Origin of the sequence: Pseudomonas sp. B40(2017) (genome assembly GCF_002112855.1) — a bacterium.
Classification (GTDB): Bacteria; Pseudomonadota; Gammaproteobacteria; order Pseudomonadales; family Pseudomonadaceae; genus Aquipseudomonas; species Aquipseudomonas pharyngis.
In genome coordinates this window covers 285,312-333,064 of the sequence record NZ_NEIT01000008.1, presented here as the reverse complement: position 1 = coordinate 333,064, position 47,753 = coordinate 285,312, and the positions used below count along the sequence as shown (strand labels likewise).

Annotated in this window: 46 protein-coding genes (1 of these 46 only partly in view); 27 read left to right on the top strand and 19 right to left on the bottom strand. The window is 60.5% G+C overall.

Annotated elements, in window-relative coordinates; genetic code table 11:
- Positions 1-122: 122 nt before the first annotated feature.
- From msrQ to CAF76_RS24250, 6 genes are all read right to left on the bottom strand, one after another.
- On the bottom strand, positions 123-746 hold the full coding sequence (gene msrQ, locus CAF76_RS24275) for a protein-methionine-sulfoxide reductase heme-binding subunit MsrQ (RefSeq protein WP_064599436.1): 624 nt from the start codon (positions 744-746) through the stop codon (positions 123-125).
- Positions 746-1,759 (bottom strand): protein-methionine-sulfoxide reductase catalytic subunit MsrP, encoded by a 1,014-nt coding sequence (msrP, locus tag CAF76_RS24270; protein ID WP_085648770.1) that lies wholly within the window; start codon positions 1,757-1,759, stop codon positions 746-748. The genes msrQ and msrP overlap by 1 nt, the downstream gene beginning before the upstream one ends.
- 62 nt (positions 1,760-1,821) lie before the next feature.
- Positions 1,822-2,679 carry a CDP-diacylglycerol--serine O-phosphatidyltransferase gene (pssA, locus tag CAF76_RS24265; RefSeq protein WP_039771608.1) on the bottom strand — a complete coding sequence of 286 codons (858 nt, stop codon included), beginning with the start codon at positions 2,677-2,679 and terminating at the stop codon, positions 1,822-1,824.
- A gap of 147 nt (positions 2,680-2,826) precedes the next feature.
- Entirely contained in the window at positions 2,827-3,843 is a 1,017-nt protein-coding gene (ilvC, locus tag CAF76_RS24260) for a ketol-acid reductoisomerase (protein ID WP_007959661.1), read from the bottom strand.
- Positions 3,844-3,891: 48 nt separating this feature from the next.
- Positions 3,892-4,383 (bottom strand): acetolactate synthase small subunit, encoded by a 492-nt coding sequence (gene ilvN / locus CAF76_RS24255; protein WP_003205610.1) that lies wholly within the window; start codon positions 4,381-4,383, stop codon positions 3,892-3,894.
- A gap of 2 nt (positions 4,384-4,385) precedes the next feature.
- Complete coding sequence (locus tag CAF76_RS24250; protein ID WP_064600949.1) at positions 4,386-6,110, bottom strand: acetolactate synthase 3 large subunit; 1,725 nt, start codon at positions 6,108-6,110, stop codon at positions 4,386-4,388.
- Positions 6,111-6,510: 400 nt separating this feature from the next.
- Here CAF76_RS24250 and CAF76_RS24245 point away from each other — a divergent pair, with 400 nt between their 5' ends.
- On the top strand, positions 6,511-6,927 hold the full coding sequence (locus CAF76_RS24245) for a DUF4124 domain-containing protein (protein WP_085648769.1): 417 nt from the start codon (positions 6,511-6,513) through the stop codon (positions 6,925-6,927).
- Positions 6,928-6,945: 18 nt separating this feature from the next.
- On the opposite strand, the gene CAF76_RS24240 is transcribed toward CAF76_RS24245, so the two are convergent.
- From CAF76_RS24240 to mrcB, 3 genes are read right to left on the bottom strand one after another with little or no spacing between them, the layout of a single operon-like run.
- The gene (locus CAF76_RS24240) at positions 6,946-7,281 is read right to left on the bottom strand and encodes a YqcC family protein (RefSeq protein WP_064599443.1); all 336 of its coding nucleotides are present in this window, start codon (positions 7,279-7,281) and stop codon (positions 6,946-6,948) included.
- Positions 7,281-8,027: a hypothetical protein gene (locus tag CAF76_RS24235; RefSeq protein ID WP_085648768.1), complete on the bottom strand. Its 747-nt coding sequence runs from the start codon at positions 8,025-8,027 to the stop codon at positions 7,281-7,283. Before CAF76_RS24235 ends, CAF76_RS24240 begins: the two co-directional genes overlap by 1 nt.
- 16 nt (positions 8,028-8,043) lie before the next feature.
- Positions 8,044-10,368 carry a penicillin-binding protein 1B gene (gene mrcB, locus CAF76_RS24230; protein WP_064382056.1) on the bottom strand — a complete coding sequence of 775 codons (2,325 nt, stop codon included), beginning with the start codon at positions 10,366-10,368 and terminating at the stop codon, positions 8,044-8,046.
- A gap of 118 nt (positions 10,369-10,486) precedes the next feature.
- On the opposite strand from mrcB, the gene CAF76_RS24225 reads away from it, so the two are divergent.
- The 4 genes from CAF76_RS24225 to CAF76_RS24210 all read left to right on the top strand — a co-directional run bounded on the left by CAF76_RS24225 (position 10,487) and on the right by CAF76_RS24210 (position 13,781).
- Positions 10,487-12,043: a bifunctional aminoglycoside phosphotransferase/ATP-binding protein gene (locus CAF76_RS24225; RefSeq protein WP_085648767.1), complete on the top strand. Its 1,557-nt coding sequence runs from the start codon at positions 10,487-10,489 to the stop codon at positions 12,041-12,043.
- Between the two features lie 91 nt (positions 12,044-12,134).
- Positions 12,135-12,479: a pentapeptide repeat-containing protein gene (locus tag CAF76_RS24220; protein WP_007959639.1), complete on the top strand. Its 345-nt coding sequence runs from the start codon at positions 12,135-12,137 to the stop codon at positions 12,477-12,479.
- Positions 12,480-12,701: 222 nt separating this feature from the next.
- On the top strand, positions 12,702-12,974 hold the full coding sequence (locus tag CAF76_RS24215) for a TfoX/Sxy family protein (protein ID WP_003228231.1): 273 nt from the start codon (positions 12,702-12,704) through the stop codon (positions 12,972-12,974).
- Between the two features lie 15 nt (positions 12,975-12,989).
- Positions 12,990-13,781 (top strand): Crp/Fnr family transcriptional regulator, encoded by a 792-nt coding sequence (locus tag CAF76_RS24210; protein ID WP_085648766.1) that lies wholly within the window; start codon positions 12,990-12,992, stop codon positions 13,779-13,781.
- 225 nt (positions 13,782-14,006) lie between these two features.
- On the opposite strand, the gene CAF76_RS24205 is transcribed toward CAF76_RS24210, so the two are convergent.
- Genes CAF76_RS24205 through CAF76_RS24190 form a run of 4 tightly spaced genes read right to left on the bottom strand, consistent with a single transcriptional unit; the run spans position 14,007 to position 17,553 of the window.
- Positions 14,007-14,858, bottom strand: a complete 852-nt coding sequence (locus CAF76_RS24205) for a ChaN family lipoprotein (RefSeq protein WP_085648765.1) — start codon at positions 14,856-14,858, stop codon at positions 14,007-14,009.
- A gap of 21 nt (positions 14,859-14,879) precedes the next feature.
- Positions 14,880-15,647, bottom strand: coding sequence for a heme ABC transporter ATP-binding protein (locus CAF76_RS24200; RefSeq protein ID WP_085648764.1), 768 nt, complete (start codon positions 15,645-15,647; stop codon positions 14,880-14,882).
- Positions 15,647-16,630 carry an iron ABC transporter permease gene (locus tag CAF76_RS24195; protein ID WP_178076195.1) on the bottom strand — a complete coding sequence of 328 codons (984 nt, stop codon included), beginning with the start codon at positions 16,628-16,630 and terminating at the stop codon, positions 15,647-15,649. Before CAF76_RS24195 ends, CAF76_RS24200 begins: the two co-directional genes overlap by 1 nt.
- A 50-nt stretch (positions 16,631-16,680) precedes the next feature.
- Positions 16,681-17,553, bottom strand: a complete 873-nt coding sequence (locus tag CAF76_RS24190; protein WP_085648762.1) for a hemin ABC transporter substrate-binding protein — start codon at positions 17,551-17,553, stop codon at positions 16,681-16,683.
- Between the two features lie 162 nt (positions 17,554-17,715).
- Here CAF76_RS24190 and CAF76_RS24185 point away from each other — a divergent pair, with 162 nt between their 5' ends.
- Entirely contained in the window at positions 17,716-18,033 is a 318-nt protein-coding gene (locus tag CAF76_RS24185; protein WP_085648761.1) for a Rieske (2Fe-2S) protein, read from the top strand.
- Here the strand turns inward: CAF76_RS24185 and sfsA are convergent.
- Together sfsA and CAF76_RS24175 are read right to left on the bottom strand one after the other, a co-directional pair.
- Positions 18,030-18,743 carry a DNA/RNA nuclease SfsA gene (gene sfsA / locus CAF76_RS24180; protein WP_085648760.1) on the bottom strand — a complete coding sequence of 238 codons (714 nt, stop codon included), beginning with the start codon at positions 18,741-18,743 and terminating at the stop codon, positions 18,030-18,032. The genes CAF76_RS24185 and sfsA overlap by 4 nt on opposite strands.
- Entirely contained in the window at positions 18,743-19,915 is a 1,173-nt protein-coding gene (locus CAF76_RS24175; protein ID WP_085648759.1) for a pyridoxal phosphate-dependent aminotransferase, read from the bottom strand. Before CAF76_RS24175 ends, sfsA begins: the two co-directional genes overlap by 1 nt.
- A gap of 334 nt (positions 19,916-20,249) precedes the next feature.
- Between CAF76_RS24175 and dksA the strand changes: the two genes are divergently transcribed.
- From dksA to CAF76_RS24110, 14 genes are all read left to right on the top strand, one after another.
- Positions 20,250-20,693 carry an RNA polymerase-binding protein DksA gene (gene dksA / locus CAF76_RS24170; RefSeq protein ID WP_039771633.1) on the top strand — a complete coding sequence of 148 codons (444 nt, stop codon included), beginning with the start codon at positions 20,250-20,252 and terminating at the stop codon, positions 20,691-20,693.
- An 83-nt stretch (positions 20,694-20,776) separates the two neighbouring features.
- Positions 20,777-21,673 carry a tRNA glutamyl-Q(34) synthetase GluQRS gene (gluQRS, locus tag CAF76_RS24165; RefSeq protein WP_085648758.1) on the top strand — a complete coding sequence of 299 codons (897 nt, stop codon included), beginning with the start codon at positions 20,777-20,779 and terminating at the stop codon, positions 21,671-21,673.
- Between the two features lie 77 nt (positions 21,674-21,750).
- Positions 21,751-21,927, top strand: a complete 177-nt coding sequence (locus CAF76_RS28575; RefSeq protein WP_003176118.1) for a hypothetical protein — start codon at positions 21,751-21,753, stop codon at positions 21,925-21,927.
- Positions 21,911-24,865 (top strand): sensor histidine kinase, encoded by a 2,955-nt coding sequence (locus CAF76_RS24160; protein WP_166742304.1) that lies wholly within the window; start codon positions 21,911-21,913, stop codon positions 24,863-24,865. Before CAF76_RS28575 ends, CAF76_RS24160 begins: the two co-directional genes overlap by 17 nt.
- 22 nt (positions 24,866-24,887) lie before the next feature.
- A complete protein-coding gene (locus tag CAF76_RS24155; protein WP_085648757.1) occupies positions 24,888-26,324 on the top strand; it encodes a sigma-54 dependent transcriptional regulator in 1,437 nt (478 codons plus the stop codon).
- A 733-nt stretch (positions 26,325-27,057) separates the two neighbouring features.
- Entirely contained in the window at positions 27,058-28,458 is a 1,401-nt protein-coding gene (locus CAF76_RS24150) for a polynucleotide adenylyltransferase PcnB (RefSeq protein ID WP_064599472.1), read from the top strand.
- 3 nt (positions 28,459-28,461) lie between these two features.
- Entirely contained in the window at positions 28,462-28,947 is a 486-nt protein-coding gene (gene folK / locus CAF76_RS24145) for a 2-amino-4-hydroxy-6-hydroxymethyldihydropteridine diphosphokinase (protein WP_085648756.1), read from the top strand.
- Between the two features lie 397 nt (positions 28,948-29,344).
- Positions 29,345-30,145: a 3-methyl-2-oxobutanoate hydroxymethyltransferase gene (gene panB, locus CAF76_RS24140; RefSeq protein ID WP_085648755.1), complete on the top strand. Its 801-nt coding sequence runs from the start codon at positions 29,345-29,347 to the stop codon at positions 30,143-30,145.
- On the top strand, positions 30,142-31,002 hold the full coding sequence (gene panC / locus CAF76_RS24135; protein WP_007959604.1) for a pantoate--beta-alanine ligase: 861 nt from the start codon (positions 30,142-30,144) through the stop codon (positions 31,000-31,002). Before panB ends, panC begins: the two co-directional genes overlap by 4 nt.
- Positions 31,003-31,350: 348 nt before the next feature.
- Positions 31,351-33,015: a glucose-6-phosphate isomerase gene (pgi, locus tag CAF76_RS24130; RefSeq protein WP_039771644.1), complete on the top strand. Its 1,665-nt coding sequence runs from the start codon at positions 31,351-31,353 to the stop codon at positions 33,013-33,015.
- A gap of 190 nt (positions 33,016-33,205) precedes the next feature.
- Entirely contained in the window at positions 33,206-35,143 is a 1,938-nt protein-coding gene (gene acs / locus CAF76_RS24125; RefSeq protein ID WP_085648754.1) for an acetate--CoA ligase, read from the top strand.
- A 145-nt stretch (positions 35,144-35,288) separates the two neighbouring features.
- Positions 35,289-36,305 carry a class I SAM-dependent rRNA methyltransferase gene (locus CAF76_RS24120; RefSeq protein ID WP_085648753.1) on the top strand — a complete coding sequence of 339 codons (1,017 nt, stop codon included), beginning with the start codon at positions 35,289-35,291 and terminating at the stop codon, positions 36,303-36,305.
- A gap of 109 nt (positions 36,306-36,414) precedes the next feature.
- Entirely contained in the window at positions 36,415-39,366 is a 2,952-nt protein-coding gene (locus tag CAF76_RS24115; RefSeq protein WP_085648752.1) for a DUF748 domain-containing protein, read from the top strand.
- On the top strand, positions 39,366-39,662 hold the full coding sequence (locus tag CAF76_RS24110) for a DUF2845 domain-containing protein (protein WP_085648751.1): 297 nt from the start codon (positions 39,366-39,368) through the stop codon (positions 39,660-39,662). Before CAF76_RS24115 ends, CAF76_RS24110 begins: the two co-directional genes overlap by 1 nt.
- A gap of 167 nt (positions 39,663-39,829) precedes the next feature.
- On the opposite strand, the gene CAF76_RS24105 is transcribed toward CAF76_RS24110, so the two are convergent.
- Positions 39,830-40,186 carry a BON domain-containing protein gene (locus tag CAF76_RS24105; protein WP_085648750.1) on the bottom strand — a complete coding sequence of 119 codons (357 nt, stop codon included), beginning with the start codon at positions 40,184-40,186 and terminating at the stop codon, positions 39,830-39,832.
- A 308-nt stretch (positions 40,187-40,494) separates the two neighbouring features.
- A complete protein-coding gene (locus CAF76_RS24100; RefSeq protein ID WP_085648749.1) occupies positions 40,495-40,911 on the bottom strand; it encodes a pilin in 417 nt (138 codons plus the stop codon).
- Positions 40,912-41,137: 226 nt separating this feature from the next.
- On the opposite strand from CAF76_RS24100, the gene pilB reads away from it, so the two are divergent.
- Genes pilB through yacG form a run of 5 tightly spaced genes read left to right on the top strand, consistent with a single transcriptional unit; the run spans position 41,138 to position 45,749 of the window.
- A complete protein-coding gene (gene pilB / locus CAF76_RS24095) occupies positions 41,138-42,838 on the top strand; it encodes a type IV-A pilus assembly ATPase PilB (RefSeq protein ID WP_085648748.1) in 1,701 nt (566 codons plus the stop codon).
- A 2-nt stretch (positions 42,839-42,840) separates the two neighbouring features.
- On the top strand, positions 42,841-44,058 hold the full coding sequence (locus CAF76_RS24090) for a type II secretion system F family protein (RefSeq protein ID WP_064599489.1): 1,218 nt from the start codon (positions 42,841-42,843) through the stop codon (positions 44,056-44,058).
- Between the two features lies 1 nt (position 44,059).
- The gene (locus CAF76_RS24085) at positions 44,060-44,932 is read left to right on the top strand and encodes an A24 family peptidase (RefSeq protein WP_064599491.1); all 873 of its coding nucleotides are present in this window, start codon (positions 44,060-44,062) and stop codon (positions 44,930-44,932) included.
- Positions 44,929-45,552 carry a dephospho-CoA kinase gene (gene coaE / locus CAF76_RS24080; protein ID WP_085648747.1) on the top strand — a complete coding sequence of 208 codons (624 nt, stop codon included), beginning with the start codon at positions 44,929-44,931 and terminating at the stop codon, positions 45,550-45,552. Before CAF76_RS24085 ends, coaE begins: the two co-directional genes overlap by 4 nt.
- Positions 45,549-45,749, top strand: coding sequence for a DNA gyrase inhibitor YacG (yacG, locus tag CAF76_RS24075; protein ID WP_085648746.1), 201 nt, complete (start codon positions 45,549-45,551; stop codon positions 45,747-45,749). The genes coaE and yacG overlap by 4 nt, the downstream gene beginning before the upstream one ends.
- 6 nt (positions 45,750-45,755) lie before the next feature.
- Here the strand turns inward: yacG and CAF76_RS24070 are convergent, their stop codons facing one another.
- Positions 45,756-45,971, bottom strand: a complete 216-nt coding sequence (locus CAF76_RS24070; protein ID WP_007959584.1) for a hypothetical protein — start codon at positions 45,969-45,971, stop codon at positions 45,756-45,758.
- 65 nt (positions 45,972-46,036) lie between these two features.
- Positions 46,037-46,726: an energy-coupling factor ABC transporter permease gene (locus CAF76_RS24065; RefSeq protein WP_085648745.1), complete on the bottom strand. Its 690-nt coding sequence runs from the start codon at positions 46,724-46,726 to the stop codon at positions 46,037-46,039.
- Positions 46,727-46,859: 133 nt separating this feature from the next.
- Here CAF76_RS24065 and CAF76_RS24060 point away from each other — a divergent pair, with 133 nt between their 5' ends.
- Together CAF76_RS24060 and CAF76_RS24055 are read left to right on the top strand one after the other, a co-directional pair.
- On the top strand, positions 46,860-47,486 hold the full coding sequence (locus CAF76_RS24060) for a DUF1780 domain-containing protein (RefSeq protein WP_007959580.1): 627 nt from the start codon (positions 46,860-46,862) through the stop codon (positions 47,484-47,486).
- Positions 47,483-47,753 carry the 5' portion of an MOSC domain-containing protein gene (locus CAF76_RS24055; protein ID WP_085612627.1) on the top strand. The gene runs 257 nt beyond the window's last position, so 271 of the gene's 528 nt are visible here — the first part of the coding sequence; it begins with the start codon at positions 47,483-47,485; its stop codon lies off the right edge, out of view. The genes CAF76_RS24060 and CAF76_RS24055 overlap by 4 nt, the downstream gene beginning before the upstream one ends.

Here is a 47,753-nt window from a genome sequence, read left to right as displayed (position 1 = left end):
TCGATGAACTGAAACGATCCACTATCGAAACCTACTTAACTCATTGAATCTCAAGGAGTTTTCCGTTTCGACTGCGCCGGAAGTGGGGCGAATTATAGACCTCTGGAATTCGCCGTCAACACTTAATTTCGCTTTTCTTGAAAAACCTGCTTCTTACCCATCAAACGCGGGATCCGACGGGTCAAGGGAGGAATGCGCAGCGCTAGAAGGAAGACACCTATAAAGGCATAGATCGCCCACTCTTTGAGATCGGCACGTACGATCCATAACATATGCAGCAATCCCAACCCGAGAATCACATACACCAACCGGTGCAGCTTCTTCCAGCGGGTACCTAAACGGCGCTGGCTGTATCGGTTGGAGGTAACCGCCAATGCCAACAATCCCAGAAAACCCAAAGCACCCACAATAATGTAAGGACGCTTGCGCAGTTCGACGCCCAGTTGCGACCAGTCAAAACCGAGAATGAACGCCATATAGCTGCAAAGATGCAGAACCACATAGGCAAAACACCAAAGCCCCAACTGCCTGCGCACAGCAATCCACCCGGCCCACCCCGTAAGCTTCTGCAACGGCGTCATACTCAAGGTGATCAACAGCAACACCAATGTCCCGAGGCCCAGTCGATCAACCAGGACTTTCCCGGGATCAGGCCCAAGCAGATCCGCAAAGGCCTGATAGAACCAGAACAGCGGCCATATTGCCGCAGCCAGGAAAACACCTACGCGCCAGATCGGATATCGCATCAGTAGTTCTTCCGCAGATCGAGCCCTGTATATAAAGAAGCGACCTCGTCCGCATAGCCGTTGAACATCTGCGTATCACGCACATTCGGCTTGAACAGGCTGTTGGGCAACCGCCTCTCCCGCGCCTGGGTCCAACGTGGATGGTCGACCGTAGGGTTCACATTCGCATAAAATCCGTACTCATCCGCCGCAATGCTCTGCCAGGTCGTCTTTGGCTGCTCGCTGACCAGACTGATCCGCACGATGGATTTGACGCTCTTGAATCCGTACTTCCAGGGCACCACCAGACGCAAAGGCGCACCGTTCTGATTGGGCAATTCGCGGCCATACATACCTACCGCAAGAATCGCCAAGGGATTCATCGCCTCATCCAGGCGCAAACCTTCAACATAGGGCCAGTCGATCAGGGCAAATCCCGAACGCTGTCCGGGCATGCTCTTCGGATCCTGCAAGGTTTCGAAACGAATGTATTTGGCATTGGAAGTAGGTTCTACCTGCTTCAACAGCGCCGAGATGGGGAAACCAATCCAGGGAATCACCATCGACCACGCCTCAACACAACGAAGGCGATAGATGCGCTCTTCCAACTGGTAAGGCTTCATAAAGTCTTCCAGAGCATAACGCCCCGGCTTGCCCACCTCCCCGTCCACGACAACACTCCACGGTTCGGTTTTCAACGAACCGGCATTGGCCGCCGGGTCGCCCTTGTCGGTACCGAATTCATAGAAGTTGTTGTAATGGGTCGCGTCTTTGAAAGGTGTGATCGCCTCATCCTTGACGCTCACCGCCCCCCATTTGACAGAGGCCAGTTTCTCGGCAAACCAGGCGGGCGCCTTTCCGGCTTCGACATCGGCATAGCGGGCAGCCTCTTCGGCACTGGCCCAGCGCGGCAAAGTGCTCATGGCCAAACCGGCCGCGGTTGCTCCGAGCAATTGACGGCGAGAGAGATAAATGGATTCAGGCGTGACGTCCGACTCATGGCAGTCGGACGCTTTGGGGACTTTGATCAGCATGGCAACTCCGCAGCTTTGGAGGACAGATGCACCATAGACTGCGGAGTATGAGGGAAATTACATCACTCGGCGTGTTTGTGACGACGAAGATGCAACAGATACTGCACCGGGCCCGACGCGGCATAGGCGAGGAACACCAGCAGCAGAATGCGAGGCGGATCACTGAACACCACGGCAAACACCAGCACCACCGCCAGAATCGCCACGAAAGGCACGCGCCCCTTCAGATCCAGCTCCTTGAAGCTGTTGTATTTGATATTGCTGACCATCAGCATGCCGGCGGCCGCAACCATCAGCGCGACCAGGAACGACATCTTCGAACCCTGAATCCCGTAATCGCTGAACGCCCAGACAATCCCCGCAACAACGCCGGCAGCAGCCGGGCTGGCAAGACCGATGAAGTAGCGCTTGTCGGCGGTCCCCACCTGAGTGTTGAAACGCGCCAGACGCAACGCCGCACCCGCCACATAGATGAAGGCAACCATCCAGCCGACCTTGCCCATGTCACCCAGTGCCCAGCCGAAAGCCAGAAGCGCCGGCGCGACACCGAAGGCAACCATGTCCGACAACGAGTCGTACTCGGCACCGAACGCACTTTGGGTATTGGTCATGCGTGCCACGCGACCATCAAGGCCGTCGAGCACCATGGCGACGAAAATCGCGATGGCGGCAAAGGCGAAATACTTGCTCGCATTCGCCGCGTCCCCGGCACTCAAGGCAGCCTGGGCACTCATCGAGTTGATGATGGAATAGAACCCCGCGAACAGATTCGCAGTGGTGAACAGATTCGGCAGAAGATAGATACCACGATGCCGGACTTTACGGCCTTCTGCGTCATGCCCTTCTTCGATGTGCTCATCGATGGGCAGCAGGCTTTCGGCGTCTGAAGCCTGGTTCGGCTCTTCGGGACGTTCGCTCATGGACATTACCTTGCAACGGATTGGACATTTTCGACAGGTGTCTGGGACGACGGTTCGGCCACAAACGATGCAGCTTTATACCAGAACCGCCGGCCCATACGAAAAAACGCGGCCGAGGCCGCGTTTTTTCATACAAGGTTCGACGACTTAGTTTTTGGCTTTGTCGACGATCTTGTTGGCACCGATCCACGGCATCATGGAGCGCAGTTGCTCGCCGATGATTTCGATACCGTGAGCGGCGTTGTTACGACGCTTGGCGGTCATCGAAGGGTAGCCGGTTGCGCCTTCGCTGATGAACATTTTGGCGTATTCGCCGTCCTGAATACGTTTCAGGGCGTTGCGCATGGCCTGACGGGATTCGGCGTTGATCACTTCCGGACCGGTCACGTACTCGCCGTACTCAGCGTTGTTGGAGATCGAGTAGTTCATGTTGGCGATACCGCCTTCGTACATGAGGTCAACGATCAGCTTCAGTTCGTGCAGGCACTCGAAGTAGGCCATTTCCGGCGCGTAGCCAGCTTCAACCAGAGTTTCGAAACCGGCTTTTACCAGTTCAACGGTACCGCCGCACAGAACAGCTTGTTCGCCGAACAGGTCGGTTTCGGTCTCGTCCTTGAAGGTAGTTTCGATGATGCCGGTACGACCGCCACCCACGCCGGCGGCGTAGGACAGCGCGACGTTCTTGGCGTTGCCCGAGGCGTCCTGATAGATCGCGATCAGGTCAGGGATACCACCGCCCTTCACGAACTCGGAACGTACGGTGTGGCCCGGGGCTTTCGGCGCGATCATGATCACGTCGAGGTCGGCACGCGGAACAACCTGGTTGTAGTGAATCGCGAAGCCGTGGGAGAAGGCCAGGGTGGCGCCTTTCTTGATGTTCGGCTCGATTTCGTTCTTGTACAGCTGGGACTGGAACTCGTCCGGGGTCAGGATCATGACCAGGTCGGCACCGGCAACAGCGGCAGCCACGTCGGTCACTTTCAAGCCGTGGGCTTCAGCCTTGGCAACGGTAGCCGAACCTTTACGCAGACCGACGGTAACGTCGACACCGGAATCTTTCAGGTTGCACGCCTGGGCGTGGCCCTGGGAGCCGTAACCGATGATGGCAACTTTCTTGCCCTGGATGATCGACAGGTCGCAGTCTTTATCGTAGAAAACTTTCATGAATTTCCCCTTTATATCCAGGCCGTTCAGGCCATTCGCTAATTTGGTTTAGATGCTGAGTACTTTGTCGCCGCGGGCAATACCGGTGACGCCACTGCGGACGGTCTCCAGAATCGATGCGGTGCCGATGGACTGAATGAAGCTGTCGAGCTTGTCGCTGGTACCGGTCAGTTGAACGGTATACACGCTGGCGCTGACGTCGACGATCTGTCCACGGTAAATATCGGTGGTGCGTTTGATCTCGGCGCGCTGGGCGCCAGTGGCCTTGACCTTGACCAGCATCAGTTCGCGCTCGATGTGAGCGCTTTCCGACAGGTCCACCAGCTTGACCACTTCGATCAGCTTGTTCAGGTTTTTGGTGATCTGCTCGATGATTTCATCGTGACCGACGGTGGTCAGCGTCAGACGCGACAGGGTCGGGTCTTCGGTTGGCGCCACGGTCAGGCTTTCGATGTTGTAGTTGCGCTGCGAGAACAGGCCGACTACGCGAGACAAAGCACCGGGTTCGTTTTCCAGAAGCAAGGAAATAATGTGCCGCATGATTAGGTACGCTCCGTCTTGCTCAGCCACATATCGCGCATCGAGCCGTCTTTGATCTGCATCGGATAGACGTGCTCGCTGGTGTCGACCGAAATATCGATCACGACCAGGCGATCCTTCAGGGCGAACGCTTCTTCCATCTTCGACTTCAAATCTTTCGATTCGGTGATGCGCACGCCGACGTGGCCATAGGCCTCGGCCAGCTTGACGAAGTCAGGCAAGGATTCCATGTAGGAGTGCGAGTGACGGCTGCCGTAACTCATGTCCTGCCACTGACGAACCATGCCCAGAACACCGTTGTTCAAGATGACGATCTTGACCGGCAAACCATATTGCAGGCAGGTCGACAGCTCCTGGATGTTCATCTGGATGCTGCCTTCACCGGTGACGCACGCAACATCGGTATCTGGGAAGCTCAAAGCGATACCCATCGCGGCCGGCAGACCGAAGCCCATCGTGCCCAGACCACCGGAGTTGATCCAGCGGTTCGGCTTGTTGAACTTGTAGTACTGCGCAGCAAACATCTGGTGCTGGCCCACGTCGGAGGTCACAAAGGCATCGCCCTTGGTCACTTCGCACAGGGTTTCGATCACGGTCTGTGGCTTGATCTTGCTGCCGTCGCCCTTGTCGTAAGGGAACAGGCCACGATCACCGCGCCACTCGTCAACCTGCTTCCACCAGCTGGCGACCGCTTCCTTGTTCGGGGTTTCGCCGATTTCCTTGAGGATCGCGACCATTTCAGTCAGGACGCTCTCCACCGGACCAACGATTGGCACGTCGGCCTTGATGGTCTTGGAAATCGAAGCCGGGTCGATGTCGATGTGAATGATCTTGGCGTTCGGGCAGAACTTCGGCGCGCCGTTGATCACGCGATCGTCGAAACGCGCACCGACCGCCAGGATCACGTCGGCATGGTGCATCGCAAGGTTAGCGGTGTAGCTGCCGTGCATGCCGAGCATGCCGATGAACTGACGGTCAGTGCCAGGGTAGGCACCCAGGCCCATCAAGGTATTGGTAACCGGCAGGTTGAGCATTTGCGCCAGTTCGGTCAGCGGCGCGGAGCCGTTGCCGAGAATCACGCCACCGCCGGAGTACAGCACGGGACGCTTGGCCGCCAGGAGCATTTCTGCCGCCTTGCGGATTTGCCCGGAGTGACCGCGAACGGCCGGGCTGTAGGAACGCAGTTTGGCTTTCTTCGGGAAGATGTATTCGAACTTCTCGGCCGGGTTGGTCATGTCTTTCGGGATATCGACCACGACCGGGCCCGGACGACCGGATTGCGCCAGGTAGAAGGCCTTCTTCATGACTTCCGGGATTTCCGAGGCGTGCTTGATCATGAAGCTGTGCTTCACGATCGGCCGGGAGATACCGATCATGTCGGTTTCCTGGAACGCGTCGGTACCGACCATGGTGCTTGGCACCTGACCGGAAATGATCACCATTGGAATCGAATCCATATAGGCAGTGGCGATACCGGTGATGGCGTTTGTGGCGCCTGGACCGGAAGTCACCAATACCACGCCGGCTTTACCGGTGGCACGGGCGTAGCCGTCAGCCATATGGGTAGCCGCTTGTTCGTGACGAACCAGGATGTGGGTCACTTCCGGTTCTTTGAACAGGGCATCGTAAACATGAAGGAGAGCACCACCCGGGTACCCGTAGATATATTTGACGCCTTCGTCACGCAAAAAGCGGACGAGCATCTCACCGCCAGATAAAAGCTCCACGTTGTTCACCTCTAAAACGCCAGAATACCGTCCACAAAAAGGCGAACGGGTCTTAATAGGTTTACTTCTCGGCAGAGCATGAGCGACGGTGGTCGCCGACTACGTCAGCACTGACTGAGCAAGTATTGGGATCGTCCCAAGTGTTGCGGGCCTTTCCCACCCAGCGCGAGGTAACGCGTTGCGGGTGTAACAGGTCGACGCGGATATGCGCCTCATGATCTGCCGAGAGGGTCTGCTTCTGGCAGTCCCTGTACAGCGGACTTTGGATTCTTCTGTTTCGCCCTCTGCAAGTCAAGCCGTCTATGTGCTTAATTGTGGGTAAGCACATGAGAACGCAAGAAAAAACCTGGAAACCGCTACTCTGTTAGCTTCAATTGCGCAGTTTTGCCAAGGAATCAGCATGCGAACGCTTCTCCTAATTCTGTTAATCAGCTCCAGCCCATGGTGCATGGCCACTCAGATCTACAAATGGGTCGACGCCCAAGGCGTCACCCATTTCGATCAACAGCCACCACAAGGGCAGTCGTCCACCGCCGTTAAGACGCCCTCCTCTCCCGCACCAATACCTGCCGCATTACCTGGCAGCGGTGCGCTGGGCGATCAGAAAGCCATCGATGACAAGGTCAAGAAGCAAGTGGCCGAACAACAGAATCAACTCAAGGCATTTTGCGAACAGGCGCGCACGAATCTCGCGCAACTGCAGAACAATCCGCGCTTGAGGGAGGAGGTGGAGGGAGAACTGCGGCGGCTGAGCGACGACCAGCGCCAGCAGCGTACTGAAGAGGCAAAGAAACAGATAGCGGAAAACTGCCAGTGACGACTGGCAGCTCCCGGCTCAGCGTGAAGCGGTGATCAGCAGGTCGAACTCTTTGAGCAATACCTGAAGCTGCCGATCCTTGCCCTGCAGGTTGCGTTGGGCAAAAACCATTTCGGCCATTTCCTGAATGCCCGAGGCATTGGGCAATGGCAGATCCTGTTCGAGGATCATCTTCATCCGCGGCAGGAAGATCCATTGCAGCCACTGCTCGAAATCAAGCGTGTCGACCGAAAACGGCTCGACGCTGCTCAGGGCTTCGACCGAGGGCTGGACGTCATCCCACCAGCCCTGGGCGCGCAGTTCGCGCTCGATCAACAGCAATTGATCGGCAACTTTGGAGAAACGACTGTCCATCACAGCGAAACCTTGGCCTTCTGACGGGCCTGAGTGGCGCCGGCGGAATCACCTTGTTTCTCACGCGCCTGAGCGATCAATTCCCACAGACTGGCCTGCAAGTCCGGACGACCATTGGCCATGGTCAGTGCGCGACGAGCGGTCTGCTCGGCTTGCGGCGCATCGCCCTGGGCCATGCGCACCTGCGCCAGACGGTAAAGTACTTGCGGCTCGCGCGGTGCTACACGCTGCGCACGCTCCAGGCTGGAGGACGCGCCGTTGAGGTCGCCACCGGCCTGCTGCTGTTGCGCAGTAGTCAACAGGGCGAGAACCGGGCCATCCAGTTGTTCATCGGCAGACAGACCACCGCCGCTGCTGGCCGAAGGAATGCCGCTCGGCGTCGAAGGCATGCTGTAGCTGCCGGAGCTGATCGGCGCCGACTCGACCGCCGACGGGTTGTACGGCCCCGGCGTGATGCCGCCGGACGCCGGGCCCGGAACAATCGGCGAAGTGCTGATCGGCGCCGAAGCCGCTGCGCCGCCCGGCACCATCACTACCACACCGGTATCGCCTTGCGGGATCGCTTGGGTCTGGGCCTGTGCAGGACGTTTCACCGTCGTTTGACGGAAACCGCCATTGGCCGAAATGCGCTCGCTGTTGGACACGGCGGTGCCGGAATCCACGACCGGGATCGAACCACGCTGTACGGTGGAGCAGCCGCTGAGCAAAGCCACGGCGGTCACCGCTGGAATCAACCACTTGTTCACTTGAAACCCTCTTTGCTTAATTCATCCAGCCCTTGACCCAATCCATCACCGACTCGCCCGATGCCGGGCTTTCGCCCGCACAGGAGGCGCCGGGTGGCGGTTCGCTGCCGCGAATATACGGCATCTGCACAGCGCCCGGACAGTTGGCATCGGAGCCTTGGCCGGTACGCGAATCGACCCAGGCCTGCACCACGTTATCCGGCTGCGGCATGTCCAGCGGCAGCGGGTCGGCCTTGCGCATGAAACTGGTCCAGACCTGCAACGCACCGGTGGCCCCGGTGAACGGCGTCTTGCCGTTGTCGTCACGACCAAGCCAGACCACCGCCAGCAGATCCTGGCTGAAACCGGCGAACCAGCTGTCGCGCGAATCGTTACTGGTGCCGGTCTTGCCCGCCAGTGTCAGGGTTCTTGGCAACACGTTATAAACCGAACTGCCGGTGCCTTCACGCATGACCCGCTGCATGGCGTTCTGGATCAGGTAGATCGAGGCCGGATCGAAACGCTGCTCGATCTGGAACGGATAACGCTTGAGCGGTTCGCCGTCGGCAGTCAGCACGCTGCGAATCCCGCGCATCGGCGTATTGAAACCACCGTTGGCAAGCGTCTGATACATGGTCGCGACTTCAATCGGGGTCATTCCGCCCGCACCGAGCAGCATCGACGGGAACGCCGGAAACTCGCGGGTCACGCCCAGGCGACCCAGCGTCTTGAGGACATTCGGAACGCCAACCGCCAGACCGAGGCGCGAGGTCGACAGGTTGTAGGAATGTGCCAACCCCTGATACAGGAACACCGTACCGTGGGAGCGGCGGTCATAGTTCTGCGGTTTCCAGACCTGACCATCCGCACCCTTGATTGAAAGCGGCTCGTCCGACAGCCAACTGGTCAACGTGTACTGGCTCGGCTTCTCCAGCGCCGTCAGATAAACCGCCGGTTTGATCAGCGAGCCAATCGGCCGCACCGCATCCAGTGCCCGGTTGAACCCGGCAAAACTCGCCTGACGGCTGCCGATCATGGCCTGGACTTCGCCGGTTTCCGGGTTGGTAACGACCATCGCCGCTTCGACGTCGTCGGAACCCTTGCGACCGGACAGGCGCTTGAAAGTGTCGTTGACCGACGCTTCGGCTTTCATCTGCAGAATCGGATCGAAGCTGGTGAAAATCCGCAGGCCTTCTTCGGTCAAGTCTTCGTCGCGGTAGTCTTCACGCAACTGGCGCTTGACCAGATCGATGAAACCCGGAAACGAGCTGTCGGCCAGCTTGCCGCGCGTGGTTACGCCCAGCGGCATTTTCTTCGCGGCAGCCACTTGTTCGGCGGAAGCGACGCCCTGCTGCTCAAGCACATCGAGCACCAGGTTGCGTCGCTCCAGCGCCCGCTCCGGGTTGCGACGCGGGTTGTAATAGGACGGACCTTTGACCATCCCGACCAACAGCGCGACCTGGTGCAGCTTCAACTCGGACAAGGGCTGGGCAAAGAAAAACTGGCTGGCCAGACCGAAACCGTGCACCGCCCGCTGACCGTCTTGACCGACAAAGACTTCGTTGAGGTAAGCCTCGAGGATTTCCTTTTTGTCGTAATGCAGCTCGAGCAGCATCGCCATCATCGCTTCGGTGAGCTTGCGGGTCAGGCTGCGTTCGTTGGTGAGGTAGAAGTTCTTGACCAGTTGCTGGGTCAGCGTACTGCCGCCCTGGGTCATCTTGCCGCCCGAGGTGTTGACCCAGACTGCGCGCGCAATCGATTTCGGCGACACGCCCCAGTGGCTATAGAAATCCCGGTCTTCCACGGCGACCAGGGTTTCCAGCAGATACGGCGGCACCTGATCGAGCTTGATCAGAATCCGGTCTTCAAGATTTTTCGGGTAGATACCGCCGATCATCAGCGGCTCCAGGCGTACCACGGAGAGCTTCGAACCGTTGGTCGCCGAGAGCTCGGCCACGTAATCGCCGGAGAACCGCACGCGCACTGGCTGCGGTTTCTCGAGGCCTTCATAGAATTGGAAGCCACGGGTATTCAGATCAACCGTGTTGCCATTGACCGCCGCCGCGCCGGGACCGTTGCTCACGGCTTCGCGGCGATAGCCCAGGGCATCGAGTTCGGTGAGGAAATCGTCCTTGCTCAGCTTTTGTCCGACGAACAGCTCGAGCGGACGCGCGTACACCTTGGCCGGGATGGTCCAGCGCTTGCCGGAGAACTTCTCCTGCACCACGGCATCGAGGTAAACGGCGAAGCCGGCCAGCACCACAAGGCCGACCAGACTGAGTTTAAGGGCCCAGCCCAACCATGGGCGCAGGCCCCGGGAAGCTGGTTTTTTAGGGGAACGGGGGGATCGAGTACGAGTCATGGCGGCGGATTATACGCACTTTATTCATACTCAACAGGAGCGCTCCGAGGTTTGCGTCGGGCTGGCGAGCGGCCATAATGAGCGCCTTGAATTTCCCCCAGTCTCTGAAGGATCGTCCGTGAGCCAGTCCCTGATCGCTGCCCTGCAAAACCCGGCCCTCTACCCGCATCCCGTCGAAGGGTTCCAGGTCATCGAAACCCATATTTCGTGGGTGCTGCTCACCGGTCCCTACGCTTACAAAGTGAAGAAACCGGTGAATTTCGGTTTCCTCGACTTCACCAGCCTCGAATCACGTGAGCACTTCTGCGGTGAAGAGCTGCGCCTGAACCAGCGCCTGACCGAAGATTTGTATCTGGAGGTGATTCCAGTGACCGGCAGCGCCGAAGCCCCGCAATTGGGTGGCGAAGGCCCGGCCATCGAATACGTGCTGAAAATGCGCCAGTTCCCGCAGACCGGCCTGCTCAGCACCCTACAAGCCAACGGCGAGCTGACCACCGCGCACATCGACGCGATGGCCGAGCAAATCGCCCGCTTCCACCTCAACGCGCCGAAAGTCCCGACCGAGCACGATGCCGGCACGCCTGACAGCGTGATGGCGCCAGTGCGTCAGAACTTCGAACAGATCCTGCCTTTCCTCAGCGACAAGAATGACCTGCTGCAACTCGACGCCCTGCAAGCGTGGGCTGAAAGCAGCTTCGATCGCCTCAAGCCGCTGTTCACCCAGCGCAAGGCCGACGGCTTCACTCGCGAGTGCCACGGTGACATTCACCTGGGCAACGCCACGCTGATCGACGGCAAAGTCGTGATCTTCGACTGCATCGAATTCAACGAACCGTTCCGCTTCACCGACGTCTGGGCCGATACCGGCTTCCTGGCAATGGACCTGGAAGACCGTGGCCTGAAATCCCTTGCCCGTCGTTTCATCAGCCAATACCTGGAACTGACCGGCGACTATCAAGGCCTGGAAGTGCTGAACTTCTACAAGGCTTACCGCGCCTTGGTGCGTGCAAAGGTTGCACTGTTCAGCATGCCGGCCGATGCGACGCCGGTGCAGCGCGCCACCACCCTGCGCCAGTACCGCAACTACGCCAACCTGGCGGAAAGCTACAGCACCATTCCTTCGCGCTTCATGGCGATCACCCATGGCGTGTCCGCTGTAGGCAAAAGCCACGTGGCCATGCGTCTGGTCGAAGCGCTGGGCGCGATCCGCCTGCGCTCCGATGTCGAGCGCAAACGCCTGTTCGGCGAGCAAACCGTTGCCAATGATGTTCAGGCCGGGATCTACAGCGCCGATGCCAGCACCGCGACTTATGCTCGCCTGCATGAAATCGCCGAAGTGATCCTGCACGCCGGTTTCCCGGTGGTGATCGACGCCACTTACCTCAAGCGCGAACAACGCGACAATGCCGCCAAGGTTGCCGAAGCCACCGGCGCGCCATTCCTGATCCTCGACTGCAATGCTCCGCAGGCAGTGATCGAGAGCTGGCTGGCGATTCGTCAGGCAGACAAAAAGGATCCGTCCGACGCGACCCTCGCCGTGATCGAAGTACAACAGGCCAACCGCGAAGCCCTGACGCCGGAAGAAATCCTGCGCAGCAAACGCGTGCAGACCAATGAATCCGGCACCCTGGACACCGTCGTGGCGCAAATCCGCCAGCGCCTGCCAGGCCTGTAAGAAACTATTTCGGCCGTGAAGCCCTCGCTCGCTTCACGGCCGTCAAATAGTGGCACTATAATGGCGTCATAAAACCAACAGGTGATTTGACATGAGCCAGCCGAAACTTCTCGACACCCCGCTTTATGCCTTGCTGCACAAAGACGACATCACAGGTTTCAACAATGAACGACCGAAAGACGGCCCGATCGACATGGTCGGTGGTGATTTCCGTGGCCTCGACCTGCGTGAACTGAACGCCGATGGCGTGGACTTCAGGGACGCCTACTTCCGTTCCGCCGACCTGCGCGGCATCGACTTCCGCAACGCTTCGCTGGAGGGCGCAAGCCTGGCCCACGCGCAGATTTCCGGGGCCTACTTCCCGCCGGAGCTGAGTGCCGACGAAATCCTGATGTCGATGAATTTCGGTACGCGCCTGCGTTATCGCACTCGCTAAAGCTTTTAAAAACCTGAACCGTCCAGCGCCCCCGCTTTGCGCTGGACTGCGTGCTATTGGTAATTCTCCCTCGCCCCGCTCAGTGCTGATTCATCAGCGAAAAACTGACGTTTCTTAGAAGCGTTTGCGTCGAATCCGACCAAACAACCACGCTTTTCCTACTGATGGCTACACTCCTGAGAAGCTCGCCCACGCACCATTCGGCCGTCGCAAGGAGGCTTGATGAATGATGAACTGCAACACCTGAAGAATCTTGGCAAGACGTCGGCGCAATGGCTGCATGCCGTGGGCATCCATAGCGCCTCCGACTTGCGTCGCCTGGGCGCGGTGGATGCCTACCGGGCCGTGCGTACCCGCGGGTTCCGGGCGTCGAAGGTGTTGTTGTACGCGATCGAAGGGGCGCTGATGGATGTGCACTGGAACGACATTCCCGCCGAACGCAAGGATGCGCTGAACAAGCAACTGGAAGCCATTTCCTCTCGCCACAAGAACTGACGAGCATTGACCGCCATGTACCTGCTCGGGGAACAATCGGCCAAGGCCGATGCATTGATCAACTACTTGCAGAGCTTGCCTGCGCAATGGCTCGAAGGCCTGGCGCCGTGCGGGCCGGCGCTGGAACTGGAAGCCACGGATGATTTGCTGACACGCTTGCCGGACGACCAATTGTTCTTGCTCACGCAAGGTGTCATCACCGGCAGAGTGAGCGGTCGCGGTCTGTTCTATTGGCATGAGGGGGACCTCATCGGCCTGCAGCAGGGGCCGGAATGGGCTGATTGCACCTTGGGCACGGATAACTCGCTGACGTTGCTGCCCTATCGACGAAGTGATTTGTTTCAGCATGTGTATAGCGATTCATCTCGCTCGGAGCAGTTTCTGCGCTACCTGCTGGGGCAAACGGCGCTGCTGGCCCACGCCGTTGCCGAGTTCAAGCCACGTGAGTTTCGCAGCACCAATGGGTTCAAGCGTGTCGAGGCCGGAGACGTTCTGCTACGCCAGGGCGATGTCGCTGACCATGTATTCGTGATTATCGAAGGACACGCCGAAGCCTTTGTTAATGGGCACAAGGTAGGCGATGTGCCCAAGGATGAGATCTTCGGCGCAATGGCTGTATTCACTGGCGAACCGCGCAACGCAACGGTCATTGCCCGGGAAGCGAGCACGGTGATGCTGATTCCCGGCGATCAGTTTCTGAGCATGACCCGCACCAATCCGAAAATCGCCCACAGCCTGATCGAAAGCATGGCGCGGCGTATCGACCAGCTCAACAAGCAGCTCACGGGATTTAACAGCCAGAACTGAAGCCCTGTTCGCGGGGCGTTTACGCCATTACCGGGACAAAACGACAAAAATGAAAAAACAGCAGTTGACTCGTTAATGAGAATCGCTATGATTATCACAACTGATCGCGAGATCAGTCGATATTCTGAAAAGCCCTTGGTTCGGACTCTCAGATTATCTCCTCATCAGGCTAATCACGGTTATTTGACCCGGTTTTTACCGGGTCTTTTTTCGCCTGTGGAAAAGTCATTCCTTGCCGAACTGCTTACGCATCTGCGCGCAATAATCCGGTTTCGGCGTGGCTGGGGTGAGCCAGACATAATCAGCCATCGCCGCCGTAACCCCACTGCCCTGCTCCGCCAGCATCAACACCGTCGGCGCTTGCGGCGCGCCCAGATCCAGCACATGCAGCGGCACCCCGACATCTTTGCGCGCGTGATACGCACCCGCCAGTAACAAGGCAGGCGCAGGCGCTGCCAGCAAACGCGAGGCCATGCGTCGATCCCGCTGTTGCTGAACGGCCAGCATCGCCGGCATTTGTGATGACGGCAGCAAGCCGCAGTGAGAATCGCCGATCTGCTCCAACAGCGTCTCTTTCACAGATTTGGCATTGCTGCGCTCACCGCTCAAAACCGGAGGATCGCGATAGAACGCGCGGATTTCGATGTTATCGAGGTTCGCCGCCAGCAACGGCCAGGATTGCGTCAGGGCGAACCGCACAATCGGTCCGTAGAGATTCCAGTCCCAACCCTCCTGCCAGGCCAATGCAGCAGGAAGATCAGCCGGTGGCGTTGACGCATGTCGTACGTCATCAACCCGCGACTGTTGATCGGGTGTCAGCATTTCCAACAGGAGACTGCCCTGGGGCCGCGCCTTTTCCAGGTTCTGTAACAGCCACAATTGAAGGGCATGGTGATCAGCGTTGTCATGCTGCTCACCAACAATCACCTGCGATGGACTGCTCAACCGAGCCAGTAATTGCTGCGCCGTCAGATGCTCGCCGCTGCGCAAATCACGGATCTCGCCCACGACCGGGGGCGCCGCAACATGCTGGCAACCTGCAAGCCACAACACCGCCAACAGCAAAATCCCGCGCATACACTCACCTCGATGACGAAATCAGCGGGCGATGATCAGCGGATGCCCGCGCTCCGGGTGCGGCTGCACCAGCACTTCCAGACCGAAAACTGCCTTCAACGATTCCGGACGCAATACCTGCTGCGGCGTGCCCAGCGCAACCGGGCGCCCGCGTTCCAGCAGCAGGATGCGATCACAATAGCGCGCCGCCAGATTCAGATCATGCAGGATCACCAGTACCGCCGCGCCATGATCGGCAAATTCGCGCACCGCTTGCAGCGTCGTGTGTTGATGCAACGGATCAAGCATCGAGGTCGGCTCATCAAGCAGCAGAGTCTGCCCCGCCTGCCCCGGCCAGAGTTGCGCCAGCACCCGCGCCAGATGCACCCGTTGACGCTCGCCGCCGGACAGCGCCAGATAACTGCGGCCACTCAGGTGCCCGGCATCGGCCGCCCGTAATGCGGCAGCGACGATCTCGTCGTCGCGCACCCGCCCGCTCTGATAAGGCAGACGCCCCATGCCAACCACTTCCTCAACACGAAAGGCGAAATCCAGGGTCGACACCTGCGGCAACACCGCCAGCCGCTGGGCGCGCTGAGTGCCGCTCCAATGACTCAAGGCCTCACCGTCCAGCAGCACTTCCCCCTCGTGCGCGCTCAACTCACCGCACAACGCGCCGAGCAAGGTACTTTTACCGGCGCCATTCGGCCCCAGCACGCCAAGCACTTCGCCCGGTTCGAGTTGCAGGCTGACGTCGGCCAGAACAGTCTTGCGGCCACGGCGGATGTGCAGATTGTGCGCACGCAGCATCAGGCACGCCCTCGCAGCAACAGATAAAGGAAGAACGGCGCGCCGATGAATGCGGTGACGATACCGATCGGCAGCTCCGCCGGCGCCAGCGCCAGCCGCGCAATCAGATCCGCCAGCAGCAACAGACTGGCGCCGGCCAGCACCGACGCCGGCAGCAATACCCGGTGATCCGGCCCGGCGAGCAAGCGCACCAGATGCGGCACCACCAGCCCGACGAAACCGATCATCCCTGCCGCCGCCACCGCCGCACCGACACCCAGCGCCGTGCAGAACACCAGCTCGCGCTTGAGCCGCTCGACATCGATCCCCAGATGCCCGGCTTCCGACTCGCCGAGCAACAATGCATTGAGTGCCGTCGCCCGACGCGGAAGCCAAAGTGCAACACCGGCAGTGATGATCAGCAGCGGCCACAACCGCGCATAGCTCGCGCCGTTAAGGCTGCCCAGGTTCCAGAACGTCAACGTGCGCAATGTGGCGTCGTCGGCCAGATAGGTAAACAGCCCCACCGCCGAACTGGCCAGCGCGGTCAGGGCAATCCCCGCCAGCAACATGGTCGCCACATTGGTCTGCCCGTTGCGGCGGCCGAGTCGATAGACCAGCGCAGTTACGCCAAGGCCACCGAGAAACGCACAAACCGACAGCAGATAAGGCCCGAACCACTCTGGCAGTCCGCCAAAAAACGAGCCGCCGACGATCGCCACCGCCGCGCCCAGCGCCGCGCCGCTCGAGACGCCAACCAACCCTGGATCGGCCAGCGGATTGCGAAACAGCCCCTGCATCGCCACACCGGACAGGGCAAGCACGCCGCCGACTGCCAGCCCGAGCAACGTACGCGGCAGACGAATCTGCCCGAGAATCAGTTCAGCCTGCTCCAGCCCGTCCGGCGCCAACGGCACACCGATCATGCGCAGCGCAGCGCGCAAGGTATCGAACAACGGCAGGCTGACCGGCCCCAATGCCAGCGACAGCCAGATCGCCAGCAGACACAGCAGGATCAGGCCGATGAACAAGCCACGGGGTTTGACCAGCGTGGTCATTGGCCGCTCGAGGCCGGATAGAAACCGTCAGACAGAGTCTTCAGCGCAGCCGGCAAACGCGGCCCGAGTCCGCCCACCAGCAGCGTCGGATCCAGCTCCAGCACGCGTCCGGTCTTGGCTGCACGGCTGGAATTGAGGATCGGGTTTTCCTTGAACAACGCCGCTTTTGCCGCCTCGCCGGTCAGCGCACGGTCAGCGAACACCAGCACTTCAGGATCAAGACTGGCCAGTGACTCCACGGAAAACGGCTTGTAACCGGTGTGGGTCGCGAGGTTATGCCCGCCCGCCTGTTGCAGCAGCCAATCGGCGGCGGTGTCCTTGCCGGCGATCAGTGGTTTGCCGCCGGCATGCCCGAGCAGCAACAGCACCCCGGGTGCTTTGTGCTTTGATTGCACCGCAACCACACGTGCCTTCTGAGCATCGAGTTGCTGTTGATAACTGCGCAGCAATTGCGCGGCCTGGCTTTCGGCCCCCAGCAACTGCCCCAGATGGGTGACGTTTTTTTCCAGCGTCGGCAGATCCGGCTGAGCCGAGAACAATTCCACCCGCACCTTGGCGCTGCGAACCTGGGAGATCACTGGCGGCGGGCCCATTTCTTCGGTGCCGATCAGAATGTCCGGGCGCAGGCTGAGGATGCCTTCGGCCGACAGGCTGCGCTGGTAGCCGATGCTCGGCAGGGACTTGAGGGAATGTGGATGCTGGCTGGTGGTGTCGACGCCCACCAGTTTGGCCTCGCCGCCCAGCGCACTGACCCACTCCGACAACGCACCGCCGGCGCTGACCCAACGTTGCGGCAACTCGGCCGCTGCAGCCTGGTGGCTGACCCAAAGTCCGACACACAGCACGGCAACGCGGGTACTCAGGCGCATAGACAGCTTCCTTGAAAGGTTTTCCCGGGCATCGGAACGGCAGGCCAAGTATCCTCGGCAGCGATCACCTCGCCACGGGCGAAGGCGGCCATTTGATAATTGTTTGCATTTGAACGTCAAGCTCGGACATATCCGGACACGAGCCGACACTTGAGGATAGCCATGAAGTTTCTTTGCGCGGGCGCCGATCTGGTTGAGAGCGGCAGTCGCGGTTTCGATATCGACGGGAAAAAACTGTTGGCTGTGCGCCGCGCGGGGCAGGCGTATGTCTATCTCAATCGCTGTCCGCATCGGGGCGTCGGTCTGGAATGGCATCCCGACCAGTTTCTCGACCCCAGCAACAGCCTGATCCAATGCGCCACCCACGGCGCACTGTTTCTGATCGAAGACGGAGAATGCGTCGCCGGCCCCTGCGCCGGACAATCGCTGACGGCCATCCCTTGCCATGAAGACGCGCAAGGGCTGTGGATCGACGTTTAACCGTTGAGCAGCACGTCCAGGCGCCTGTCGATCACCATCTCTTCATGGCTCAACCGCACGCCGTACGCCAGGACCTCGACCCCGCACGCCACCGCCTCACGTAGCGCAGCGGCGTAGGCCGAGTCGATTTCCTCGGCCGGGCGCACCGCTTCGACACCCGTGAGATTGACGCAGTACAACTGCACCGCGCGAATCCCGTCCCGGGCCAGATGCGCCAGCTCACGCAAATGCTTGGCGCCGCGCTGGGTCACTGCATCGGGAAATGCCGCAATCGCCGTGCCGTCAAAACCGAGAGTGACGCTTTTCACTTCCACGTAGGCCGAGCCCGTCGGGTAGTCGAGGCGAAAATCGATCCGGCTCTTTTCCTGCCCGTACGCCACTTCACGCTTGAGCCCGGTAAAACCGTTCAGCTCACTGATGACGCCGGCCTGCAAGGCTTCTTCGACCAGTGCGTTGGCGCGCCCGGTGTTGACGCAAAACAACCGGCCCTGCGGGGTTTCACCGACTTCCCAGGTGCCGGGCAGTTTGCGTTTCGGATCTGTGGAACGGCTGAACCAGACCTGCCCGCCCTCGACCTGGCAATTGAGCATTGAACCGGTGTTCGGGCAGTGAATGGTCAGCAATTCGCCGCCAACGGTTTCGATATCGGCGAGAAAACGCTTGTAACGGCGGATCAATCGGCCTTCTTCGAGCGGAGGATGAAAACGCATCAGCCTTGCCAGCTCTTCAAGCCACGGGCGATACGCTCTACCGCTTCCTGTAGGCGTGGGAGGTTTTGCGTGTAGGCAAAGCGCACGTGATGACCGGCCTGATAGCGGCCGAAATCCAGCCCCGGCGTGAATGCCACGTGTTCGGTTTCGAGGAAATGCCGGCAGAACGCGAAGGCATCGCCGCCGAACTGGCTGATATCGGCATACAAATAGAACGCGCCTTCCGGCTCCACGGCAATGTTGAAGCCCAGCTCCCGCAATGCCGGCAGCAGGAAGTCGCGACGACGGCCGAATTCGGCGCGACGCTCTTCGAGAATCGCGATGGTGTCCGGTTCAAAACAGGCCAGCGCTGCGTGTTGGGCCATGCTTGGCGCGCTGATGTAGAGGTTCTGCGCGAGTTTTTCCAGCTCACTGACGGCGGCATCCGGCGCCACCAGCCAGCCGAGGCGCCACCCGGTCATGCCGAAATATTTGGAGAAACTGTTGAGGACAAAGGCGCTGTCGTCCACTTCCAGCACACTGGCGGCGTCGGTGCCGTAAGTCAGGCCGTGATAAATCTCGTCCACCACCAGATACCCGTGACGCGCCTTGATGGCTGCGGATAACCCGGCCAGTTCATCGCGGGTCAGAATCGTACCGGTCGGGTTGGCCGGCGAAGCGACCAGCGCACCGACGCTGTCGTGATCCCAGTGGCGTGCCACCAGGTCCGGCGTCAGTTGATAGCGAACGTCCGGGCCCACCGGTACAAGCTGTGCCGCGCCTTCGACCAACCGCAAAAAGTGTCGGTTGCAAGGATAGCCGGGGTCGGCCAGCAGCCAGTGCTTGCCCGGATCCACCAGCAACGCACTGGCCAGCAGCAGCGCCCCGGAACCGCCGGGGGTGATGAGAATCCGTCGAGGATCGATGTTCAGGCCGTAGCGCGTTTGATAGAAACCGGAAATCGCCTCGCGCAGTTCGGGAATGCCACGGGCCGCGGTGTAGCGGGTTTTCCCCGCCGTCAGGGCTTGCTGGCCGGCGCGAATGATCGGCTCGGCGGTGGTGAAGTCCGGTTCGCCGATTTCCAGGTGGATCACGTCGTGGCCGGCGGCCTGCAATTCATTGGCCCGCGCCAGCAACGCCATGACATGGAACGGTTCGATCGCACGACTGCGCGCACTGTAGGGCTGAGCCATTGGCCTTCCTTCAACGAGGGAAAAGAAACGATTCTACCCATCTGCCGGAACGAGCGAGAACCCGCAGCGGTCACAGCCTCAAGAACACTGGACTGTAACGACCCGCGCGTACGCTCCAGGATTGACTAAAATCAGTGATTGAGCAGGTTTGCAGCACCGCCGGACATGGCTTGGCAAACATTTGCAAGCCCCATCGGCCACGCGCTCGACATCCGGGAGTAGCGCGGGTCGAATTGATCTGGTAAGTTCGCCCGCTTGCAGCCGCAGGGCCGGCAGGTGTCGGTGATGGAGCAATCCTGCGCAATGGATTACAAGAGTAGAGGCGGTCCATTTCATGCCCACCCAAGCAAAGCAACAGGCAAGTCAGACACTCAGCGGTTTCGAACCTTACGTCCCTAAAGAGGGCGAAGAGTACATGGGCGCGCCTATGCGTGCGCACTTCACCAAGATCCTGACCAAGTGGAAACTCGACTTGATGCAGGAAGTCGACCGCACTGTTGATCACATGAAAGACGAAGCGGCCAACTTTCCTGATCCGGCCGACCGTGCCAGCCAGGAAGAAGAGTTCGCCCTCGAGCTGCGCGCCCGCGACCGCGAGCGCAAACTGATCAAGAAGATCGACAAGACCCTGCAACTGATCGAAGACGAAGAGTATGGCTGGTGCGACTCTTGCGGCATCGAGATCGGTGTCAAGCGCCTCGAGGCCCGTCCGACTGCCGACATGTGCGTCGACTGCAAGAACCTGGCGGAAATCAAGGAAAAGCAGGTCGGCAAGTAATCCCGGCCTGAACGAAAAACGGAGCGTGCGAACGCTCCGTTTTTGTTTCTGCTGTTTTCTGACTCTCAAGTAACATCGCCCTCATGACTGCCAACACCTCCCCCGCCTACATTGGCCGCTTCGCCCCGACACCCAGCGGGCACCTGCATTTCGGTTCGCTGGTCGCCGCCCTGGCCTCTTATCTGGACGCGCGCTCGGTGGGCGGCCGCTGGCTGGTGCGCATGGAAGACCTCGATCCGCCTCGCGAGGAACCGGGCGCGCAAGCGGCGATTCTCAAGGCGCTGGAAAGCTACGGTTTCGAATGGGACGGCGAGATGGTTCGCCAAAGCGACCGGCACGAGGCCTATGCTCAAGTGCTCGACAGCCTGTTCAATCACGGCCTCGCCTACGCCTGCACCTGCTCACGCAAACAACTGGAGCCGTACCACGGCATTTATCCGGGACTTTGCCGCAATGCCGGCCATGGTCAGGAAGACGCGGCGATTCGCCTGCGCGTGCCGGAGCTCGAATACCACTTCATCGACCGGGTGCAGGGCGAATACCGCCAGCATCTGGGCCGCGACGTGGGTGATTTCGTGATCCGCCGCCGCGACGGTCTCTACGCCTATCAACTGGCGGTGGTACTGGACGACGCCTGGCAGGGCATCACCGACATCGTGCGCGGCGCCGATCTGCTCGACTCCACGCCGCGCCAGCTCTATCTGCAGGAATTGCTGGGCCTGCGCCAACCGCGCTACCTGCATCTGCCATTGATCACCCAGCCGGACGGCAACAAGCTCGGCAAGTCCTATCGCTCGCCACCGCTGGAAGCCGATCAGGCCACGCCATTGTTGCTGCGGGCCCTGCGTGCACTGGGGCAAAACCCGGGGCCCGAACTGGCCCACGCCTCGCCGCATGAACTGTTGAACTGGGGCAGCGCCCACTGGGATGCCTTGAAAATCCCGCGCACACTGACCCTGCCCGAAGCGCAACTGCTGTGACGACACTTGCAGTGGCGCGCCCATCCGTTACCATCGCCGCACGTTTTCGGGCACGCGCATAAAAAAGAGAGGCCGGGATGTACATCTATCGCTTGGTCCTGCTTCTGGTCGTCGGGATCTACCTGTTTTCTCCCGCCATCATGGATTGGTGGATCGACGCGACGGGCGCCTGGTATCGCCCTTATCTGCTCTGGCTGATCCTGATTGTCGTGACCTTCATCCTGCAGAGCCAAAAAGATGCCGATGAGCTTTAGCCTGACCCAGATGCTGCTGATCAGCGCCGCCTACCTGGCCGCGCTGTTCGGCGTGGCCTGGATCAGTGAACGGGGCATGATCCCGCGGGCGATCATTCGCCACCCGTTGACCTACACCCTGTCGCTGGGGGTCTACGCCAGCGCGTGGGCGTTCTATGGCACGGTGGGTCTGGCCTATCAGTACGGCTATGGGTTTCTGTCCAGTTATCTCGGGGTGTCCGGCGCGTTTCTGCTGGCGCCAGTGCTGCTGTATCCGATCCTCAAGATCACCCGCACTTATCAACTGTCGTCGCTGGCGGACCTGTTCGCCTTCCGCTTTCGCAGCACCTGGGCCGGTGCGCTGACCACGATTTTCATGCTGATCGGCGTCTTGCCGTTGCTGGCGTTGCAGATTCAGGCGGTTGCCGACTCCATTGGCATCCTCACCGGCGAACCGGTGCAGAATCGCGTGGCCCTGGCGTTCTGTGCGCTGATCATTCTGTTCACGATCTTCTTCGGCTCCCGTCACATCGCCACCCGTGAAAAGCACGAAGGACTGGTGTTCGCGATTGCCTTTGAATCGGTGATCAAACTGGTGGCCCTTGGCGGCGTTGGCCTCTACGCGCTATACGGCGTATTCGACGGCCCGCAGCAACTTGAACTGTGGCTGCTGCAGAATCAGACCGCCCTCGCCGCCCTGCACACGCCGTTGCAGGAAGGCCCGTGGCGCACGTTGCTGCTGGTGTTTTTCGCCTCGGCGATCGTGATGCCGCACATGTATCACATGACCTTCACCGAAAACCTCAACCCGCGCTCGCTGGTCAGCGCGAGCTGGGGCCTGCCGCTGTTCCTGCTGTTAATGAGCCTGGCCGTGCCGCTGATTCTCTGGGCCGGCCTGAAACTCGGCGCCACCACCAATCCGGAATACTTCACCCTCGGCATCGGTATCGCCGCCAACAGCAAGTCGCTGGCGTTGCTGGCCTATGTCGGCGGACTGTCGGCGGCCAGCGGCCTGATCATCGTCACCACGCTGGCGCTGTCGGGCATGGCCCTGAACCATCTGGTGCTGCCGCTCTACCAGCCACCAGCCGAGGGCAATATCTATCGCTGGTTGAAATGGACCCGCCGGGCACTGATCGTCGCGATCATCATGGCCGGTTTCTGCTTCTACCTGATGCTGGGCGCCGAGCAGGATCTGGCCAACCTCGGCATCGTCGCCTTCGTCGCGACCCTGCAATTCCTGCCGGGCGTGCTGTCAGTGCTGTACTGGCCGACCGCCAATCGCCGTGGCTTCATCGCCGGTTTGCTGGCGGGGATTGTGGTGTGGGTCGTGACCATGCTCTTGCCGCTGGTCGGCAACCTGCAAGGTTTCTACATTCCGCTGCTGAACATGATTTACGTACTGGACGACACCAGTTGGCACATGGCGGCCATCGCCTCGCTGGCGGCCAACGTCCTGATGTTCACGCTGATTTCGCTGTTCACCAATGCCAGCCCTGAAGAGGCCAGCGCCGCCGAAGCCTGCGCGGTGGACAACGTACGTCGCCCGCAACGCCGCGAATTGCACGCCGCCTCGCCGCAAGAATTCGCCACGCAACTGGCCAAGCCGCTGGGCGCCAAGGCTGCGCAGAAAGAAGTCGAACAGGCCCTGCGCGACCTGTATCTGCCATTCGACGAACGCCGCCCTTATGCCTTGCGCCGCCTGCGTGACCGGATCGAAGCCAACCTCTCCGGCCTGATGGGCCCGAGCGTCGCCCAGGACATGGTGGAAACCTTTCTGCCGTACAAGGCCGGCGGTGAAAACTACGTCACCGAAGACATCCACTTCATTGAAAGCCGCCTCGAGGACTACCACTCGCGCCTGACCGGGCTGGCCGCCGAACTCGACGCCTTGCGCCGCTACCACCGCCAGACCCTGCAGGAACTGCCGATGGGCGTGTGCTCGCTGGCCAAGGATCAGGAAATCCTGATGTGGAACAAGGCCATGGAAGAGCTGACCGGAATTGCTGCGCAACGGGTGGTCGGCTCGCGCCTGAGTACCATCGCCAATCCGTGGAAAGACCTGCTGCAAGGCTTCATCCATCTGCCGGATGAGCATTTGCACAAACAGCATTTGGCCCTCGACGGCCAGACCCGCTGGCTGAACCTGCACAAAGCGGCGATCGACGAGCCGCTGGCACCGGGCAACAGCGGCCTGGTGCTGCTGGTGGAAGATCTGACCGAAACCCAAATGCTCGAAGACAAACTGGTGCACTCCGAGCGCCTGGCCAGCATCGGCCGACTCGCGGCGGGTGTGGCCCACGAAATCGGCAACCCGATCACCGGCATCGCCTGTCTCGCACAAAACCTGCGCGAAGAGCGCGAAGAGGACGGTGAGCTGACGGAAATCAGCGGCCAGATCCTCGAACAGACCAAACGCGTGTCACGCATCGTCCAGTCGCTGATGAGCTTCGCCCACGCCGGCAGCCATCAGCACAGTGACGAGCCCGTCTGTCTGGCGGAAGTGGCCCAGGACGCCATCGGTTTGCTGGCGCTCAACCGGCGCAATTTCGAAGTCCAGTTCTACAACCTGTGCGATCCCGATCACTGGGTCGAAGGCGATCCGCAGCGGCTCGCCCAGGTGCTGATCAATCTGCTCTCCAACGCCCGCGACGCCTCGCCTGCCGGCAGTGCGGTGCGGGTCAAGAGCGAAGCCGGCGAACACACGGTCGATCTGATCGTCGAAGACGAAGGCAGCGGTATTCCGTCGAGCATCATGGACCGATTGTTCGAACCCTTCTTCACCACCAAGGATCCTGGCGAAGGCACCGGTCTGGGCCTTGCACTGGTCTATTCCATCGTTGAAGAGCATTATGGACAAATCACCATCGACAGCCCGGCTGATGTTCAGAGCCAGCGCGGCACCCGTATCCGGGTGACATTGCCGCGTCATGTCGAAGCGACGTCCGCTGTGAACTGAGACCGTCGAGAGTATCGAATCAATGCCGCACATTTTGATCGTCGAAGACGAAACCATTATCCGCTCCGCCTTGCGCCGCCTGCTGGAACGCAACCAGTACCAGGTCAGCGAAGCCGGTTCAGTGCAGGAAGCACAAGAACGCTTCAGTATTCCCACATTCGATCTGATCGTCAGCGACCTGCGACTACCGGGCGCTCCCGGCACCGAGCTGATCAAGCTCGGCCAGGGCACGCCTGTGCTGATCATGACCAGCTACGCCAGCCTGCGCTCGGCGGTCGACTCGATGAAGATGGGCGCGGTGGATTACATTGCCAAGCCTTTCGACCACGATGAAATGCTTCAGGCTGTCGCGCGGATCCTGCGTGATCGCCAATCGGCGCCTGCCGCCGGCGAGTCAGCTGCTGCCAAACCGGCCAATGGCAGCGGCAAATCCGCCATCGACAACAGCAACGGCGAAATCGGCATCATCGGCTCGTGTCCGCCGATGCAAGATCTATACGGCAAGATCCGTAAAGTCGCGCCGACCGATTCCAACGTGCTGATCCAGGGTGAGTCCGGCACCGGTAAAGAGCTGGTGGCCCGCGCCCTGCACAACCTGTCGAAACGCGCCAAGGCGCCGATGATCTCGGTGAACTGCGCCGCCATTCCGGAAAGCCTGATCGAGTCCGAACTGTTCGGCCACGAAAAAGGTGCGTTCACCGGCGCCAGCGCCGGTCGCGCCGGTCTGGTGGAAGCGGCGGACGGCGGCACGCTGTTCCTCGACGAAATCGGCGAATTGCCACTCGAAGCCCAGGCTCGCCTGCTGCGCGTGTTGCAGGAAGGCGAAATTCGCCGGGTGGGCTCGGTCCAGTCGCAGAAAGTCGATGTCCGCTTGATCGCGGCGACCCACCGGGACCTCAAGAGCCTGGCGAAAATCGGCCAGTTCCGTGAGGACTTGTACTACCGCCTCCACGTGATCGCGTTGAAACTGCCGGCCCTGCGCGAGCGCGGTGCCGACGTCAACGAAATCGCCAATGCATTCCTCGCTCGCCAGAGCGCACGCATCAACCGCACCGACCTGAAATTTGCCGCCGATGCCGAACAGGCGATCCGGCACTATTCCTGGCCGGGTAACGTGCGGGAGTTGGAAAACGCCGTCGAGCGCGCGGTGATTCTGAGCGAAAGCCCGGAAATTTCTGCCGACCTGCTGGGCATCGACATCGAACTGGGCGATCTGGAGGACGACGAATTCATCGGCCTGCCGGCGCAACCGGCCGGTAACGCCAGCAACAGCAGCCACGAACCGACGGAAGACCTGTCACTGGAAGACTACTTCCAGCATTTCGTGCTCGAGCATCAGGACCACATGACCGAGACCGAACTGGCACGCAAACTGGGCGTCAGCCGCAAATGCCTGTGGGAACGCCGTCAGCGTCTGGGCATTCCACGGCGCAAGACCGGGGTCGCCAGCGAGAGCTGAACGTTACCTGTCGAGTGTGCGGGTAACCGCTGAAGATGTGAAAAAACTGTTACCTCAGTCTTTTCACGTAACAGACGCCGGGGTTATCGGTAACGAAACCCCGGCTTTTTTTCGCCCTGCGAAAACGGTTATATCGACCTAACCCCTTGTTTTATTGGGGTTCGCAAAAGTTGGCACGGCACCTGCTATATGTTTGGTACAAGAACAATAACAAGCAATGCACAAGACAATAAAAATAAGACGAATCGACTCACGCACAATAAAAACAAGACGGCGAGAGGCGCAGCTAACTGATTCTTTTGGAGAGGCGTTGTATTTGGGGCTAGCCCCACGACCAGGCCGAGAACAACAAAAACTGTCTTAAGACAGAGCCTGTACTGGTTGGATCGAGAGATCACTGCAATTCAGCGACCAAAGCAATCCGTTTGCTCTTGACTCCCGATTGGGAGGGCCATGAAGGAAAAGCTTCATGGCGAGGGCACTCAACAAAAACAAGAAGCCCGAATCAAAAATAAAAAGAGCACGCAACTACTTCTTGGGGAGCTTCGGCTCCCCTTGTAGTTTCTCCTTTACGGCAAATCTCTCCTTCACACGCCCCTACACCCCTCTAGCCTGCGGCTTGCAGCGCAAAACGGCAGCGTCCTACACCATCCCTCGACTAAATGCTAGAATCCCGGCCCATCATGCGGTCATTCTCTGGTATGGCCGAACATTCCTTCAAACAGTGCATCCCATGCTGAAGAAGCTGTTCCAGTCATTCCGAACTCCCCTGCGTCGTACGCAACACATCCGTAGCACGCCTGAAGTCCTCAACAGCGGCCAACATTCGCTGCAAAAGGCCCAATTCAGCCGGTACGCGGTCAACATCGTCGAACGTCTGCAGGGCGCCGGCTACCAGGCCTACCTGGTTGGCGGTTGCGTGCGAGACATGCTGCTGGGCATCACGCCCAAAGACTTCGACGTCGCCACCAGCGCCACCCCCGAGCAGGTTCGTGCCGAATTCCGCAATGCGCGGATCATCGGCCGCCGCTTCAAGCTGGTACACATCCATTTCGGCCGCGAAATCATTGAAGTCGCGACCTTCCGCGCCAATCACCCGCAAAACGAAGACGACGAAGACAGCAACCAGTCCTCGCGCAACGAGAGCGGGCGCATTCTGCGTGACAACGTCTACGGCACCCTGGAAGAAGACGCGCAGCGCCGCGACTTCACCATCAACGCCCTGTATTACGATCCGGTCAGCGAGCGCATCCTTGACTACGCCAACGGCGTACACGACATCCGCAACCACCTGATCCGCCTGATCGGCGACCCAAAGAAACGTTACCAGGAAGACCCGGTGCGGATGCTGCGGGCCGTGCGTTTCGCCGCCAAGCTCAATTTCGGTATCGAAAAGCACACCGTCCAGCCGATCCGCGAACTGGCGCCGATGCTGCGCGAGATTCCGTCGGCCCGACTGTTCGAGGAAGTGCTCAAGCTGTTCCTCTCCGGTCATGGCGCCATCACCTTCGAGATGCTGGTCGACCTGCAACTGTTCGCGCCGCTGTTCCCGGCCAGTGCCGATGCGCTGGAACACAACCCGGAATACACCCACACGTTGATCAGCGAAGCACTGACCAACACCGACCTGCGGATCAAGCAGAACAAACCGGTGACCCCGGCGTTCCTGTTTGCCGCCCTGCTGTGGCCAGCCCTGCCGGCCCGCGTGTTGCGTCTGCAAGAGCGCGGCATGCCGCCGATTCCGGCGATGCAGGAAGGCGCTCACGAACTGATCGCCGAGCAGTGCCAACGCATCGCGATTCCAAAACGCTTCACCATGCCGATTCGCGAGATCTGGGACATGCAGGAACGCCTGCCACGCCGCAGCGGCAAGCGTGCCGACCTGTTGCTGGACAACCCGCGCTTCCGTGCCGGCTACGATTTCCTGCTGTTGCGTGAAAGCGCCGGCGAGCAGACCGATGGCCTGGGCGAATGGTGGACCGATTATCAGGACGCCAACGACAGCGAACGTCGCGACATGATCCGTGACCTCAGCGGTAAGGGTGATGACGCCAGTGGTGCACCGCGCAAGCGTCGCCGCAGCAGCGGTTCCAAGCGCAAACGCGCCGGCGCACCGAGCGCCACGGGCGAATAAGGCATGGAACGCATCTACATCGGCATGGGCAGCAACCTGGCTGACCCGGCCGAACAACTGCGAAGCGCGGTCGACGCGCTGGGGCAATTGCCCGATACCGAACTGGTCGGCGTGTCTGCCTTCTACCAAAGCGACTCCCTGCTGCCGGGGCAACCGCGTTATACCAACGCGGTTGCCGCGCTCGACAGCGCGCTCGCCCCGCTGGATCTGCTCGATGCCTTGCAAGCCATCGAAAACGATCAGGGCCGCGAACGCCTGGAGCGCTGGGGCCCGCGCACGCTGGATCTGGACATTCTGCTGTTCGGTGATCGCCTGATCGACGAGCCGCGCCTGAAAGTCCCGCATTACCACATGCAGGAGCGCGCATTCGTTCTCTATCCTTTGGCCGAACTGGCGCCCGATGATCTGCGTCTGGCCGATGGCCGCACCCTTGCCGATCTTCTCGCAGCCTGCCCGTTCGTCGGCCTCGAACGCCTTCCCCTCCCCTGACATCTATCCCCTGTGGGAGCGGGCTTGCTCGCGAATGCGGTGTATCAGCTCAATAAGATGCTGACTGGCACGGCGCCTTCGCGAGCAAGCCCGCTCCCACATCGACCTGTCCAAATCCCGGTTTTTGTCGGACAAAAAAACCGCAGATCAGGCCCGCCGGCCCGCTGAATCGCATCAGTAACGCCGGTAACACTCCCCTCGTAACAATGCGGTAACACATGCAATTGACTTCCTGAGGCCTCATCACGACTATAGGCGTCCCGCTGCCGCCAACCCGGCATACAAGGGCGCAATCCAGGCCTTATAAGCACGACAAAAGAGCGTGCGCCTGAATAGATGACGAATCACGCGCGTTACTCGCAGTAGTTTCCAAAGCGCCTGAACGAGGATTTCTTACATGCCAGCCATCACCCTGACCACGCTCCAGAGCCTCAAGCAGAAAGGTGAAAAGATCACCATGCTGACCTGCTATGACGCGACCTTCGCCCACGCCTGCAACGAGGCCGGTGTCGAAGTGCTGCTGGTGGGCGACTCCCTCGGCATGGTCCTGCAGGGTCACGACAGCACCCTGCCGGTGACCACCGCAGAAATGGCCTACCACGTTGCCAGCGTCAAACGCGGCAACTCTGATGCCCTGATCCTGGCCGACCTGCCGTTCATGGCCAACGCCACCCTCGAACAAACCATGACCAACAGCGCCCTGCTGATGCAGGCCGGCGCGCACATGGTCAAGGTCGAAGGCGCCTTGTGGCTGGCGGACTCGATCCGCCTGCTGGTCGAGCGCGGTGTGCCGGTCTGCGCCCACATGGGCCTGACCCCGCAAGCCGTGAACATTCTGGGTGGCTATAAAGTGCAGGGTCGCAACGAAAACCAGGCTCGCCAGATGCGCGCCGACGCGATCTCGCTGGAGCAGGCCGGTGCAGCCATGCTGCTGCTCGAATGCGTGCCGAGCGAACTGGCAGCTGAAATCAGCCAGGCCGTGAAGATTCCGGTGATCGGCATTGGCGCCGGCAGCGACACCGACGGTCAGGTGCTGGTACTGCACGACATGCTCGGCCTGTCGATCAGCGGCCGCGTGCCGAAATTCGTGAAGAACTTCATGCAGGGTCAGGACAGCATCCAGTCCGCGCTGAAGGCTTACGTCAGTGAAGTCAAAGCCACCACTTTCCCCGGGATCGAACACGGATTCTCTGCATGAACACCGTCAAAACCGTACGTGAACTGCGCGCCGCCGTGGCGCGCGCCCGCAGTGAAGGCAAGCGCATCGGCTTCGTGCCGACCATGGGCAACCTGCACAGCGGCCACATCGCGCTGATCACCAAGGCCACCCAGCGCGTGGACTTCGTGGTTGCGAGCATTTTCGTCAACCCGCTGCAGTTCGGCGCCGGCGAAGACCTCGACAAGTACCCACGCACCCTCGCGGCGGATCAGGAAAAACTGCTGGAAGCCGGATGCGATCTGCTGTTCGCCCCGACCGTCGAGGAAATGTACCCCGACGGCATGGCCGGTCAGACCCGGGTCAGCGTGCCGCAACTTTCCGAAGGCCTGTGCGGCGCCAGCCGTCCGGGGCACTTCGAAGGCGTGGCGACGGTGGTCAGCAAGCTGTTCAACATGGTCCAGCCGGACCTGGCGATCTTCGGCCAGAAAGATTTCCAGCAACTGGCGGTGATCCGCGCGCTGGTGCACGACCTGAACATGCCGATCCAGATCATCGGCGAGCCGACCGTACGCGCCGCCGACGGTCTGGCGCTGTCCTCGCGCAACGGTTTCCTCAGTGAAGAACAACGCGCCGTGGCGCCGGTGGTCTATCGCACCCTGAGCAGCATTGCCGAGTCGATCAAGCAAGGCGAGCGCGACTTCCCTGCCCTGATCCAGGCGCAACGCCAGCAACTGGAAGCCGCCGGCCTGCGTCCGGATTACCTGGAAATTCGCCACGCCCTGACCCTGCGTCCGGCAACGGCGGAAGATCGTGATCTGGTGATTCTGGTCGCGGCCTTCCTCGGCACCACCCGGTTGATCGACAACCTGCATCTGAATCTCGATACCCCCGCCTGAACACCGGCAGACGCTGTGGAAGCAACCCCGCTCCCACAGCGTCTGTACCCACTTCCAGACTGTATTGCTGAGCACCTGACCATCGGGCAAACTGCCCGCCGTTCCACTGCGCGCAAAAGCAGGGACTTGCTCGCATTACTCGCCGTCTGTCGGCCCCGTCTGTTATCAATGTTAAAAAAGTACCGAAAACAGGTCAGACAAAGCCAAGACAGATCGCGGCGCTGGGTTTACTGTATTCGCCCTGCGCCAAAGTAATCGTGTCGACGCAGTTGCCCCCTCGCCCAAACATGGCGGGGAGGTCTTTTCAGAGTTCAAAAGGCCGTTCAAGTAAAAAGGAAAACCGCAGCGATGGCGTACTACCGCACTCCTCATGACGTTACCGCTCTGCCTGCCTGGCAAGCGTTGAAAGATCACCGCCAAGCCATGCAGGATTTCAGCATGCGCGAAGCCTTCAACGCCGATCCGCAGCGCTTCAATCAGTTCACTCTCAGCAGCTGCGGACTGTTTCTCGACTATTCGAAGAATCTGATCAACGCCGAGACCCGCAACCTGCTGGTGGGTCTGGCCAATGAAGTCGATCTCAAGGGCGCGATCAAGGCGCTGTTCGACGGCGAAATCGTCAACTCCTCCGAAGGCCGCCCGGCGCTGCACACCGCCCTGCGTCGCCCGGTCGGCGACAAGCTGTCGGTCAACGGCGTCAACGTGATGCCTGAAGTACACAAGGTGCTGAACCAGATCACCGATCTCGTGGGCCGCATCCACGACGGTCTGTGGCGCGGTTACACCGAGAAGCCGATCACTGACGTGGTGAACATCGGCATCGGTGGCTCGTTCCTCGGCCCCGAGCTGGTTTCCGAAGCCCTGCTGTCCTACGCCCAGAAAGGCGTGCGTTGCCATTACCTGGCGAACATCGACGGCAGCGAGTTCCACGAGCTGACGCAAAAACTGCGCGCCGAGACCACGCTGTTCATCGTTTCGTCGAAATCGTTCAACACCCTCGAAACCCTGAAAAACGCCCAGGCCGCACGCGCCTGGTACCTGGCTCAGGGTGGTTCGGAAGCCGAGCTGTATCGCCACTTCATCGCCGTATCGAGCAACAACGCGGCAGCCGTGGCCTTCGGTATCCGCGAAGAAAACATCTTCCCGATGTGGGACTGGGTCGGCGGTCGTTACTCGCTGTGGTCGGCCATCGGTCTGCCAATCGCGCTGGCCATCGGCATGTCCAACTTCAAGGAACTGCTGTCCGGTGCCTACACCATGGACCAGCATTTCCAGAGCGCGCCGTTCGAACAGAACATGCCGGTGCTGCTGGCCCTGCTCGGCGTGTGGTACGGCAACTTCTGGGGCGCGCAAAGCCATGCGATCCTGCCGTACGACCACTATCTGCGTAACATCACCAAGCACTTGCAACAGCTGGACATGGAATCCAACGGCAAGAGCGTGCGTCAGGACGGCACTGCGGTGTCGACCGATACCGGGCCGGTGATCTGGGGCGGCGTCGGCTGCAACGGTCAGCACGCTTACCACCAGTTGCTGCACCAAGGCACCCAACTGATCCCGGCCGACTTCATCGTGCCGATCGTCAGCTTCAACCCGGTCTCCGACCACCATCAGTGGCTGTACGCCAACTGCCTGTCGCAGAGCCAGGCGCTGATGCTCGGCAAGACCCTGCCGGAAGCCGAAGCGGAACTGCGCGACAAGGGCATGAGCGAAGACCAGGTGCAGAAACTCGCACCGCACAAGGTGATCCCGGGCAACCGTCCGAGCAACACCATCGTGGTCGAGCGCATCAGCCCGCGCCGTCTCGGCGCACTGGTGGCGATGTACGAGCACAAAGTCTTCGTGCAAAGCGTGGTCTGGGGCATCAACGCCTTCGACCAGTGGGGCGTGGAACTGGGCAAGGAACTGGGCAAGGGCGTGTACAACCGTCTGGTCGGCAGCGAAGAAACCGCCGCCGAAGACGCGTCCACCCAAGGCCTGATCAACTACTTCCGCGGCCGTCACCGCGGCTGATCCAGCCCCGTAGCTTTACCCTGTGGGAGCGAGCCTGCTCGCGATAGCAATCTGTCAGTCAGCCCAAGCGCTGGCTGACATGACGCCATCGCCAGCAGGCTGGCTCCCACAGTCGTTTGTGGATGACTTGAACCTCTTGGACTCTCGGCGCATCTTTATCCTTGTCGCACAACAAGAATAAGGAACCGTCATGTTCGATATCAGCACGTTCCCCAAAGCCGATGCCGTCCGCCGGGCTGCACAGTTGAGTCAGGACGACTACCAGCGCCTGTACCGCGAATCGATTGAACACCCCAGTACCTTCTGGGCCGAACAGGCCACCCGCTTCCTCGACTGGAGCACGCCGTGGCAGACCGTCCAGCGCTATGACCTGAAGACCGGCGAAGCCGCCTGGTTTGCCGGTGGCAAGCTGAACGTCAGCTACAACTGCATTGACCGCCATCTGGAAAAGCGCGGCGATCAGACCGCCATCCTCTGGGAAGGCGACGACCCTGCCGAATCGACACAAATCACTTACAGCAAACTTCATCACCACGTCTGCCGCCTGGCCAACGTGCTGAAAAGCCGTGGCGTGAAGAAAGGCGACCGGGTGTGCATCTACATGCCGATGATCCCCGAAGCGGCCTACGCGATGCTCGCCTGTGCGCGGATCGGTGCGATTCATTCGGTGGTGTTTGGCGGTTTCTCCCCGGACTCATTGCGTGACCGCATTCTCGACGCCGACTGCCGCACCGTGATCACCGCCGACGAGGGCGTGCGCGGTGGCAAATTCGTGCCGCTGAAACAGAATGTCGACAAGGCCCTGCAGAGTTGCCCGAATGTCAGCACCGTCGTGGTGGTCGAGCGCACTCAGAACAAAGTCGACTGGGTCGAAGGCCGCGACCTCTGGTATCACCAGGCCGTGCGCGACGTCAGCGACGATTGCCCGCCGGAACCGATGGACGCCGAGGATCCGCTGTTCATCCTCTACACCTCCGGCAGCACCGGCAAACCCAAGGGCGTGCTGCACACCACCGGCGGTTACCTGCTGCAGGCGGCAATGACCTTCAAGTACGTGCTGGATTACCGCGACGGCGAAGTGTTCTGGTGCACCGCCGACGTCGGCTGGGTCACCGGCCACAGCTATATCGTGTACGGGCCGCTGGCCAACGGCGCCACCACCCTGATCTTCGAAGGCGTGCCGAGCTACCCGAGCACTTCGCGGTTCTGGCAGGTGATCGACAAACATAAGGTCAACATCTTCTACACCGCCCCCACCGCCCTGCGCGCCCTGATGCGTGAAGGCGCCGGGCCGTTGCAGGAAACGTCGCGGCAAAGCCTCAGATTGCTCGGCAGTGTCGGTGAGCCGATCAACCCGGAAGCGTGGGAATGGTATTTCAACGTAGTCGGCGAACAGCGCTGCCCGATCGTCGATACCTGGTGGCAGACCGAAACCGGCGGCATCATGCTCAGCCCGCTGGTCAGCGCCCAGCGGATCAAACCGGGCTGCGCCACCCAACCAATGTTCGGCGTACAACCGGTGCTGCTCGATGAACACGGCAAGGAAATCCAGGGCGCCGGCAGTGGCGTGCTGGCGATCAAGTCGAGCTGGCCGGCGCAGATCCGCAGCGTTTACGGCGACCCGCAGCGCATGGTCGACACCTACTTCAAGCCCTACCCCGGTTACTACTTCACCGGCGACGGCGCCCGCCGTGACGAGGACGGCGATTACTGGATCACCGGGCGCATCGACGACGTGATCAATGTCTCCGGCCATCGCATCGGCACCGCCGAGGTAGAGAGCGCGCTGGTGCTGCACGACAGCATTGCCGAGGCCGCTGTGGTCGGCTATCCACACGACGTCAAAGGCCAGGGGATTTATGCCTTTGTCACTCCGATGAACGGCACCGAGCCCAGTGATGAACTGAAGAAAGAACTGCTGGCCCACGTCAGCAAGGAAATTGGCAGCTTCGCCAAACCGGACCTGATCCAGTGGGCCCCGGCCCTGCCGAAGACCCGCTCGGGCAAGATCATGCGGCGGATACTGCGCAAGATCGCCTGCAACGAGCTCGACAGCCTCGGCGACACCTCGACGCTGGCGGATCCGAGCGTAGTGCAGGGCTTGATCGATAAACGCTTGAATCAGTAAGGCCGCAAACGCATCGCGAGCAGGCTCGCTCCCACAAGGACTTATGATCGTCTGTGGGAGCGAGCCTGCTCGCGATGGGAACCCCTCGAGTGCCTGCCAAACTGCTAAACTCCCGCGCCCCGATTTCCTCCAGCAAGGCGCCCGCATGTCTTCCTTGAACCTGGCGCTGCGCGCCGCTCTCGATCAACGCCAGGATCTGCTCGCCGAGCTGCACCGCCAGGGCACCGACTGCTATCGGCTGTTCCACGGCAGCCAGGAAGGCGCCGGCGGCCTGACCATTGACCGCTACGGCCCGCAACTGATGGTGCAAAGCTTCCACCAGACCCTGGCGCGTGAAGACCTGCTGCAACTGCACGCCATGGTCAACCAGACTCTTGGCCTGGAAACCCTGCTGGTCTACAACGACCGCTCCCGTGGCAACTCACGGATCGATCGTGAAGACAGCGTCTACCGCGCCGACGACGCCGCGCTGGCCGATCTAGTCGGCCACGAATGGGGCTTGAACTATCGCGTGCGCGGACGTCACGCCGGGCAGGATCCGCTGCTGTTCCTCGACCTGCGCAACACCCGCGGCTGGGTCAAGGATCACGCCAAGGGCAAAAGTGTGCTCAACCTGTTCGCCTATACCTGCGGGGTCGGTCTCAGCGCGGCGGCCGGCGGTGCGCGCGAGGTGTGCAACCTGGATTTCGCCGAGGGCAATCTGGCAGTCGGCCGCGAGAACGGCCAGCTCAATCCGCACCTGCCGACCATGGAATTCATCCAGTCCGACTACTTCCCGGCCATCCGCCAACTGGCCGGCCTGCCGATCAGCCAGCGTCGCGGGCAGAAACTGCCGAGCTATCAACGCCTCGAACAGCGCCAGTACGATCTGGTGCTGCTCGACCCACCCGCGTGGGCCAAGAGCGCGTTCGGCACCGTCGACCTGCTGCGCGATTATCAAAGCCTGCTCAAGCCGGCCCTGCTGACCACCGCCGAGAATGGCGTGCTGATCTGCTGCAACAACCTGGCGAAAGTCAGCATGGACGATTGGCGCGAGCAGGTGCTGCGCTGCGCGGAAAAAGCCGGGCGGCCGGTGCGTGAGTGGAGCGTGATGACCCCGGGCCGCGACTTCCCGTCGCTGGATCAGCAGCCACCGCTGAAGACCCTGATCCTTCAGCTCTAAGCGTTGCCAAGGAAATTTCCCACGGAAATATCTGAACAATCCTGAGCATGGGCAATTGCTTCGGAACCGGAATCGCGTGCCATACTCCAAGGCACTCCGATTCAGACAGATGAAGCCGCACATGCCCAAAGGATTGATTCGCGCGATTGGCGCCCTGTTGACTGCCCTGGCCCTCTACAGCCTGCTGGGGTTCCTGATTTTGCCGGGCATTGCGCTCAGGGTGGTGAATCAGCAACTGGCCAACTACGCCACGGTGCCGGCGCATCTGCAACGTATCGAACTCAACCCGTTCAGCCTTGAACTCACGCTGTGGGGCCTGGTGATCGGCGAGCCGGGCAAGGAACAGGTCGGCTTCGAACGTCTGTACGCCAACCTGCAACTCGACAGCCTGTGGACCAAAGCCCTGCATCTGTCCGACATCGAACTGGAAAAATCCAGGACCGAGATCCTGTTCGCCAAGGACGGTCAGCTCAACCTCCTCGGTCTGTTCAAGCTCCCGGCCAGCGAGCCAACCCCGGCCAATCCCGACGCCAAACCGTTTCCGCTGCGCATCGACCGGATCCAGCTGGTCGGCGGCAACCTGCATTTCGTGGATGCGCGGCCCAGCGAGCCGATCGAATTTCTCTACGACAAGCTCGACTTCGAGCTGAAAAACCTCAGCACCCTGCCCGAAGACAACGCCGACATGACCCTCGTCGCGATCGGCCCGGCCGGTGGGCAGATCGACTGGAAAGGCAACTTCAGCCTGATCCCGATCGCTTCCGAAGGCACGCTCAAGATCACCGACGGCCAAATGAAAGCCTTCTGGCCCTACGTGCGTGATGCCGTGCCACTGGTGCTGGAAAACGGGGTCGTCAGCCTGAGCACCGACTACAAGCTCAACCTGTCCAAGGAAACCGAACTGCTGCTGAGCAACGTGGCGGTCAATATCGCGCCGTTCGCCATCAAGGCGCCGGACGGACGCCCGCTGGCGAAACTCGAGCGTCTCGACGTCAGCGACACCACTGTGGACCTGGCCAAACAGCAAGTGGTGGTCGGCAAGATCCGCAGTCAGAAACTGGAAACCTGGGCAGCCCTGGAAGCGGACGGACAACTGGATTGGCAAAAACTGTTCGCCAGCCAGCCATCGAAACCAGCCGCCAAAGCTGCGGCGGAACCGAAAAGCACTCCGGCCGCCGCCGACTCGCCGAAACCCGAACCGACCGCGCCGAGCAAACCGTGGCAAGTGTTGATCAAGGACGTGCAACTGCGTGACTACAAAGTGCATCTGGCCGACCGTTCGGCGAAGCCGGAAGTCACGCTGGATGTCACGCCGCTGAACGTCGATCTGCAGAATTTCGACAGCCTCAACGGCTCGCCCTTCAACCTCAGGCTCGACACCGGGCTGGGCAAGCAAGGCAAGATCAGCGCCGATGGCGTGGTCAACCTAGCGCCGGTCACCGCGCAGCTCAACGTGAAAACCCAGGACATCGACCTGCGGGTCGCGCAGTCCTACATCAACCCGTTCATTCGCCTCGAACTGCGCAGCGGCATGCTCGGCAGCGACCTGAAAGTGAACCTCAAAAGCACTGACCCGCTGGCCCTCAGCGTCACCGGTCGTGCTCAGATCGATCAGTTGCACACCCTCGACACCCTGAAAACCCGCGACTTCCTGAAGTGGCAGCAAGTGGTGGTCGAAGGACTGAACTATCAGCACGGCGACAGCCTGTCGATCGACAGGGTCAACCTGTTCCAGCCGTATGCGCGGTTCATGATCAATGATGATCGCACCACCAACATCGACGACTTGCTCATTCCGCAGCCGGCCGATTCCGGGGCGAAGACCGCCGCGGCGAAACCGGCGAGCAATGACAAACCGCTGGGTATTCACATCGGCGGCATCGCGATCAACGACGGCTCGGCCAACTTCGCCGACTTCAGCCTGACCCCGAACTTCGCCACCGCCGTGCAGCAGCTCAACGGGCAGATCGGCACCATCGACAGCCGTCAGGCGAAACCGGCCAGCGTCGACATCAAGGGCAAGGTCGACCGCTATGCGCCGGTGACCATCAAAGGCGCGGTCAACCCGTTCGACCCGATGGCCAGCCTCGACATCGCCACCAGTTTCAAACGGGTCGAACTGACCACCCTGACGCCCTACTCCGGCAAGTTCGCCGGCTACCGCATCCGCAAGGGCCGGCTCAACCTCGACCTGCATTACCTGATCACCAAAGGCCAGCTCAAGGCCGAGAACAAAGTGGTGGTCGAGCAACTGCAACTGGGTGAGAAAGTCGACAGCCCGGATGCCGTGAGCCTGCCGCTGAAACTGGCGATCGCCCTGCTCAAGGACGTCGACGGCAAGATTTCCATCGAACTGCCGGTCACCGGTGACCTGAACAATCCGCAATTCAGCGTGATGCCGATTGTCTGGCAGACCCTGCGCAACCTGATCGTCAAGGCCGCCGCCGCACCGTTCAAGCTGATTGGCGGCCTGGTCAGCGGTGGCGGCTCGGAAGACCTCGGCACCGTGTCCTTTGCACCGGGCTCCAGCGACCTGAGCAAAGACGCCGAAGCGGCGCTGGTGAAGCTGTCGCAAGCGCTGAAGGAACGTCCGGCCCTGCGCCTGGAAATCGAAGGCACTGCGGCAAAAAGCAGTGATGGCCCGTTGCTCGCCGAACAGCGCCTGGAACGTGAATACCAGTACAACTACTACAAGATGCTCCAGCGCCGTGGCGACAAGGTGCCGGCGCAGGCTTCGCTGATCCAGGTCCCGGATAACGAAAAAGGCCCACTGCTCGAGGGCATCTATCGCACCCGCCTGAAAACCCAGCCACCGGCCGAGTGGAAGGATCTGGGCAAGGAAGAACGCACCGCGAAAATGCGCGCCGACGTGATCAAGTTCTGGAGCTCCAGCGACGTGCTGCTGCGCCAGCTCGGTCAGGACCGTGCCAGCAGTATCAAAGACTATCTGGTGGACAAGGGCCAACTGGCGGACGATCGTGTGTACTTCATCGACGCCAACCTCGGCGAAGCGGAAAGCGACGGCCGGGTAGTGACACAAATGCATCTGGATGCCGAGTGATGAACCCAAAGTGGCTGGCTGCACTGGGGCTGGTATTTCTCGCCAGCCAGGCTGCGGCGTCCGATACCTTGCGCTGCGGCAGCCAGTTGGTGAGCCTTGGCGACCGCGCCAGCGAGGTGCTGCAAAAATGTGGCGAGCCGGTTGGTCGCGATCTGCTCGGTTACAAACGCAGCGCCAACCGTCGTGAAGAGTTTCAGGTCGAGGAATGGACTTACGGCCCGAACAACGGCATGTATCAATACCTGCGCTTTGAAGGCAATCGCCTGAAGCAGATCAACAGCAAACGCGGCAATTGACCTTCCCCGCCTTTTCCGGCCCCTGAATAGAACAGGCCCCGACATGAATGCCGGGGCCTGTAATGGCCACATTCCGTGTGGCCGGTCGCATGAACTCTAAAGTGCGGCAGACGTATTGCTCGGCCCGCCTGTCGCGTCTTCTCCCGGTCCAGGCGAGAAGTCTTGCCTTACTCGGCTTTCAGGCCGTCAGCGGAGACCGCTCTCACGCCTTTGATTTTCTTGGTGATGTTCACAGCGGTGGTTTTCTGAGCTTCGGTGATCGCGACGTCAGAAGACAGGGAAACCACGCCTTTGTTGGTTTCAACTTTGATGTCGGTGCCAGGAATGCCTTTTTCGGTTACCAGGTCGCTTTTGACTTTGGTGGTGATCCAGGTATCGGAAGTAGCTTCTTTAGCCTTGGTGACTTCACCGGCAGCCAGGGTCATTGGAGCCTGAGTGGTCTGGGTGGATTGAGCAAATGCACCCGAAGCCATGGTCAGGGTCAGCGCGGTAGCAGCAGCGGCAGTGATAGCGAACTTCTTCATACGAGTAACTCCTGTTTTTCTGGAAAGTCTGCTGGTTGTCTTGTCAGCAGGGTTACTGGAGACATTGCGAACGCTGTGCCAACTTTTAAAAATCAACTAAATCTTTACAAATCAATAACTTACAAATTAATAAAATCTCCGAAATCATGCAATTTGCATGACCCTGTGCAAAAAGACGTGCAAGTTACGGCTTTTCTGAAAGTTCCTAACTCGCTGAAATAATTAAAGCTTTTATTAAACCGTCAGCCAAAAAAAGCCCCGCAGTGCGGGGCATTCTTTATAGAGCAGCCAGCTTTAAGCAGTGTGGATCAAACGCCCGGGCAACTGGTGGTCGAATAGTCTTTCGAACCAGAGAACTTGCACGACCAACCTGCTGCCGCCGTACGGGTCAGGGTGACGGTTTGCCCCAACACAGGCGCCGGAGCGTTGAGCAAGGTGCAGGTGATGGTCCCTGTGCCGTCGGCAACTTTACCGCTCGCCGCCAGCGTGCAATTTTGTGTCGCAGTCGTACCTGCATTGACGTTAGTAATGCTCGGATCAGTAGAGCCGGCATTGATGACGTCTTCGAAGTTGACCTTAAGCGCCGACGCTTCGGCAATCCCCGCCGTGACCTTGGCCCGCGCCTGATATTTGGAGTACTGCGGCAAGGCAATCGTCGCCAGAATCCCGATGATCGCCACAACGATCAGCAGCTCGATCAGAGTGAAACCCTGTTGTTTATTCATAGACACGCTCCATGCATGAGTCGAAATCTCATGATCTGTTCAGGACTCAGCACAGCCCGTGCCAAGCGCTCGCAGCCCCGGCCTGCTGGGCGTGACCCGGACGTCCTGCCGATTCCTACAACCCGTAACCGCACTATCTGACACTTTTTGTCACCCGCACTCCACGTGTGTGGCGCTGTCACTTGACTAGGCTATAAGTCATGAACGGCAAGCACGTGGAAACCCCATGAATGACATCGCTCTGAGCGGTCTGGCCAAGCAACTGGTCCAGGCCGAATTGCTCACGGAAAAGAGTGCCCAGCAAGCCTGGCAACAGGCGCAGCGCAATCGCCTGTCGCTGGTCAGTTACCTGGTGCAGAACAAACTGGTGAAGAGCTGGCAGGTCGCGGAAATTGCCTCGGAGCATTTCGGCATGGCATTTCTCGACCTCAACTGCCTCGACAAGGAAACCCAGCCCAAAGGCCTGGTCAGCGAAAAACTGGTGCGCCAGCACCACGCCCTGCCCCTCTGGCGACGCGGCAACAAACTGTTCGTGGGGGTTTCCGACCCGAGTAATCATCAGGCGATCAACGACATTCAGTTCAGCACCGGGCTGAGCACCGAAGCCATTCTGGTCGAAGACGACAAGCTCACCGACGCCATCGAAAAATTCTTCGACACCCACGCCACCGGCCTGGAGGAGATGGCCGATGTCGACCTCGACGGTCTGGATATCGAATCGGTCGACGACAGCAAGCAGGACACCCTCGGCGGAATCGACGCCGACGATGCCCCGGTGGTGCGCTTCGTTCACAAGATGCTCCTGGACGCGATCAAGAGCGGCTCGTCCGACCTGCACTTCGAGCCTTACGAAAAGAACTACCGGGTGCGGGTGCGCACCGACGGCATTCTGCGGGAAGTGGCCAAGCCGCCGATTCAACTGGCCGGGCGCATCGCTGCACGCTTGAAGGTAATGGCCAGCCTCGACATTTCGGAGCGACGCAAACCCCAGGACGGGCGGATCAAGATGCGTCTGTCGAAAAGCAAGTCGATCGATTTCCGGGTCAACACCCTGCCCACCCTCTGGGGGGAGAAAGTGGTGATTCGGATCCTCGACCCGTCCAGCGCCCAGATCGGCATCGATGCCCTCGGCTACGAGCCGGAGCAGAAAGACCTGTACATGGCCGCCCTCAAACAGCCGCAAGGCATGATTCTGGTGACCGGCCCCACCGGCTCGGGCAAGACCGTGTCGCTGTACACCGGGCTGAACATCCTCAATACCGTCGACATCAATATCTCCACGGCCGAAGACCCGGTGGAAATCAACATGGAAGGCATCAACCAGGTCAACGTCAATCCCCGTCAGGGACTGGACTTTGCCCAGGCCCTGCGCTCGTTCCTGCGTCAGGACCCGGACGTGATCATGGTCGGCGAAATCCGCGACCTCGAAACCGCCGAAATCGCGATCAAGGCCGCCCAGACCGGTCACCTCGTGCTGTCCACCCTGCACACCAACAGCGCAGCAGAGACCCTCACCCGCCTGCACAACATGGGCATCCCCGGCTTCAACATCGCGACCTCGGTGAGCCTGATCATTGCCCAGCGTCTGGCGCGAAAACTCTGCAGCCACTGCAAGAAACCCATCGAGATCCCACGCGAGACCCTGATCAAGGAAGGCTTCCCCGAGGAACGCATCGGCCATTTCACGATCTATGAGCCCGCCGGTTGCGATCACTGCAACGGCGGGTACAAGGGTCGCGTGGGGATTTATGAAGTGGTAAAGAACACCCCCGATCTGCAACGGCTGATCATGGCCGAGGGCAACTCACTGGAAATCGATATCCAGATGCGCCGGGACGGCTTCAATGACCTGCGTACCTCGGGCCTGATCAAGGCCATGCAAGGCATTACCAGCCTTGAAGAAATCAACCGGGTCACCAAGGACTGAACATGGCGGTCAAGGCAGCAAAAGTCAGCGTCTACGCCTGGGAAGGCACGGACCGTAAAGGCAGCAAGGTGACCGGCGAGTTGAGCGGCCAAAACCCCGCACTGGTCAAGGCCCAATTGCGCAAGCAAGGGATCAACCCGGGCAAGGTGCGCAAGAAATCCGCCTCGCTGCTGAGCTTCGGCAAGCGCATCAAGGCCCAGGACATTGCCCTGTTCACCCGGCAGATGGCGACCATGATGAAGGCCGGCGTACCGCTGTTGCAGTCGTTCGACATCATTGGCGAAGGCTTCGAAAACCCGGCCATGCGCAAGCTGGTGGACGAGGTGAAACAGGAGGTCGCCGCCGGTAACAGCTTCGCCGCCGCGCTGCGCAAGAAGCCGCAATATTTCGACGAGTTGTACTGCAACCTGGTGGATGCCGGCGAGCAGTCCGGCGCCCTCGACACCCTGCTGGAGCGGGTCGCGACCTACAAGGAAAAGAGCGAAAGCCTCAAGGCCAAGATCAAGAAGGCCATGACCTACCCGTCGGCCGTAGTGCTGGTGGCGGCGGTGGTCACCGGGATTCTGCTGGTCAAGGTGGTGCCGCAGTTTCAGTCGGTGTTCTCCGGCTTCGGTGCCGAACTGCCGGCCTTCACGCTGATGGTGATCAGCCTGTCCGAATTCATGCAGCAATGGTGGTGGGCGATTCTCGGTGCGCTGGTGGCCGCGTTTTTCGGCACCCGCCATGCCCTGAAAAAATCCCAGGCCCTGCGCGATCGACGCGACGCCTGGTTTCTCAAGCTGCCGCTGGTGGGCACATTGATGTACAAGTCCGCCGTGGCGCGGTTTGCCCGGACCCTGTCGACTACCTTCGCCGCCGGTGTGCCGCTGGTGGAAGCGCTGGACTCGGTGGCCGGTGCCACCGGCAACGTGGTGTTCAAGCGTGCCGTGCTGCGCATCCGCCAAGACGTCTCTACCGGCATGCAGCTGAATTTCTCGATGCGTTCCACCGGCATCTTTCCGAATATGGCGGTGCAGATGACCGCCATCGGCGAAGAGTCCGGCGCACTGGACGAGATGCTCGACAAGGTCGCAGGTTTCTATGAGGACGAAGTGGACAACATGGTCGACAACCTCACCAGCCTGATGGAGCCGTTCATCATGGTGGTGCTGGGGGTGATCGTCGGCGGTCTGGTGGTGGCGATGTACCTGCCGATCTTCCAACTCGGCTCAGCGATCTGACATGCCTATCGACGAACTCCTCAGCCTGTATCCGCTGGCCTTTGTCGTCGCCGCCCTGCTGCTGGGGCTGGTGGTGGGCAGTTTCCTCAACGTGTTGATCTGGCGCCTGCCGAAAATGCTCGAGCGCGAATGGCGCCAGCAGGCTCACGATGTACTGGGCCTGCCCGGTGAATCGCCATTGCCCACCTATAACCTGATGCTGCCGCACTCGCAATGCCCGCACTGTGGCCACCGGATCCGTGCGTGGGAAAACATTCCCCTGTTGAGTTACGTGTGCCTGCGCGGGCGCTGTTCAAGTTGCAGCGCACCGATCAGCAAGCGTTACCCGCTGACCGAACTGGCCTGCGGCCTGCTCTCGGCGTTCATCGCCTGGCACCTGGGTTTCGGCTGGCCGGCGTGCCTGTTGATCGTGCTGACCTGGGGCCTGTTGGCCATGAGCCTGATCGACACCGAACATCAATTGCTGCCCGACGTGCTGGTGCTGCCGCTGCTGTGGCTGGGGCTGATCGTCAACAGCTTCGAGCTGTTCGTGCCGCTGCACGACGCCCTGTGGGGCGCGGTGCTGGGCTATATGGCCCTGTGGTCGGTGTTCTGGCTGTTCAAACTGCTCACCGGCAAGGACGGCATCGGTCACGGCGATTTCAAGCTGCTGGCGCTGCTCGGGGCCTGGGGCGGCTGGCAGATTCTGCCGCTGACCATCCTCTTGTCCTCGCTGGTGGGCGCCGTACTCGGGGTGATTTTGCTCAAGCTGCGCGACCAGAAAACCTCGACGCCGATCCCCTTCGGCCCGTATCTGGCAATTGCCGGCTGGATTGCCTTGCTCTGGGGTGGTCAAATAACCGGCTTCTATTGGCAGTTTGTCGGTTTGAAATGAATACCCCTGCGGAAAAACCCTGGATTCTCGGCCTGACCGGCGGCATTGGCAGCGGCAAAAGCGCCGCCGCCCAGCACTTCATTGATCTTGGTATCCACGTGGTGGACGCCGATCACGCGGCGCGCTGGGTGGTCGAACCGGGCCGCCCGGCGCTGGCGAAGATCGCCGAACACTTCGGCCCCGAAGTCCTGCAGGCCGACGGCACGCTGGATCGTGCAGCCCTGCGCAAACTGATTTTTGAGGTGCCGGAGCAACGACGCTGGCTCGAAGCGCTGCTGCATCCGCTGATCGCCGAAGAAATCGCCCATCACCTGGCGCTGGCAAAATCGCCTTATGCGATTCTGGTTTCGCCGCTGCTGATCGAATCCGGGCAATACGCGATGACCCAGCGAATCCTGGTGATCGACGCCCCGCAACAACTGCAGATCGAACGCACCTTGCAGCGTGACCAGACCAGCGAACAGCAGGTCCAGGCGATCCTCAAGGCCCAGTCCAGCCGCGAAGACCGCGTCAGCCGTGCCGACGACGTGGTGGTCAACGACCGCGACCTCGCCTGGCTGCACAGCGAGGTCGAGCGCCTGCATCACTTTTACCTGACTTTATCCGGAGGCCAATCATGAGCCAGACCCCAACCGTCAACTGCCCGACTTGCGGCGCGCCCGTGGAATTCACCACGGAGAACAAATACCGTCCGTTCTGCTCGGACCGCTGCAAACTCATCGACCTCGGCGCCTGGGCGTCGGAAGAGCACAAGATTCCGGTGGCCCCGGATGCCGAGGACGAACTGTTTTCCGGCGATTTCGACCCGCGTCACTGATCCCGTTCAGGGCCGCATGAAGCCGTAGTCCTGATCGTCGTCGAGGTTTTCCGCCAGAAAGCGCAACTCGTCGGCCAGGTCTTCGGCGTTGCGCACCGCCTTGCTCTGCTGCACCACCGCACTGAGCAAGGCGCGCAGGCTCAGGCCCGGATCGAACCCCACTTCCTGCGCCATCTCCAGACTCTGCCGGGTTTCCTGCCTCGCCCACTCGTACACGCTCATGCCGCTGCTCCTGAAGGAATTTGGCCGAGCATGAAATGCCGCGCGCAGAGTGGATTTGATGTGGATCAAGACTTGGGATCGTCGTCTTTCCACGGCGCCGAAAGGTAACGGGTGCGGTTGAAGGTCTCCAGCCATTCCGGGCAGAACACCACCAACGCGCTGACCACCATGCCGTTGATGAAGGCTTCGGGAAAAATCAGCAGCCACAGGTAACCGATGAAATCTTCCAGCCATTCCGGCATGGCGAAGAGGCCGTCGTACCAGAGCAAGGTCAGGCTCAGCGTCAGGCAGAACAACGCCGACAGCGCCGCGGCGAAAAAACCGGAACAGAAGATGTACACGAACGGATTGCGCGGCTGGGCGCGCTCGACCAGGATCGCCACGCATTCGGTGATCAGCACTGGCAACAGGATCAGCAAGGTGCCATTGACCCCGACGGCCACCAGATCCTGTCGCCCCAGCAGCACCAGCCCCAGTTGGGCCACCAGTGCACCGACGATCGCCAGTGGCCAGTCCAGCAGCAGCGTCACCGCTGTCATGCCGATGAAGTGGTAAGACACCCCGGTGTCGAAATCCCTGCGCACCAGCCACAGCAGAAACAACGCGAACACCGTACCGAACAGCAAATGCTGACGGCGGTTGTCGCTGAACAGCTCGACCCACGGTGCGCGGACAATCGCCCAGAGCAGCGCCGGCAGGTAAATCAGCCAGCCGAGGGTCAGACTTGCCGATGACAGCAGTTCTGCACCGATCATGATCCCATCACCTTCATTCGCACCGCAGACTCCTTTGATTGGCGCTCCTGCGGCGAAGTCTACACCTGCACGGCGGCACATCTGCCGATGCAAAGCTTTCTGCTTGTCGCAATTGAACGCTAAGCTTGGGCCTATGGATGACTCAGATTATTTACGCCTGCTGACCATCGCGGCCGAGCAAGCCAACGCCTTTCTGTCCAATGCCCGCAAATGGGAGCGTGAGCGTTGGGTCTGCCAGCGTCTGCTGCAAGGCCTGAATATTCCTTATCGCGCCGACGAATTCGCTCCCGCCGGGGAACCACCCGATGTGCTGTTTCGCGACGCCAATTTCGAGGTGTTTTTCGTCCTCGACGAGGGCCGTCGGCTCAACGACGAATGGCGCGATGAGCTGCAGCGTCGGCGCAGTGCGTTTTCCCTCAGCCAACTGGTGCGGCGTGAAGCCAAGCCGCGGCGAATTCCGGCCAATGAATTTCTGCTGAGACTGGCGCCGACCTTGCGCAAGAAAGCGCACAACTACAAAGAACGCGGCATGGACCTGGGTGAGCTGGACATCATTGCCTTCGCCAGCCTCAAACGCGAAGTGCTCGACCTCAACAGCCACTTTCCGCCGCCCACCGAATACCTGCGTCAGGGCTGGCGTTCGCTGTCGCTGGTCGGACCTACGTTCGCCCGGGTGCTGTTCGCCCATCCCGATGCCCCGGATTTTCTGCGCGGCAATCTGGGGCGCAGCATCGTGTTCGATGTAGGGATCAGCCTGTGACGCCGCTTCAACAATTGATCGCCGAGGTCCCGCAGAGCGGCCGCGTACGCTGGATTGGCGTGCGTCCTGAATCTCGTGGACCGATGATCGAGCTCGACGCCGTAGAGGCACGCCTTGAAGCGGGACTGACCGGGGATCATGCCCGCCCCGGAGTACGTAACGCCCGACAGGTCACGCTGATTCAGTTCGAACACCTGGCCGTGATCAGTGCATTGATGGGCCGTCCCCACGAGCAACCGGTCAGGCCTGAAGATCTGCGGCGCAATC

What these genes read in the sequence shown, in the direction of transcription:
- coaE (WP_085648747.1), top strand. Translation starts at nt 44,929, where the DNA reads ATGAATACCCCTGCGGAAAAACCCTGGATTCTCGGCCTGACCGGCGGC.
- CAF76_RS24155 (WP_085648757.1), top strand. Translation starts at nt 24,888, where the DNA reads ATGCCGCACATTTTGATCGTCGAAGACGAAACCATTATCCGCTCCGCC.
- ilvC (WP_007959661.1), bottom strand. Translation starts at nt 3,843, where the DNA reads ATGAAAGTTTTCTACGATAAAGACTGCGACCTGTCGATCATCCAGGGC.
- CAF76_RS24200 (WP_085648764.1), bottom strand. Translation starts at nt 15,647, where the DNA reads ATGCTGCGTGCGCACAATCTGCACATCCGCCGTGGCCGCAAGACTGTT.
- msrQ (WP_064599436.1), bottom strand. Translation starts at nt 746, where the DNA reads ATGCGATATCCGATCTGGCGCGTAGGTGTTTTCCTGGCTGCGGCAATA.
- CAF76_RS24090 (WP_064599489.1), top strand. Translation starts at nt 42,841, where the DNA reads ATGGCGGTCAAGGCAGCAAAAGTCAGCGTCTACGCCTGGGAAGGCACG.
- panB (WP_085648755.1), top strand. Translation starts at nt 29,345, where the DNA reads ATGCCAGCCATCACCCTGACCACGCTCCAGAGCCTCAAGCAGAAAGGT.
- pssA (WP_039771608.1), bottom strand. Translation starts at nt 2,679, where the DNA reads ATGAGCGAACGTCCCGAAGAGCCGAACCAGGCTTCAGACGCCGAAAGC.
- CAF76_RS24060 (WP_007959580.1), top strand. Translation starts at nt 46,860, where the DNA reads ATGGATGACTCAGATTATTTACGCCTGCTGACCATCGCGGCCGAGCAA.
- CAF76_RS24210 (WP_085648766.1), top strand. Translation starts at nt 12,990, where the DNA reads ATGTACCTGCTCGGGGAACAATCGGCCAAGGCCGATGCATTGATCAAC.
- CAF76_RS24240 (WP_064599443.1), bottom strand. Translation starts at nt 7,281, where the DNA reads ATGGACAGTCGTTTCTCCAAAGTTGCCGATCAATTGCTGTTGATCGAG.
- CAF76_RS24150 (WP_064599472.1), top strand. Translation starts at nt 27,058, where the DNA reads ATGCTGAAGAAGCTGTTCCAGTCATTCCGAACTCCCCTGCGTCGTACG.
- CAF76_RS24220 (WP_007959639.1), top strand. Translation starts at nt 12,135, where the DNA reads ATGAGCCAGCCGAAACTTCTCGACACCCCGCTTTATGCCTTGCTGCAC.
- CAF76_RS24115 (WP_085648752.1), top strand. Translation starts at nt 36,415, where the DNA reads ATGAAGCCGCACATGCCCAAAGGATTGATTCGCGCGATTGGCGCCCTG.
- CAF76_RS24120 (WP_085648753.1), top strand. Translation starts at nt 35,289, where the DNA reads ATGTCTTCCTTGAACCTGGCGCTGCGCGCCGCTCTCGATCAACGCCAG.
- CAF76_RS24190 (WP_085648762.1), bottom strand. Translation starts at nt 17,553, where the DNA reads ATGCGCCTGAGTACCCGCGTTGCCGTGCTGTGTGTCGGACTTTGGGTC.
- yacG (WP_085648746.1), top strand. Translation starts at nt 45,549, where the DNA reads ATGAGCCAGACCCCAACCGTCAACTGCCCGACTTGCGGCGCGCCCGTG.
- CAF76_RS24105 (WP_085648750.1), bottom strand. Translation starts at nt 40,186, where the DNA reads ATGAAGAAGTTCGCTATCACTGCCGCTGCTGCTACCGCGCTGACCCTG.
- CAF76_RS24070 (WP_007959584.1), bottom strand. Translation starts at nt 45,971, where the DNA reads ATGAGCGTGTACGAGTGGGCGAGGCAGGAAACCCGGCAGAGTCTGGAG.
- sfsA (WP_085648760.1), bottom strand. Translation starts at nt 18,743, where the DNA reads ATGCGTTTTCATCCTCCGCTCGAAGAAGGCCGATTGATCCGCCGTTAC.
- pgi (WP_039771644.1), top strand. Translation starts at nt 31,351, where the DNA reads ATGGCGTACTACCGCACTCCTCATGACGTTACCGCTCTGCCTGCCTGG.
- CAF76_RS24100 (WP_085648749.1), bottom strand. Translation starts at nt 40,911, where the DNA reads ATGAATAAACAACAGGGTTTCACTCTGATCGAGCTGCTGATCGTTGTG.
- CAF76_RS24205 (WP_085648765.1), bottom strand. Translation starts at nt 14,858, where the DNA reads ATGCGCGGGATTTTGCTGTTGGCGGTGTTGTGGCTTGCAGGTTGCCAG.
- panC (WP_007959604.1), top strand. Translation starts at nt 30,142, where the DNA reads ATGAACACCGTCAAAACCGTACGTGAACTGCGCGCCGCCGTGGCGCGC.
- CAF76_RS28575 (WP_003176118.1), top strand. Translation starts at nt 21,751, where the DNA reads ATGTACATCTATCGCTTGGTCCTGCTTCTGGTCGTCGGGATCTACCTG.
- folK (WP_085648756.1), top strand. Translation starts at nt 28,462, where the DNA reads ATGGAACGCATCTACATCGGCATGGGCAGCAACCTGGCTGACCCGGCC.
- CAF76_RS24215 (WP_003228231.1), top strand. Translation starts at nt 12,702, where the DNA reads ATGAATGATGAACTGCAACACCTGAAGAATCTTGGCAAGACGTCGGCG.
- CAF76_RS24085 (WP_064599491.1), top strand. Translation starts at nt 44,060, where the DNA reads ATGCCTATCGACGAACTCCTCAGCCTGTATCCGCTGGCCTTTGTCGTC.
- CAF76_RS24160 (WP_166742304.1), top strand. Translation starts at nt 21,911, where the DNA reads ATGCCGATGAGCTTTAGCCTGACCCAGATGCTGCTGATCAGCGCCGCC.
- ilvN (WP_003205610.1), bottom strand. Translation starts at nt 4,383, where the DNA reads ATGCGGCACATTATTTCCTTGCTTCTGGAAAACGAACCCGGTGCTTTG.
- CAF76_RS24175 (WP_085648759.1), bottom strand. Translation starts at nt 19,915, where the DNA reads ATGGCTCAGCCCTACAGTGCGCGCAGTCGTGCGATCGAACCGTTCCAT.
- gluQRS (WP_085648758.1), top strand. Translation starts at nt 20,777, where the DNA reads ATGACTGCCAACACCTCCCCCGCCTACATTGGCCGCTTCGCCCCGACA.
- CAF76_RS24245 (WP_085648769.1), top strand. Translation starts at nt 6,511, where the DNA reads ATGCGAACGCTTCTCCTAATTCTGTTAATCAGCTCCAGCCCATGGTGC.
- CAF76_RS24065 (WP_085648745.1), bottom strand. Translation starts at nt 46,726, where the DNA reads ATGATCGGTGCAGAACTGCTGTCATCGGCAAGTCTGACCCTCGGCTGG.
- msrP (WP_085648770.1), bottom strand. Translation starts at nt 1,759, where the DNA reads ATGCTGATCAAAGTCCCCAAAGCGTCCGACTGCCATGAGTCGGACGTC.
- dksA (WP_039771633.1), top strand. Translation starts at nt 20,250, where the DNA reads ATGCCCACCCAAGCAAAGCAACAGGCAAGTCAGACACTCAGCGGTTTC.
- CAF76_RS24110 (WP_085648751.1), top strand. Translation starts at nt 39,366, where the DNA reads ATGAACCCAAAGTGGCTGGCTGCACTGGGGCTGGTATTTCTCGCCAGC.
- pilB (WP_085648748.1), top strand. Translation starts at nt 41,138, where the DNA reads ATGAATGACATCGCTCTGAGCGGTCTGGCCAAGCAACTGGTCCAGGCC.
- CAF76_RS24185 (WP_085648761.1), top strand. Translation starts at nt 17,716, where the DNA reads ATGAAGTTTCTTTGCGCGGGCGCCGATCTGGTTGAGAGCGGCAGTCGC.
- acs (WP_085648754.1), top strand. Translation starts at nt 33,206, where the DNA reads ATGTTCGATATCAGCACGTTCCCCAAAGCCGATGCCGTCCGCCGGGCT.
- mrcB (WP_064382056.1), bottom strand. Translation starts at nt 10,368, where the DNA reads ATGACTCGTACTCGATCCCCCCGTTCCCCTAAAAAACCAGCTTCCCGG.